Source organism: Caballeronia sp. ATUFL_F1_KS4A (genome assembly GCF_023630905.1).
GTDB classification, from domain to species: Bacteria; Pseudomonadota; Gammaproteobacteria; order Burkholderiales; family Burkholderiaceae; genus Caballeronia; species Caballeronia zhejiangensis.
The window spans coordinates 1-46,009 of sequence record NZ_JALQEB010000008.1 but is presented as its reverse complement, the minus strand read 5'-3'; the positions used below and the strand labels follow the sequence as shown (position 1 = coordinate 46,009).

Genomic DNA, 46,009 nt, shown 5'->3' with positions numbered 1-46,009 from the left:
CGATGCGAAGAAGGGTCTGGCGTCGCTGTGCATCGGCGGCGGCATGGGTGTCGCGCTGGCGGTGGAACGTCCGTAACAAGTCACAGATAGTCACTGGCGGGATTGGGAAGGGCCAGCGGGCGGCAAGGAGATCGCCGTCCGCATAACGAAAATGGAGTGAGGAATGGCGAAGCGTATAGCGTATGTAACCGGCGGGATGGGCGGCATCGGCACCAGCATCAGCCAGCGCCTGCTTAAAGATGGCTTTACGGTCGTCGTGGGCTGCGGTCCGAATTCGCCGCGCCGGGTGAAATGGCTGGAAGACCAGAAGGCGCTCGGCTTCGAATTCATCGCCTCGGAAGGCAACGTCGGCGACTGGGAATCGACCAAGAACGCGTTCGACAAGGTCAAGGCCGAAGTCGGCGAGATCGATGTCCTCGTGAACAACGCGGGCATCACGCGCGACGTCGTGTTCCGCAAGATGACGCACGAAGACTGGACCGCCGTCATCGACACGAACCTGACGAGCCTCTTCAACGTGACGAAGCAGGTCATCGACGGCATGGTCGAGCGCGGCTGGGGCCGGATCATCAACATTTCGTCGGTGAACGGGCAGAAAGGCCAGTTCGGCCAGACGAACTACTCGACCGCCAAGGCCGGCATTCACGGCTTCACAATGGCGCTCGCGCAGGAAGTGGCCACGAAGGGCGTGACGGTCAACACCGTGTCGCCGGGCTATATCGGCACGGACATGGTGAAGGCGATCCGTCCGGAAGTGCTGGAGAAGATCGTCGCGACCATTCCGGTGCGCCGTCTCGGCACCCCGGACGAAATCGGCTCGATCTGCGCGTGGCTCGCGTCCGAAGAATCGGGCTTCGCGACCGGCGCGGACTTCTCGCTGAACGGCGGCTTGCATATGGGCTGACGGGCGGCGGCTTCCCGCGACGCCGAAACGCGCGCGGGAAGTCACCACTCGCCGGATTTATCAACGATGCGGCGAACATGCAGCAGCGCTTTTTTGCGACAACGCAAGACCTGCTTGCTGCCATCGCAGTAAAGTTTTGCGTTTAAAGGCGTTAAATGACCACCACTACTACTACAAAGAAACCCGCCGAACGACTCATCAAAAAGTATCCAAACCGTCGGCTGTACGACACGGAAACGAGCACCTACATCACGTTGTCGGATGTAAAACAGCTCGTGCTCGATCAGGAAGATTTCAAGGTGCTCGACGCGAAGTCCAACGACGACCTCACGCGCAGCATCCTTCTGCAGATCATTCTGGAAGAAGAGAGCGGCGGCCTGCCGATGTTCTCGTCGGTGATGCTCTCGCAGATCATCCGTTTCTACGGCCACGCGATGCAGGGCATGATGGGCACGTATCTGGAGAAGAACATCCAGGCGTTCATCGACATCCAGCAGAAGCTGACCGAGCAGAGCAAGGGCATCTACGACGGCAACGCGCTCAACCCCGAAGTCTGGTCGCAGTTCATGAACATGCAGGCGCCGATGATGCAGGGCATGATGACGAGCTACATCGAGCAGTCGAAAAACATGTTCGTGCAGATGCAGGAGCAGATGCAGTCGCAGGCGAAGTCGATGTTCAACACGTTTCCGTTCCCGACGCCCACGCCTTCGTCGACGGAAAAGAAGTAGTCCGGTTCGAGGGCGCGTGCCGGCGTCGAGGCTTGCGCGCCTCGGCGTGAGCGCTCGCGCGCCGTCCGTTCATTGCCCGCCCACGGCTCTCGTCGAATCGTGCGCCAGCGCCGCGCCGAAATGGCCGCGATACGTATAGGCGCCGTGGTGCTCCAGTGTCGAGCGTGCATCCACGTACACCTTTCCGCCAGAATCGCGCCAGCGGCGGCAAAACGCGTAGTCCTCGGAAAGATAGCGCCCGGTTTCCGGCTCGACCATCACGTCGAAGAAGCGATGGCAGTAGCCGTGCAACGGCGTATCCGGCGGCGCGTCGGGCACGTAGCGCAACTCGGGCATGCGCGCGATCATCGTTTCGAGCACCGCGCGGCGTATGCACATGAAGCCCGTCGGCGCCTCGTCCACTTCCATGAAGCCGTCGTCGTCCACTTCGAGGCGCGCGCCGTCATGCGAATTCACCGGATAGCGCAACGCGCGTTTGAGAAACTGCGCTTGCGTGAGCCCGGCGGGAATCTCGCCCGTCCAGTCGATGCGCTTGAGCGGATACACGCCGGCGACGACATCGCGACCCGCGAGCAGCAGACGCAGCGCCTGCTCCGGCGTGAAGCCGATATCGGCATCGATCCAGAAGAGATGCGTGTGCTCCGTATGCATCAGAAAATGCGCGACGGCTTCATTGCGCGCGCGTGACGAGACTTTCGCCGGCGCAGATGCGCATCGAGCCTCGCACGCCGAGGCGCCAGAGCTCGTTGGTGAGCGTGAGCATGCTGGTGGCGTAGCCGGACGTCACTTGGCCCGAGTAGCAGGGCGTGACGAAGAGCGGATTGAAATGGCGCAGCGCTGAGTAGTCGAGCATGAAACCGATGTGTGATTCGAAGCAATGAGAGACGCGGGAAGCTGCGGATTCGCTCGAGTTTGCTGCGCGCCAGCTTCAATCGGAATGAGACAAAGGAAAAGGGGGCCGAGCCGTGTCGGCGGCTCGCCGATGTAAAATAGTGGATTGGCCTCTTGCGTTCCCACAAGACACTCTTCCCGTGAAAAATTCTTTAGATTCAATCGATTCAATCGATTCACTCGCCAGGACGAAGCCCGCGCCGAAAATCGGCATGGTGTCGCTCGGCTGCCCGAAAGCGCTCGTCGATTCCGAGCAGATCATGACGCAGTTGCGCGCCGAAGGTTACGAAATCTCCGGCACCTATGACGGCGCGGACCTCGTCGTCGTCAACACCTGCGGCTTCATCGACGAAGCCGTGCAGGAAAGCCTCGACGCCATCGGCGAGGCGTTGAGCGAGAACGGCAAGGTCATCGTGACCGGCTGTCTCGGCGCGAAAAAGAGCGCGAGCGGTTCGGGCCTCATCGAGGAAGTGCATCCGAAAGTGCTGGCCGTCACCGGTCCGCACGCGACCAACGAAGTCATGAACGCGGTGCATACGCATCTGCCGAAACCGCACGATCCGTTCACCGATCTCGTGCCGCCCGCCGGCATCAAGCTGACGCCGCGCCACTACGCTTACCTGAAGATTTCGGAAGGCTGCAACCATCGCTGCACGTTCTGCATCATCCCGTCGATGCGCGGCGATCTCGTCTCGCGCCCCGTCGCCGAAGTCATGCTGGAAGCCGAAAATCTGTTCAAGTCCGGCGTGAAGGAACTGCTCGTGATTTCGCAGGACACGAGCGCGTACGGCGTCGACGTGAAATACCGCACGGGTTTCTGGAACGGCAAGCCGCTCAAGACGCGCATGACCGAGCTCGTCGGCGCGCTCGGCGAACTCGCCGCGCAGTACGGCGCGTGGGTGCGCCTGCATTACGTGTATCCGTATCCGAGCGTCGACGAAGTCATCCCGATGATGGCCGAAGGCCCGCTGCGCGGCCACGTTCTGCCGTATCTCGACGTGCCGTTCCAGCACGCGCATCCCGAAGTGCTGAAGCGCATGAAGCGCCCGGCGAACGCGGAAAAGGTGCTCGAGCGCGTGAAGACATGGCGCGAAATCTGTCCCGACCTGACGATTCGCAGCACGTTCATCGCGGGCTTTCCAGGCGAGACGGAAGAGCAGTTTCAGACGCTGCTGGATTTCCTGAAGGAAGCGGATCTGGATCGCGTCGGCTGCTTCGCGTATTCGCCGGTCGAAGGCGCAACGGCGAACGAACTCGACGGCGCCTTGCCCGACGAAGTGCGCGAGGATCGCCGCGCGCGCTTCATGGAACTCGCGGAAGAACTGTCCGCGAAGCGCATGAAGAAGAAGGTCGGCAAGACGCTCAAAGTGCTCGTCGATGAAGTGGGCGCGGAAGGCGGCATCGGCCGCACGGCGGCGGACGCGCCGGAAATCGACGGCGTCGTGTACATCGCGCCGACGACGAAGGCATCGAAGCGCTACAAGGCCGGCGACTTCGTGTCGGTGAAGATCACCGGCGCCGATGGCCACGATCTCTGGGGCGAGGTCTAAAGCCATGCCAAGGATGCCGCACGTCCTCGCGCTCGGCGAGGCCATGATCGAGTTCAATCAGTCGACGCGCGATCAGCCGAACTATCTGCAAGGCTTCGGCGGCGACGTCTCCAACTTCCTGATCGCGGCATCGCGCCAGGGCGCGGCGACGGGCTTCGTGTCCGCGGTCGGCAACGATCACTTCGGGCAATTGCTGCTCGATCTGTGGTGCGCGGAAAACGTCGATACGTCGACGGTGCGCGTCGATCACGATGCGCCCACGGGCGTCTATTTCGTGTCGCACGGCGAGAGCGGGCATCGCTTCGACTATCTGCGCGCGGGTTCGGCGGCGAGCCGCTACGCGCCGTCGCACTTGCCGCTCGATGCGATCGCCGCCGCGAAGGTCGTGCATCTGTCGGGGATCAGTCTCGCGATCGGCGTGGCCGCCTGCGATGCCGCGCTCGCCGCGATCGACCATGCGCGCACGCACGGCGTCAAGGTCAGCTTCGACACGAACCTGCGCCTGAAGCTGTGGCCGCTCGCGCGCGCCCGCGCGGTCATGCTCGAAGCGATCCGCGCAACCGACATCTGCCTGCCGAGCTGGGACGACGTCACGCTGCTTACCGGCCACGAAGACAAAGACGCGATCGTCGATGCGCTGCTGAAACTCGGTCCGAAGGTCGTCGCGCTGAAGCTCGGCAAGGAAGGCGCGTATATCGCGACGCCGGACGAGCGGCGCGTGGTGCCGGGCCGCGTCGTGCAGGCGGTCGATGCGACCGGGGCGGGCGACTGCTTCGGCGGGGCGTTCATCGCGCGCATCGTTGCAGGCGACGATCCTTTCGCCGCGGCGCGCTACGCGAACGTCGCCGCGGCTTTGTCGACACAAGGTTTTGGCGCAGTGGCGCCGATCCCGCGAAAGGACGAGGTCGAGCGCGCGCTGGCAGAATAGCCGAACCTCAAACGAAGGAGACGACAACATGCAACGTGAAGTGGTGGTGGTAAGCGGCGTGCGCACGGCGATCGGCGATTTCGGCGGTTCGCTGAAGGACTTCAGCCCGACCGATCTCGGTGCGCGCGTCGTGCGCGAAGCGCTGTCCCGCGCGAACGTCGCGGGCGATGAAGTCGGTCACGTCGTGTTCGGCAACGTCGTGCATACGGAGCCGCGCGACATGTATCTCGCGCGCGTCGCGGCGCTCGACGGCGGCGTCACGCAGCACGCGCCCGCGCTCACGGTGAACCGTTTGTGCGGCTCGGGCTTGCAGGCGATCGTGTCGGCGTCGCAGTCCATTCTGCTCGGCGATGCCGATGTCGCCATCGGCGGCGGCGCGGAAAGCATGAGCCGCGCGGCGTACATCATGCCCGCCGCGCGCTTCGGCCAGCGCATGGGCGACACGCGCATCGTCGACATGATGGTCGGCGCGCTGAACGACCCGTTCGACAAGATCCACATGGGCGTGACGGCCGAGAACGTCGCGGCGAAGTTCGGCATCACGCGCGAGATGCAGGACGCGCTCGCGCTCGAATCGCACCGGCGCGCGGCGAAAGCGATCGAAGCCGGCTATTTCAAGGATCAGATTCTGCCGATCACGCTCGCTTCGAAGAAAGGCGACACCGTGTTCGACCGCGACGAGCACGTTCGCCTGAACGCCACCGCCGAAGACTTCGCGAAGCTCAAGCCGGTTTTTGCGAAGGAAAACGGCACGGTGACGGCGGGCAACGCGTCGGGCATCAACGATGCGGCCGCGGCCGTCGTGCTGATGGAGCGCTCGCTTGCGGAAAAGCGCGGCGCGAAACCGCTCGCGCGGCTCGTCGCGTACGCGCACGCGGGCGTCGATCCGAAGATCATGGGCATCGGCCCGGTTCCCGCGACGCAGAAGGTGCTGGAGCGCGCGGGCCTCTCCGTCGACGATCTCGACGTCATCGAAGCAAACGAGGCGTTCGCCGCGCAGGCGTGCGCCGTATCGCAGGAACTGAAGCTCGATCCCGCGAAGGTCAATCCGAACGGCTCGGGCATTTCGCTCGGGCATCCGATCGGCGCGACCGGCGCGCTCATCACCGTGAAGGCGTTGTACGAACTGCAGCGCATCGGCGGGCGTTACGCGCTCGTGACGATGTGCATCGGCGGCGGCCAGGGCATCGCGGCGATCTTCGAGCGCATTTGAAGGACTCACGGATGATGCCAAGCATGAAAGGGCCGCGGACGGTCGCGGCCTTGACGATCTTCGCCGCGCTTGCCGCGTGCAATTCGCCGATGCCGGCGGGCCAGACCGGCGTGCAGGCACAGAACGCACGCGAGCCAGCGGGCGCCGACGCACACGGCGCGCAAGCCGCGATCAAGGAACTCGCGCTGCCGCCGCAGAAGCCGCTCACGCCGAATCCGGAGTACGCGAAGTTTCCGCGCTACGTCGGCACGCTCGGCGACAAGCAGATCGAGATGAAACTGGGCGCGAAAACCGACGAGCCCTCCGGCGTGCACGGCGAGTACCGGTTCGCCGGCAGCCCGAACGTGATTCTCGTCGCGGGCGACCGCGACGGCGACACGCTCGAAATCGAGGAATCGAACGACGGCACGCACATCACGGGCAACTGGGTCGGCAAGTTCGCGGCGGACGGCAGCGTGTCCGGCGAGCGCATGAACCCGGACGATTCGAACCCGCAGCCGTTCGATCTGCGGCCCGCCGCGGCCGGCAAGACCTTGCCCGCGACGGGCACCGCGAAGGCGCCGCCCGCGCCGTCGCTGGAACCTGCGCCGCCCGCGCCGCCCAAGAATGCCGTGGGCGGCACGAGCAACGTCATCATCGGCGAATGATTCGCTCTGTCTTCACCCCGCCGGGCGTTCCGGCGGCGGTCTCTTTTCATTCCGTATTGCAAAGCCATGACTGATTCCAGCAGCAAGGACCGCGATCTGCAGACCCGCATCGTTCAGCCTGAAGACCGCATCACGCCCGGCTTCGAGTCGTTCTCGGTGCCGGTCGCGCGCGCATCGACGGTCGTGTTTCCCGATCTCGCCTCGATGCGCTCGCTCGTCTGGAGCGACGATTCGAAGTGGCGCTACGGCCTGCACGGCACGCCGACGACCATCGCGCTCGCGCAGCGTCTCGCCGCGATCGAGGGCGGCGAATTCGCGCTGCTGCAGCCGTCGGGGCTCGCCGCGATCTCCAACATCTACTTCGGTCTCGTGAAAGCGGGCGATCACGTTCTCGTGCCCGACAACGCCTACGGTCCGAATCGCGATCACGCCGACTGGCTCGCCGCCGATTTCGGGCTGGAAGTGACCTATTACGATCCGATGACCGGCGCGGGCATCGCCGATTCGATCCGTCCGAACACGAAGCTGATCTGGCTCGAAGCGCCCGGCTCGGTGACGATGGAAGTGCAGGACGTGCCGGCGATCGTCGCCGTCGCGCGCGCGAAGGGCATCGTCACGGCGATCGACAACACGTTTTCCGCGGGCCTCGCGTTCAAGCCGTTCGAGCATGGTGTCGACATTTCCGTGCAGGCGTTGACGAAATATCAGTCGGGCGGCAGCGACATCCTGATGGGCGCGACCATCACGCGCGATGAGGAACTGCACAAGAAGCTCAAACGCGCGCGGATGCGTATGGGCATCGGCGTGTCGGCGGACGATGCGTCGCTCGTGCTGCGCAGCCTGCCGTCGATGAAAGTGCGCTACGAAGCGCACGACCGCACCGCGTACGCGCTCGCCCAGTGGCTCAAGACGCGGCCCGAAGTGAAGGCGGTGCTGCATCCGGCGCTGGAGGATTGTCCCGGCCACGCGTTCTTTGCGCGCGACTTCAAGGGCGGTGCGGGCGGGCTGTTTTCGATCGTCTTCGATGGCCGCTACACGAGCGCGCAAGTCGATGCGTTCGTCGAAGCGCTCGAACTGTTCTCGATCGGCTGGAGCTGGGGCGGCGCGCACAGCCTCGCGATGCCGTACAACATCCGCTCGATGCGCACCGCGTCGCAATGGCCGCACGAAGGCGTGCTGGTGCGTTTCTACGTCGGTCTCGAAGCGGAAGCGGATTTGCGCGCGGATCTCGAAGCCGCGCTCGCCAAGGCGTTCGCCTGAATGAAAACGGCGCCCCGAAGGCGCCGTTTTCACATCCATCAGAAGAGCCGCAACAAGCCGTCGAGTCCGACGAAGTTGAACGCGAGACTCGCCGATTGCCGCACGACCGGCTTCGCGCGGAACGCGACCGATAATCCGGCTTCCGCCATCATCTTCAGGTCGTTCGAGCCGTCGCCCATTGCGATCGCGCGTTTCGGATCGATGCCGATCTGCGCGCACGTTTCGATGAGCGTGCGCGCCTTCACATCCGCGTTCACGATCTCGCCGACGACCTTGCCGGTCAGCTTCCCATCGACGATTTCGAGCGTATTCGCGCGCGTGTAATCGAGGCCGAGCCGCGCCTTCAGACGCTCGGTGAAGAACGTGAAGCCGCCCGACACGAGCAGCGTTTTCAGGCCCGCCGCGCGCGCGCCTTCGAGCATGCGTTCCGCGCCCGGCGACAGTTGCAGGCGCTCTTCGTAGACGCGTTCCAACGCGCTTGCATCGAGACCTTTGAGGAGCGCGACGCGCCGCGTGAGGCTCTCGTTGAAGTCCTTGATCTCGCCGCGCATCGACGCTTCGGTGATTGCCGCGACTTCGGCTTTCAGCCCGCAAAAATCCGCGATTTCGTCGATGCACTCGATCGTGATGAGCGTCGAATCCATGTCCATCGCGACGAGGCCGAAATCGGCGAGCTTCGCGTTCGCTTCGATAAAGGCGTAATCGAGCGCATGGGTGCCGCAATAAGCGTCGATGTCGGGGCGCTGCAGCGGATCGGCGTCGATGAGACGCAGAAGGGTGTCGTCGACGCGCTGCGTCTCTTTGGCGCGTGCGAGCGCCGCGAGCGGCCGCAGATGCGAATCGGAAATGGCGCTGGGACTTTGAATGACGAGGTTCATCAAAAAGAGCAGGAAAGGGCGGCGAAACCGCCATTGTAAAGAACCTTCAGCGCTGCACGCGCGCCGGATCGACATCCCAGTAAGGCGGCTCGCCGAACTGTACTGCGAGGAAGTCGATGAACGCGAGCGTCTTCGGCGGCACGAACGCGCGGCTCGGATACACCGCCCAGATCGCGACGGTCTGCGCGAGCGGGTAATCGTCGAGCACGGTGACGAGTTCGCCGCTCGCGAGCAAGGGCGCGACGCTCCACGTCGATTTGAGGCCGATGCCGATGCCCGCCGCGAGCGCATCCCGGATCACTTCGCCGTTGTCCGTCACGATGCGCCCGGACACGCGCACGTCGATGACGCCCGTCGGCGTGACGAAGCTCCAGTCGCGCTGATCGGCGAGGATCACGCATTCGTGATCGACGAGATCGGCGGGATGGCGCGGCGTGCCGTGTTCGGCGAGATACGCGGGCGATGCGCACAGCACGCGCCGGTTGCTCGCGAGCTTTTTCGCGACGAGCGTCGAATCCTTCAGCGCGCCGATGCGGATCGCGAGGTCGATGCCTTCATCGACGAGATCGACGATCTGATCGGTCATGCGCAAATCGACGGTCACGCCGGGAAACTGGCGCAGAAACGCCGGAATCAGCGGCGAGATGTGCTGGCGGCCGAGCGAAGACGGCATCGTCACGCGCAGCCGGCCATGCGGATGCGCCCGCGCGCGCCCGACCGATGCGCGCGCGGCTTCGGCGGCGTCGAGCAGTTCGCGCGCGCGCGCCGCGAAAATCTCGCCTTCCTGCGTGACGGAGACCCGCCGCGTCGTGCGATGCAGAAGCCGCGTGCCGAGCATGCGCTCCAGCCCGGCGATGCGCGCGCTCGCCACCGCCGGCGACAAGCCGAATTCCCGCGCCGCCGCCGACAGATTCGCCAGCGCCGCCGCGCGCACAAAAAGACCGACGTCGAGCAGATCGAGCCGCTCGCGCGTCGTGTCTTCCGTTACAGGATCGCTCGCCATTCGATGGATTTCCCGAAAAATGTTTCAGCGATTATGACGGTTTTCGAAAGACCGATCGCACTTTAAGATCGAATCCAGTCCACTCACGACGGAGCAAAAAATGAAAGCCATCGGTTTGACCCGCTATCTCCCGATTTCCAATCCCGAATCGCTCGTCGATATCGAACTCGACAAGCCCACGCCGACCGGCCGCGATCTGCTCGTGAAAATCGAAGCGATCGCCGTCAATCCCGTCGACACGAAAGTGCGCGCGCCGAAAGACAAGGTCGAGGAGACGCCGCGCGTGCTCGGCTGGGACGCGGCGGGCGTCGTGGAAGCGGTCGGCCCGGACGTGACGCTCTTCAAGGCCGGCGATCCGGTCTACTACGCGGGCGACATTACGCGTCAAGGCGCGAACAGCGAGTTTCATCTGATCGACGAGCGCATTGTCGGCGCGAAGCCGAAATCGCTCGATTTCACCCACGCCGCCGCGCTGCCGCTCACGACGATCACCGCGTGGGAAGCGCTCTTCGAGCGGCTCGGCGTGTCGGCGGAAGGCAAGGACGCGGGCAAGTCGGTGCTGATTATCGGCGGCGCGGGCGGCGTCGGCTCGATCGGCATTCAGCTGGCGAAGCGCGTCGCGAAATTGCAGGTGATCGCCACTGCCTCGCGGCCCGAATCGGCGAAATGGGCCGAAGACCTCGGCGCGGATCACATCGTCAATCACTTCGACGACATTCCGAAGCAGATGAAGGCAATCGGCTTTCCCGAAGTCGATTACGTGCTGATCTTCAACGACACCGACAAGCATTTTCCCGCGGCCGCCGACGTCATCAAGCCGCAAGGCGGCATCGCGTCGATCGTCGAGAACGCGCAGCCCGTTCCCGTCGAATTGCTGAAAGCGAAGAGCGCGGCGTTTCACTGGGAGTTCATGTTCACGCGCGCGATGTTCAAGACGCCCGACATGATCGAGCAGCACAAGCTGCTGTCCGAAGTGGCGCGGCTGATCGACGCAGGCACGATCCGCACGACGCTCGGGAAGAATCTCGGCGCGATCAACGCGGCGAATCTGCGCGAGGCGCATCGCCTTCTGGAAGAAGGGCGCACGGTCGGCAAGCTCGTGCTGACCGGCTTCTGACGAATGTGTTGACGAACATCATCGACGTTGCTGCTCACGCGGGTTTTCCACTAGGATGAGCCAGCGGGCGGGGCGCTAGACTGGATCGGCCCTACAGCTTGCCGGCGCTTCGCGGCGCCGGTCTTTCCTTCCAAGCGCTCGATACGGAGGTGGCGGCATGAATCGTCGTTTGATCGTTCGTCGCATCGTTTCCGTCGCCGCGCTCGCGCTGTTCGCTGCGACCGCCCACGCGACGCCAGGCATCAAGGTTCTCTCCGAAGCGCCCAATGACGGCCCCATCAAGTACACGGTGAAGATGGCGTCGAAGAATTTCGGCAATGAGCAGGAAACGCGCACCATCCGCTCGGGCCAGACCGACGACTTCACCTGGCAGGGCACCGCGCCGAGCGGCGCGCAGGCCGTACCGGACGGGTGCCCGCAGGCGGCGTCGGTGCCCAAAAGCGCCGACGGGCAGGCGGTGCGGCAAGTGCAGATCCGCTTCGCGCCGGTCGTCGCGGACAACGGCGCGGCGAACGTGCAGATCAGCTTTCGCGCATACGCGCCGAAGGGCACGAGCAAGGTGACCGTGGGCGGCAAGAGCCTGCAATGTCCCGTCGATAATCGCTTCAGCCAGATCGTGCGCTTCTCGATGCCGACTTCTACCGGCTCCAAGAAAACCGTCACGCTCGATGACGGCACGCAGTTGACCGTCACCGCGAGCCGCAAGTAACTCGATGGACGCGCCAGCCTTCCCGGCGCGTTTTTTCGATGCCGCATACGCAACTAACTGTCTTGTTTTCCGAACCGCACAAACTTGTCGCGCAAACTCATCCTCAGTAAAGCTTACAGATGAACGGCTGCACGCAAGCGCGGGCGACCCGGCGCGCCGTGCGTCCGCACGCCCGCGCCGCTTGGCACGCTTTGTGCGATTCTTGTCGATGCCGCGCTGAAAACAGCGCGCAGAAACGCTTGGGCGCATGTTCCCGAGCGTATCCATCGATTCGATCCGACAGCGAAGGTGCCGCAATGCCGCACATGATCTGGAAAGGCGCGATCAGCTTCGGGCTGGTCCACGTGCCCGTGCAACTCTATCCGGCGACGCAGTCGGAGAAGGTCGGCTTCAACCTGCTCGACAAGCGCTCGATGGACCCGATCGGCTACAAGCAGATCAACAAGAACACGGGCAAGGAAGTCACGCGCGACAACATCGTGCGCGGCTTCGAATACGAGAAGGGCAAGTACGTCGTGATGACCGACGCCGAAATCCGCGCGGCCAATCCCGAATCGACGCAGACGGTCGATATTCTCGCCTTCGTCGATGCGCCCGAGATCTCGTTCCTCTCGCTCGATACGCCGTACTACCTCGCGCCCGATCGCAAAGGCGAAAAGGTCTACGCGCTGCTTCGCGATGCGCTGAAGGATACGGGCAAGGTCGGCATCGCGAGCGTCGTGCTGCACAACAAGCAACATCTGGCGGCGCTGATTCCGGTCGGCCCCGCGCTCGCGCTCAACACACTGCGCTGGGGCGACGAAGTGCGCGACTTCAGCCAGTTCAAGTTCCCGGACGAAGACACGAAAAAGGCCGGCGTCACGCCGAAGGAACTCGAAATGGCCAAGCGTCTCATCGACGACATGAGCGACACCTGGGACCCGACGAAGTATCACGACACCTTCAAGGACGACATCATGGCGCTCGTCGACAGGAAGGTGAAGGAAGGCAAGGTTGCCGAGGTGATGAAGATTGACGAAGGTGGCGAGGAAAAGGCATCCGCCGACATCCTCGACTTGTCCGAACTGCTCAAGCGCAGCCTGAAGAAAGGCGGCGCGGCGAAACGCGGCGGCAAGGCCGCGCAATCCGATGACGATTCGGGCGACGAAAGCGGCGAGGAAACCGCGCGTCCGGCACGCAAGACGACGCGCCGCAAACGCGCATAAGCGCACGACCCAACGACGATGGCTGAGAAACTCGAAACCTATCAGCGGATGCGGCGTTTCGACAAGACGCCGGAGCCGTCCGGCGCCAAGAAGCGCAGCGCGCGCGCGAAAAAGGCCACGCAAAGCGCGCTGTCCTTCGTGATTCAGGAACACGACGCGCGCCGCTTGCATTACGACTTCCGTCTCGAACTCGATGGCACGCTCAAATCATGGGCGGTGCCGAAAGGGCCGAGTCTCGATCCGTCGGTGAAGCGGCTGGCGGTGCACGTCGAAGATCATCCGCTCGATTACGGCTCGTTCGAAGGCGAGATTCCCGAGGGCAACTACGGCGCGGGCAGCGTCATCGTGTGGGATCGCGGGACCTGGGCGCCGCAATCGGGCAGCGTCGAGGACGCGGCGCGCGAGTATGCAAAGGGCAAGCTCAAGTTCACGCTCGACGGCGAAAAGCTGCACGGCGGCTGGACGCTCGTGAAAAGCCACATGCGCGGCAGCGGCGACAAGGAGCAATGGCTGCTCATCAAGGAGCGTGACGACGAAGCGCGTCCCGAAGCCGAGTACGACATCTTGCTGAAGAAACCCGGCAGCGTGCTGTCCGATTCGCTCGGCGCACGCGACGAAACCGGTGCGCTGCGCGAGCGCAACGAACGCAAGGCGGGCGCGAAGAAAGCGCCGGCGCGCAAGACCTCGGCGAAAGCAGCGAAGGCGGGGAATGGTCACGCGCATCCGGATATCGTCGCGAATCGCAACGCCGAGTCGTTGCGCACGTTGTCGCACGAACCGGCGATCGAAGGCGCGCAAAAGGCGAAGCTGCCCGCGACGCTCAAGCCGCAACTCGCCACGCTCGTCGATGCCGCGCCGCCCGGAGATGATTGGGGCTACGAAATAAAGTTCGATGGCTATCGCGTGCTCGCGCGCATCGAAACGGTGAAGGGCAAGCGCGAAGTTCGCATCTATACGCGCAACGGCAACGACTGGACCGCGAAGTTCTCGAAGCAGGTGAAGGCGCTCGACAAGCTCGATATCGAAAGTGGCTGGCTGGACGGCGAAGCCGTGGTGCTCGACGAGCGCGGCTTGCCCGACTTCCAGGCGCTGCAGAACGCATTCGACGTGGGGCGCCCGCAAGACATCGTCGTCTATTTCTTCGACGTGCCGTATCTGAACGGCTACGACTTGCGCAACGTGCCGCTCGTGCAACGCCGCGCGATCCTGAAGGCGGTCATCGAGCCGCTCGACGATCCGGTGCTGCGCTTCTCGCAAGACTTCGCCTTTCACGCCGACGACCTGCTCAAGAGCGCTTGCGACATGGCGCTGGAAGGCATCATCGGCAAGCGGATCGACAGCACCTATGTGTCGGGGCGCAGTGCGTCGTGGATCAAGCTCAAGTGCAGACGCCGCCAGGAATTCGTGATCGGCGGCTATTCGGAGCCCTCTGGCAGCCGCGGGCAGTTCGGCGCGCTGCTGCTCGGCGTCTACGATACGGACGGCAAGTTGCAGTACGCAGGGCGCGTCGGCAGCGGCTTCGATCACGCGACGCTCGTCGCGGTGAAGAAGGAACTCGACAAGCGCGAGACTCAACGCATGCCCTTTGCAAGCGAGCCGCAGGAACGCAGCCGCACGCCCGTGCATTGGGTGAAGCCCGAGCTCGTGGCCGAATGCAATTTCGCGGAATGGACCAAGGAGCGCATCGTGCGACAAGCATCGTTCGTCAGTTTGCGGGACGATAAACCCGCGCGTCAGATCGTGAAGGAAGAGCCCGTGGCCGCGAAGAAAGTCGCGGCAAAGAAAATCGCGGCGAAGAAGACGACGGCCGCGAAAAAGGCCAAGGCAAGTCCGGCTGAAATCGAAGGCGTGAAGATCAGCCATCCGGATCGCGTGATCGACAAATCGACGGGGCTGACCAAGCTCGACGTCGTCGAGTATTACGCGTCGGTCGCCGACTGGATGCTGCCGCATCTGAAGGATCGGCCGGTGTCGCTCGTGCGCGCGCCGGAAGACATCGGCGGCGAGCTGTTCTTTCAGAAGCACAGCGCGAAGCTCGCGATTCCGCATATCACGCAGCATCCCGATATCGATCCGGGACATCCGCCGCTGCTCACGATCGAATCGTCGCAGGCGCTCGTCGGCACCGCGCAGATGGGCACGATCGAGCTGCATACGTGGAACGCGGTGGCGTCGAACATCGAGAAGCCGGATCGCATGATCTTCGATCTCGATCCGGGCGAAGGCGTCGGCTGGGAACGCATGATCGAGGCCGCGAAGCTCACGAAGGATCTGCTCGTCGAGCTCGGTCTCACGTCGTTCTGCAAGACGAGCGGCGGCAAGGGCTTTCATGTGGTCGTGCCGCTTGCGAAGCAGGCGAGCTGGGACGACATGAAGGATTTCTCGCAGGCCGTCGCGCAGCATATGGCGAGCACGCTGCCCAAGCTCTTCTCCGCGAAAATGGGCATGCAGAATCGCAAGGGCAAGATCTTCATCGACTATCTGCGCAACAACCGCGGCTCCAGCACGGTCGCCGCATTCTCGCTGCGCGCGCGGCCGGGGCTCGGCGCATCGATGCCGCTTGCCTGGGACGAACTCGATTCCGTCACGAGCGGCGATCAATGGCATATCGGCAACGTGCGCGAGCGGCTCGATGCGCTGAAGAGCGATCCGTGGGCGGGCTATGACAAGGCGCGTCAGCGGCTCACGGCGGAGATGAAGAAGCGGCTTGGCATGAACGCATCGCGCAAGTGAGCGTTCACAAGGAGACGAACATGAAGCAGGCGAACGCGGGCCCGGAGAGCGTGCCCGAACGCGGACGCGAAATGGCGAGCAAGGATCGCGAGAAGCAGGCGCGCGACGATGCGTCGAACGCGCCGCTGCCTCACGAGGCGGATCAGAACGTCGAATCGCAACGCGAACATGGCGCGCGCGATATTGGCAAGCAGGCGCACGAGGACCTCGAACACGGTCTCGTCGACACGGACCGGCGCGGCGGCGGCGACTATCAGCGCGACACGCAGCGCGACGAACATGCGAATGCGAACAGCGGTGAAGGGCAGTCGAAGGAGCGCTGAACCGAACGGTGAAAAGCCTTCGCGGATGGCAGCGCGCGGGCCGCTTGCGTAGAATGATTCGTTGATCGGGAGCGGGCTTGAACGCAACGTTCGCCGCGTTTTTTCTACCGATGCGCGTATTTCAACAAGCGCGCAAACCGGTAAGCCCTTCCGATGCTTGCATCCCATGACCGCTTTGCGGACTGAAGCCAACACAACGGAACATGCCACTCGACCTTCTGTCCCGTCTGAAGAACGAAACCGCTGCGTGCCACGCGCGGCTGGAGAATGCGCTCGACCTGATGCGGGACGACCTTCAGCGCGACGAATACATCGCGCTGCTCGAACGATTCTATGGTTACGTCGCGCCGTGGGAAGACGCGGCGGCCGCGTGCCTGCCGTCGTCGCTCGCGGACTTTTTCGATGCGCGCCGCAAGGCGTCGCTCCTCGCCGCCGATCTCGCCGCGCTGACGGGTGAAACGCCGTCCGCCGGATCGCTGCCGCAAGCCGGCGCGCGCGATGACCTGCCGCGTATGGACAACATCGGCGATGCCATCGGCTCGATGTACGTGATGGAAGGCAGCACGCTCGGCGGCCGCTTCATCGCGCCGCATGTGGCCGCGCGTCTCGATCTCGCGCCGGGCATCGGCAACGCGTATTTCGACGGCTACGGCCCGCGCACGGGCAGCATGTGGAACGCGTTTCGCGAGACCGCGGCGGCAAGCGTGCCCGAACGCCTTCACGACGATGCGGTGAAAGCCGCCATCGCGACGTTCGAAAGTCTGCAAGCGTGGCTGTGTCCTGAAGCAATCGGCATCGAGTATTCGCAGCCCGCGCCGGGAGCGGGTTCATGAGCGAGTCCGCGAGCGAGCCGCCCATCGGCGCGAGGGCCGTGCGCGAAGCATCGCAAGGACCGCCCGATGCCGAAGCGCGCCGGCGCACGCTCAGCTCGGGCGTCGCCAGCCAGGACTGCGATGCCGAGCCGATCCACATTCCCGGCGGCATCCAGCCGCATGGATTTCTGCTCGTGCTGTCCGACGATCTGCACATCCTGCAGGTCAGCGAGAACCTCGTCTCGCTGACGAACGCGGGTGTCGACGAACTGCTCGGCGCTCCGCTCGATGTCGTGCTCGGCGCGGCGGGCGCGCAGCGCATCGGGCAGGCGGCCGCCACGTCCGCGCTCGACGACGCGCCGCTTTACATCGGCCCGATCGATCTCGCGCCGTCGTCGTCCGATAAGGCGTTGCGCCTCGATGTGACGATACATCGTCATGACGGCACGCTCATCGTCGAGATGGAGACCGCCGCCGCGACGGGCGATGCGTTCGCGTCGATGTATCCGCTCGTCCGCACGTTCGCGCGCGGGCTGCAGGAGGGCGGCAGCGTGCAGGCGCTCGCGGAGCTCGCCGTGCGCGAAGTGCGGGCGATCACGGGCTTCGGCCGCGTGATGCTCTATAGCTTCGACGAGGAAGGCCGCAGCCACGTGCTCGCCGAGGACCGCGACGCGAGTTATCCGTCGTTCCTGCATCAGTTCTTCCCGGCGTCGGACATTCCGCGTCAGGCGCGCGCGCTGTATCTGAAGAACCGTATCCGCCTCGTCGCCGATGTCGACTACACGCCCGCGCGCCTCGTGCCGAGCGTGAATCCCGTCACCGGCCGCCCCACCGATCTCACGTTTGCGACGCTGCGCAGCTTCTCGCCCGTGCATCTGGAGTACATGCGCAACATGGGCACGCATGCGTCGATGTCCGTGTCGATCGTCGTGCGGGGACAGTTGTGGGGACTCATCTCGTGTCACGATCACAGCGCGCGCATCGTGCCGTTCAATACGCGCGTCGCGGTCGAGCATCTCGGGCACATGCTGTCCTTGCAGATCGAAGCGAAGGAAGAGCGCGCCGAGGGCGAATATCTGAGCGCGCTGCGCCGCACGATGAGCCGCCTGATTTCGGCGATGGGCGAGCACGAGAACTTCGTCGCCGGCTTGCGCGCCGTGCCGGGCGACGTACTGAGTTTCGCGCGTTCGGCGGGCGCGGCGATCGTCTTCGACGATCAGGTCACGCTGCTCGGCGCGACGCCCGACGAGGACACCGTGCGCGCGCTCACGCACTGGCTCGCGGAAAACACCTCCGGCGTGTGGGCGACGGATTCGCTCGCGCGCGAATGGCCGCCCGCCAAGGCGCACGCAGACAAGGCGTGCGGCGTGCTCGCGGTGCCGGTCTCGCAGATCTTCCGCAACTATTTGCTTTGGTTCCGTCCCGAACTGATGCAGACGATCGAATGGGCGGGCGAGCCGGTCAAGATCGAAAGCGCGGATGGCTCGAGCGCGCCGCGCACGAGCTTTTCGCCGTGGCTCGAAACGGTGCGCGGCCATTCGGCGCTGTGGCGTCAGAGCGAGCTCGAAATCGCCGCCGAACTGCGCGGCGCGCTGCTGAACATCGTGCTGCGCCGCGCGGAAGAGCGCGCGGAACTCGCGACCGAACTCACGCGCGCGAACAAGGAGCTGGAGGCGTTCTCGTATTCGGTATCGCATGATCTGCGCGCGCCGCTGCGCCATATCGCCGGATACGGCGATCTTCTGCGCGAGCAGGAAGGCGAGCGCATGTCGGACAAGAGCCGGCGGTTTCTCAACAACATGCTGGAATCTGCGCGTTTCGCGGGCACGCTCGTCGACGACCTGCTGACGTTCTCGCAGATGGGCCGCGCCGCGCTCCGGCCCGCGCCGGTCGATCTCGGCCTGCTCGTGAAGTCGGTCGTGCAGGAAGTCGAGGTGGAAGGCTCGGGAAGAAGCATCGAATGGGTGATCGGCGATCTGCCGCGCGTGACCGGCGACGCCGCTTTCCTTCAGCTTGCGGTGCGCAACCTGATATCGAACGCGGTGAAATATACGCGGACGCGGGAATCGGCGAAAATCGAGATATTCGCGACCCGAAGCGGCGACGAATACGTGATCGGCGTGCGCGACAACGGCGTCGGCTTCGACATGAAGTACGGCGCGAAGCTGTTCGGGGTGTTCCAGCGCCTGCATCGCGCGGAAGAGTTCGAGGGCACGGGCATCGGGCTCGCCAACGTGCGGCGCATCATCGAGCGTCATGACGGGCGCACGTGGGCCGAAGGGCGGCTGGGAGAGGGCGCGGTATTCTATTTCTCGCTGCCCGTGACATTCCGCAACGCGAACGGGACGCAAGGCGCGCCAAATACAAAGTCAAGAAAAAACCATGCTTAAACCGATATTGCTCGTCGAAGACAATCCGAACGATCTCGAGCTCACGCTCGTCGCGCTCGACAAGAGCCAGCTCGCCAACGAGGTGATCGTGGCGCGCGACGGTCAGGAAGCCATCGACTATCTCACGTCCGAAGGCGAGTGGAAGGAGCGCGCGCCCGGCAATCCGGCGGTGATCCTGCTCGACCTGAAGCTGCCGAAGATCGACGGACTCGAAGTGCTCGACATGATCCGCTCGAACGCATCGCTGAAGAGCGTGCCGGTGGTCATGCTCACGTCGTCGCGCGAGGAGCAGGATCTCATCCGCAGCTATGAACTCGGCGTCAACGCATATGTGGTGAAGCCGGTGGAATTCGCCGAATTCGTCGAGGCGATCAGCGATCTCGGCGTGTTCTGGGCCGTGCTCAACGAGCCGCCGCCGGGCTCGACGCGCTTTCGCCGCCCGCCGCCCGCGCAATGACCGCTGCGCCCATGAGCACGAATCCGTCCCGGCCGGTGCGCCCGCAAGCGTCCTTTCAAGAGGACGCCTAGATCATGCAGCCTCTGCATCTGCTTCTCGTCGAAGACAACGCACTCGATGCGGAGCTGACGATCGCCCAACTCGAACGCGCGGACTATGCGGTCGAGGCGTCGATCGTGTACGACTCCGCGGCGTTCATCGCCGAGCTGGAGAAAAAGCGCTTCGACGTGATCCTCGCCGACTTCGTGATGCCGACCTTCTCGGGCATCGAGGCGCTCACGATCGCGAGCGAGCGTTCCCCGGACACGCCGTTCATCTTCGTGTCGGGCTTGCTCGGCGAAGAGCATGCCGTCGATATGCTCAAGCGCGGCGCAACCGATTACGTGCTGAAACAGCGCCTGCAGCGGCTGCCCGCCGTCGTGCGCCGCGCGATGCGCGAGAGCGCCGAGCGCGCGCAACGCATCGCCGTCGAGCGGGCGTTGCGCGAAACGGAGACGCATTTCCGCCTGCTCATCGATGCGCTGAAGGATTACGCGGTCATCACGCTCGATCCCGAAGGCCGCATCCGCACATGGAACGCGGCGTCGGAGCGCATTCTGGGCTTTCCCGCGCAGGACGTGCTCGGCCAGTCCGCGAACATCTTCTATGCGCAGGAAGATCGCGAGGGCGGCGTGTTCGACGCCGAGCTGGAAACCGCGCGGCGCGAAGGCAGCGCGAGCGACGACCGCTGGCTCTGGCGCAAGGATGGCCATTCGTTTTTCGCCTCGGGCGTGACGACGGCGATCCGCAGCGAGCACGACGAACTGATCGGCTTTTCGAAGATCGTGCGCGACGCGACCGACGCCCACATGGCCGCCGACGCGCTGCGGCTCGCAAAGGATCAGGCGGAATCGGCGAATCGCGCGAAGGACCATTTTCTGGCGGTGCTCTCGCATGAACTGCGCACGCCGCTCACGCCGATTCTCGCCGCCGTGCGCCTGCTCGAAATGAAGCACTCGCTGCCGCGCGAGGCGCATCCGACGCTCGATCTCATCCGCCGCAATGTCGAGCTGGAAGCGCGCCTCATCGACGATCTGCTCGATCTCACGAGCATCGCGCGCGGCAAGCTGTCGCTGAATTTCGCGAGCGTCGCGCTCGATACCTTGCTGACGAGCGCGCTCGACATGTCCGAAGCCGATCTGCGCGCGAAGAGCCTCACGCTCGAAACGCATTTCGACGCGGGCCGGTTCGTCGTGCTCGGCGACGCGGCGCGCCTTCAGCAGATCATCTGGAATCTGATGAAGAACGCGGTGAAGTTCACGCCGGCGGGCGGGCGCATCGACGTGCGGACCTGGAATCCGGATCCGTCGACGATCGCCGTTTCCGTGACGGACAGCGGCATCGGCATCAGCGCGGAGGCGTTGCCGCGCATTTTCTCGGCGTTCGAACAGGCCGACGATTCCATCACGCGCTCGTTCGGCGGCCTCGGGCTCGGTCTCGCGATCGCGAGCACGCTCGCGCAGAAGCACGGCGGCACGCTTTCGGCCTACAGCGAAGGCCGCGACGCGGGCGCGCGCTTCACGCTGACGCTGCCGCTCGCGAAACTGCAACCCGCGCGCGAGGACGAGCCGCTCATCGAAGCCGCGAGCCGGGAACAGGGACGCGCGCTCAAGGTGCTGCTCGTGGAGGACAACGAGCAGACGTCGTCGGCGATGGCCGAAGTGCTCGAAATGCTCGGCCACGAAGTGTCGGTTGCCGTAACGGTCGCTCAGGCGCTCGAACGCGCGAAGAGCGGGCCGTTCGATCTGCTCGTCAGCGATATCGGCCTGCCGGACGGCAGCGGACTCGATATCGCGCGCGCGTGGCAGAACCTGCAGCCCGACAAGCCGTCGGTGGCGATCACGGGCTACGGCATGGACGAGGACATCCGCCGTTGCCGCGAAGCCGGTTTTCGCGATCATCTGACCAAGCCGGTCAATTTCTCGCGGCTCGAAGCGCTGATTCAATCGCTCGCGGAACAGCATTCGAAATAAGCTATCGGCGCGCGCCGGTCGAAGAAATTTGACAGGCGTCTGCGGGCTTGTGTCGATTCGCGCGCGGCCCGTTCGTCGTAGGCTATGAGACCGCGCCAAACCCGGCGCGCTCACTCACTACACGGAGCCGACATGTCCCAATCCGCCGTCAAGCCGATTCCCGAAGGCATGCGTTCGCTGACCCCGCATCTCGTGTGCGCGGGCGCCGCAGAAGCGATCGAGTTCTACAAGCGCGCGTTCAACGCCATCGAGCTGGGCCGCATGCCCGGGCCCGACGGCAAGCTCATGCACGCGATGGTCAAAATCGGCGATTCCATGCTGATGCTCGTCGATGAGTTCCCGCAATTCGGCTCGGTCGGTCCGAAGGCGCTGAACGGATCGCCGGTCACGATTCACCTGTATGTCGAAGACGCCGACGCCACCGTGAAGCAGGCCGAAAGCGCCGGCGCGAAAGTCACGATGCCCGTCGCCGACATGTTCTGGGGCGACCGCTACGGGCGTCTCGAAGACCCGTTCGGTCATCAATGGTCGGTCGCGACGCATACGCGTGACATGACGCCGGAAGAAATGAAGCAGGCGATGGCGCAGCAGCCTTGCGGTCAATGAACGAAACCACGCACGCAAGTGAGAACGGAGCAACGCACATGCACAAGATTTCGCCCTGTCTGTGGTTCCAAGGCGGCAACGCCGAAGAGGCCGCGAACTTTTATGTCAGCACGTTCAGGAACGCGCGCATCAAGGACATCATGCGCAGCACCGAGTCGGGCCCGAAGCCGGTCGGCAGCGTCATCGCCGTGATGTTCGAACTCGAAGGCGAGGACTTCCTGGCGCTGAACGGCAATCCGGAGTTCGCGTTCACGCCGGCCGTTTCCATGTTCATCAAGTGCGAGTCGCAGGAAGAAGTCGACCATTACTGGGACAAGCTGATGGACGGCGGCCGTTCGCTGGCCTGCGGCTGGCTCACGGACCGCTTCGGCGTGACGTGGCAAGTTGCGCCGACGCGTCTGCTCGGCATGTTGCAGGACCCGGACCCGGTGAAAGCCGACCGCACCATGAAAGCGATGCAAGGGATGATCAAGCTCGATCTCCCGGCGCTCGAGCGGGCGTACAACGGCGAGTGAGCTACGCGGCGCGTTTGCGGGCTTTTCGTTCGACGAGCTTCGACGCCATGAACCGATGGTCCCGCGAAAACAGCCGCCGATACGTCAGCACGACGGCCCCGACCACGCCGAGCCCCGAGCCCGCCGCAATCAGAAACATGATGACGATCTGATACCGCACCGCCTGCAATGGCGACTGCCCGGCGAGCACCTGGCCGGTCATCATGCCGGGAAGGCTGACGAGACCGACCACGGCCATCTGATTCAACGTCGGAATCATGCCCGCGCGCACGGCCTGGCGCGCGGGTCTCTGCGCCGCTTCCCAGCGCGAGGCGCCGAGTGCGAGCGACATCTCGACCGCCGCGCGTCCCGAAGTCAGTTCTTCCGTCATGCGCTCGATGCCGAGCGACACGCCCGTCAGGCAATTGCCGAGGATCATCCCGAGGATCGGAATCGCGTATTGCGGCTCATACCACGGATGAATCCGGATCACGACGAACAGCCCGAACGCGCCGATCAGCCACGAACTGCCCCAAATCGACAGGATGCTGTCCGCGCGCTGTCCGCGATAAGTGCGCCGTCCGCGATCGGAGGCGGCGAATCCGGCGATGACCGTCATCAGCGCCATCAGCGGCAGCACGACATACCAGCGATTGAACGCGAACACCCAGCCGAGCACGTATCCGATCAGCAGCAATTGCACGACGGTGCGGATCGCGGCGACGAAGAGCTTGCGTTCGAGACCGAGGTCGAGCGCAACCGACAGCGCGCCATTGACGACGATCAGCGCCGCCGCCAGGCCGATATCGAAGAGACTGAGGTTCTGATAGCCGCTCATCGCTTGTCCTCGCCGAGTACGCCTGCGTTCATCGTCAGATGACGCGTGGCGACGCGCCGCGCCTGATCCGGATCGTGCGATACCCAGATGCACGCGCGCGCGTCATCGGCGTCGAACCACGCGGACACGAGCGCTTCGATCGAGCGTGCCGACGCCGGATCGAGCGATGCGGTCGGTTCGTCGAGCAGCAGCACGTCAGGCGCGAGTTGCAGCACGCGCACGAGCGCGGCGATCTGCGCCTCGCCGCCGGACAGATCGCTTGCGAACTTGTCGAGGAAGTCCGCGCTGCGTCCGGCCGCCTGCGCGAGCCGCATCGCGATATCGCGATCGAAATGCGTGTCGCGATAAGCCTTCAGCGAAAACGGATAGCGCAGATTGTCTTCGACGGTGCCGTCGAGCATCGCGGGCCGTTGCGCGATATACGCGACGCGCCGCCTGTAAGCCGGAATCTGCGCACGCGCGATGCGCTCGCCGCGCCACGTAACGAAACCGGCATCGCACGCATCGAGCAGCGCGAGCGTGCGCAGAAACACGCTCTTGCCCGAGCCCGACGGTCCGGTGATCGCGGCGCGCTGGCTTTTGTCGAGTGCGAAATCCGTGGCATGCAGCAGCACCGTGCCGCGCGCGGCGTCCCGGCGCATCACGCCATGCGTGGCGACGAGTTCGGTCGATGTCGCGTCCTGCATCGTGGGTGTGTGTGTCGTTCTCTGGATGAGCATCTTACGGACATTCGGCATTCAGCGGACGCATAAGCCGCGGGCACACGATGTGCTGCCGCAATCATAATCAGCAAAAAAGGATGGAGCCGTCATGGCGCAGGCCCGAACGACCGGAAAAAAAATCGGAAGGATCGTCGCATGGATTTTTGCCGTTCTGGCGGTTCTGATCGCAATACTGGTGGTCATTTTTCTGACGTTCGACTGGAACCGGCTGCGGCCCTGGGTGGACGACAAGGTATCGGAAGCAATCGGCCGCCGCTTCGAAATCACCGGCGATCTGAAAGTCGGCTGGCAGCGTCCGCCAAACGAGACGGGCTGGAAACGCTGGGTGCCGTGGCCGCGCTTCTCCGCTGAAAAAATCACGATCGCGAATCCGGACTGGGCGCGCCAGCAGCACTTCGCCACGCTCGATGAAATCGACTTCCAGGTCGAAGTGCTGCCGCTGCTCGCGCACGACATCGTGATTCCGACGATCAATCTCGTGAATCCGTCGATCGATGTCGAGCGGCTCAAGGACAATCGCAATAACTGGACGTTCAAGTTCAAGCAATCGACCGAGCCGTCGACCTGGAATCTCAAGCTCGGCGATATTTCACTCGCGAAGGGCACCGTCGATATCCACGATGAAGTCACGAAGGCCGAGATGCAGGTCGTCATCGATACGCTCGGCCAGGCCGTGCCGATCGGCGAGGTGATGAAGCAGCAGGAAGCGGCGTCGGCGAAGTCGTCGGCGGAAATGGTCGGCAAGAGCGGCGCGGCGAAGCTCAACAAACAAGCGGATGCGGCCGCGGCCTCGGAAGCGTCGGCGGCGTCGGCTGCATCGGCGGCGGCTGCGGCGAACGCATCGGCGCCGAATCCGGCGAGCACGTCGGCCAATACCAGCATCACGACCAAGGAAGGCCCGAAACCGCCGATTCCGCCGTACGCATTCGGCTGGACCGTGAAGGGCACGTACAACAACGGCAAGGTTTCGGGCGAAGGCAAGCTCGGCGGCGTGCTCGCCGTGCAGGACGCGAAGCGCCCGTTCCCGGTTCAGGCCGACGTGCGCCTCGGCGACACGCATATCGCGTTCGTCGGCACCGTGACCGATCCGGCGCATCTGGCCGCGCTCGATCTGCGCCTGTGGGTTCAGGCGGTGAGCATGGCGCATCTGTATCCGTTCACGGGCGTGACCTTGCCCGAAACGCCGCCGTTCGCGACCGAAGGGCGTCTGACCGGCCAGTTCCGCGAGGACGGCAACGTGTTCCACTACGAGAACTTCACCGGGCGCGTCGGCGGCAGCGATATCAACGGTTCGCTCGTCTATGCGGGCAAGAAGCCGCGTCCGCTCCTGAAGGGCGAGCTCGTGTCGCATCTGCTGCAGTTCAAGGATCTCGCGCCGATCATCGGTGCCGATTCGAACGCGAGCAAGGCGAAGCGCGGCGAGACGGAGAAGCAGCCGTCGTCGAAGGCGCTGCCGACCGAAGAGTTCAAGACCGATCGCTGGAAGGCCATCGATGCCGACGTCAAGTTCACCGGCCAGCGCATCATCAAGGATCCTGATCTGCCGATCACCGATCTGTACACGCACGTCATCATGAACGACGGCGTGCTGTCGTTCGAGCCGCTCAAGTTCGGCGTGGCGGGCGGCTCGCTCGCATCGAACATTCATCTCGACGGCAGCGCCGCGCCGCTCAAGGGCCGCGTGTCCGCGCAGGCGCGGCATCTGAAGCTCAAGCAGCTGTTCCCGACCGTGAAGACGATGCAATCCGCGCTCGGCGAGGTCAACGGCGACGCCGCGCTTTCCGCGACCGGCAATTCGCCCGCGGCGCTCGCGGCGACATCGAACGGCGAGGTGAAGGCGCTCATCACGGAAGGCACCGTGAGCCGTCTGTATATGGAGGCGGCGGGGCTGAACGTGGCGAACGTGGTCTACGAGAAGCTCTTCGGCAAGCGCGACGTGAACATCAACTGCGCGGCGGCGGATTTCGTCGTGACCGACGGCGTGCTCGATTCGCGCGTGTTCGCGCTCGATACCGACGATGCCGTCATCAATGTCGACGGCACGATCAATCTGAAGACCGAGGACATGGATCTCGGCATCCATCCGCACACGAAGGGCCTGCGCATTTTCTCCCTGCGCTCGCCGCTGTACGTGAAGGGCACGTTCAAGGATCCGCACGTCGGCGTGAGTCCGGTGCTCGCGCTGCGCGGCGCGGCCGCCGTGGGTCTCGGTCTCATCAATCCGTTCGCGGCGCTGATTCCGCTCATCGCGCCGAGCAACAACAAGCCGCTGCCTTGCCAGCAGATGCTCGCCGATATCGGCAAAGCGCCGACCGCGCCGCCCGCAGGGCAGAAGCAGAAGGCGAAGGCGGCGCCGGCGTACATGTCGTCGGATGCGGCGGCGACCGGCGTGGCCAAGTCCAAGGACAAGGACGCGAAGAAGCCGGCGGCGCCGGCGCCCGCCAGCGCCGCGCAGTATCGCGGCAGCTAAGTCGCCGCCGCGCGCTCAGAACGCGTAGCGCACGCCCGCGAAGATGCTGCGGCCTTCGCCCGGATAGAAGATCGCGGTCGACGACGCGGTGCGCGCATCCGCGATCGTGCTGATGTCGCTCACGTAGCGCTTGTTGGTCAGATTGCGCGCGTCGAGAAACACCGAGAGGCCGTTGCGAAAATCTATCCCCGCCTGCACGCCGATGAGCGTATAGCCCGGCACGCGCAACGTGTTGGCGTCGTCGGCCCACGCGCCCGCCGGCACCCAGTCGACGGATGCGGAAATGTGAAAGCCGTTCGGCCGCGCATAGCCGAGCACGGCGCGCAACACGTTCACCGGCACGCCCGCGATGCGGTTGTTGCCGTACTGCGGATCGTCCTTGAAGCGGAAATCGCTCAGGTTCCACAAGCCCGACAGCGTGATCCTGTCGCCCGCGCCCGCGTGCGTGACGTCGCGCCACACATCGACCGATACGCCGGCTTCGATGCCCTGCAGCACCGTCTTGTTCGCATTGAACGTCGATGCCGGTATGTCGGGATTCGTCGTGTACTGAAGCAACTGGTCGCGCACGAGCGAGCGATACGCGGTGACGTCCCAGCTCACGCGATCGCGCGTGCCGCGCGTGCCGAGCTCGAGCGTCCACGCATGCTGCGACGTGAGCGGCGTGAATTGCGTCGTGCTCGAAAAGGTCTGCGTGAGATCGCCGAAATCCGGCACGTCCTGGCTGCGCGTAATGTCCACATACGCCTGGATGTCGCGATTCGGCTGCCACATCAACCCGAGCTTCGGATTCACGCCGCTGAATGTCTCGCTAGCCGACTTGTAGTTCGGATCGGCCGCGAGCCCGCCGTGATCGACATACTTGCGCACGTCGCGCAACGCCTTGAAGCCGGCCATCAGCGCGACGGTCGGCAGGAAGAACAGACGGTCTTCGACGTACGCCTCGTAGTTGTAGGCGCTTTGCGTCGAATCGAGCGTTTGCGCGCCTTCGTTGCCCGACACGTTCACGTACTGCCGCGCCTGCGTGTTGCCGCCGAAGAAACGCGCGCCCGCGATGACATCGTTGCGCATCCCGCTCACGTTGAACGTCGCGGTATAGCGCGGCGCGATGCCGTAGGTCCAGCCGTCCTGATCGATGACCTGGAAGATCGGGTGATACAGACTCTTGTGGATTGCCCATGTGACGATATCGAGCTGCCCGACATCGAGCTTGACGGTCGTCTTGTTGGCGATGCGCTCGGTGCGCGTATCGCGCGCCTGATCGCCCGCCAGCGCGCTCGCGGATGCCTTCGTCGGATTGTTGAGCGCGTCGGAAAGCGAGAGCGTGCCGGGAAGCTGCTGATCGACGACATACGCGCCGAGATAGAAGCGCGTCTCCACATCCGGCGAGAATCGATAGCCGATATTCGCGTTGAACTGCTCGTACTGGCCGCGCTCGTGATCGCGATAACCGTCCGCATGATTCACCGAGAACGTGCCGATGAAATCCAGCGGACCCATCACGCGCGAAAACTGCGCGCTGCCCCGGATCGTGCCGAAGCTGCCGCCTTCGAGCCGCACGATGTTCGGCGCATCGGCGGTGTAGGCGGAAGGCGTGACGAAATCGATCGCGCCGCCCATCATCGACGAGCCGTACGCGAGGCCGTTGCCGCCCTTGTAGACATCGACGGATTGCAGCGCGAGCGGGTCGATCTGATAGTAGTCGCCGCTGCCATCGGCGAGATTGGTCGGGATGCCGTCCTGCAGTATCTCCAGCCCGCGCGTGTGATAGCCGCGCGCGAGGCCCGAGCCGCGAATCGAGAGGCGCAACTCCTGGCCGTAGCGGTTCTGCACGAAAACGCCGGGCACGTTCTTGAGGACGTCGCGCAACGTGAAGGCGTAGGTGTTCTGGTAATCGGCGCTATCGACGAAGCCGACCGAGCCGACCGTCGCGTCGAGCGTGCGCTTCTGATCGGCGACGTTTTGCGATGTCAGCGAATGTTGCGCCTGTCCTTGAACGATGACGGCGGGAAGCGTCGCGGGTTCGGCCTGCGCGAATGCGCGGGTCGCGGCGAGCGCGGTGAGGCCCGTCATGAGGGCGCGTTGTCGGGCGAGTCGCTTCATGGCAGCGTCCTCGCTTCTGCGTGTGCGGACGGCACGACGCCGCCCCTTGCTGAAAGTGAGCATGGTTCTTCTTCGAATTCGTGATGAATGAGCGCGGCGCGACGCGATGGACGCGCGGCGCCGTTCGATGCCGCGAAAGGCAATCGATCCGTTAGAACGAAATCAGACGAGAACCGGAGGGGCGCGAGGCTGCGCAGTGGTGAAAGGAGGCGCGGGACGCTCGATGCGAATCCGCGCGACCGCGACGCTGCGGCGTGCAGGAACGTCGAGCGCTGCGGGGGCGCGTGCATCGGAGATGGCGGGCGCGTGCGCGAAGAAGTGACAGTAGCCGCAAGCCTGGTCGTCGAGATGCGCGAGCGTGTCTGTCGAATGCGTCGAATGATGACCGCCCGAACGCTCGACTGTCGACGCATGCGCCGAACAGAGCTCGGCGGTGAGTTCGTCGGCATGCGCGCTGGCGGCGATCAGTTGCGAGACCATCGGCGCGAACGTGATCAGCAGCATTGCGAGCAATGCCAGCAGTGAACCCGTTCGTTGATGGAAGCGACTGCGCATGAGGACGAAGATTTGCAAATCCCGAGTGGCGGGATTATGCCACCCGCTTACTTTGTATTACAAAGCAAAGCGGACATAAATTTTCCCCATCAGCGCGCGGACATGTTGTCCCCATCAATTGGGGAGCACCCTGTTGAAAACGCGCCTAAAAGTCTGCTAAATGACTGATGCCGAAGGAAAAGTCATGCGCGCTTCAGGTTGCATCAATGCGAATCGGGCTTTGCATAACTTATCCCCAGCGCACGGGGAAAGGGCTGTGGAAAACCGCTTGGCGACTCATCTAGTTTCTTGATTTCGCGCTGAAATCCCCGCGCGACGCGCATCGCGCCACTTTTTCGCTCGCGCGCGCGACATCGATGCGATGCCCGACTTATCCACAATTTCTGTGGACAGCAGTGTTGAAAAGCCTCGCGTAGACGCGTTAAGTCTTTGATGAATAAAGATTTGTACGACCTGATCGAAGACGGGCGAGCGCGTGCATCGCGATCGTGCCGCGCGCCAGGTTCAGATCGAAATTCCGGGACCGCCGTTGCTGCCCAGCAGTTGTTCGACCGAATTCGCGTCCGTGTAGTCCTGCTCGGGCAGGCCGTCGAACACGGTGATGACGTCGTTGGATACGCCCGCCTCGCGCGCCGCATCGACGATCGCGTCCTTGTTGGCGGGGTACTTCACGAGACGTAATACCTGGGCGATCTCGTTGTCGATCGGCTCGTCGTTCAAGGCGTGTTTTGCGTGCGTGTCGGTCATTCCGAGGTCCGGTGTCGAGTCAGTGAATGAGGAGGCGCGTCAGGTCTGGACCTGAATCGTCTGGCTCGCCATGCCGTGACTCGGCGTGCGCGATTTCGGCAGCGGCACATGACGCCAGCGCGCGTGATCGAGATCCTGCGCCGCGACTTCGGGCGCGGGCGGCGATACGGGCGCGGCGTTCACGCGCAGCGCGGCGCGCGTCGCGGCAATGGCGGCGGTGGATTCGTCGGTCGAACTCGTGTGCAGCGGCGCGGCATAGCACGAGACAGAAACCAGAGCCATCGACAACAACGTTGAGGTCTTCATCGGGCAACCCCTCCTCACGTAGGCAGCAGAAAAGACCAAGCAAAGCCTATGCCGATGGATATTTCCGCCACCCGCCGTGCGCTCGGACCATGACAGCGCCGCGCACACGGGCGCGACGAGTGGGCGTCGCGCAGACATACTTCGAGTGAATTGTGAAGTCGATCCGACCCGCGCGAAACGCGCGCACGCGAAGCGTGACGCGCCGCGAAATTGCACGGCTGCGCAGTTTCAGCGCGACGTCGGGTTCAGACGGAAGTATGCGTCCAGAAGTGAGGTTTTGTACACGACGCCGAGCAGCAACGGCTGCGTCTTTTTTTCGATGACCGGCAGGCGTTCGCCCTGGAACGCGAGGAAGTGCTGCAGTGCTTCGCCGAGCGACATGTCGGGCGTGAGCACGTCGAATTCCGGCTGAAGATAATCCGCGGCGGTTTTGGATGCGCAGGTCTTGTCGTCGAGCAGATCCGACGTGATGTTCTTCAGCGCCACCACCCCCTGAAAGCGCCCGGCGTCATCGACGACGTACAGATACTTCACCGGATATTCGAGGAACACGCGCGTCATGTCCTTGATGTTCGCGGACAGCGGCACGACGGTATCGGCGGGCTTGACGAGCTCGCGCATCTGCGTCGCGGCGAGACGCAGGCGCTCTTTCTCTTCACGCGTGCGCCGCAGCGTGACTTCGTACATCGACGTCTGCTCGGACGTGCGCGCGATGAAGTACGCGATCACGCACGAAACCATTAGCGGCAGCATGACCTGATACGACAGCGTCATCTCGAAGATCATCAGGATGGCCATGAGCGGCGCGTGCGTGGCCGCGGCGAGAAACGCGCCCATGCCGACCATCGCGTAGGCGAAGGGCGCGGACGTGGAGTCCGGCCAGATCGAATGCACGCCGATGCCGTAAAGACAGCCGAGCACCGCGCCGACGAAGAGCGTCGGCGTGAAGATGCCGCCGACCGCGCCCGAACCGGCGGTGGCCGCCGTCGCGATGATCTTGAAGACGAGCACGGTGAGCAGCGCGGTCCAGGTCCACGGTTCGTGCAGCAGCGAGTTCACGACTTCGTAACCGTTGCCCCAGACTTCGGGCCACCAGATCGATATCACGCCGACGATCAGCCCGCCCAGCGCGAGGCGCACGGGCAAGGGCAGGGGCAAGGTCGAGAAGCGTTTTTTCGATTCGGCGAGCAGCCGCAGGAAGTGCGGCGCGAGCGTGCCGCAGAGCAGTCCGAGCACGACGAAGAGCAGCACTTCGATGCCGGTGACGGTCGGGAACACCGGCATCTCGTACGGCGGCCTGTAGCCGGCGAACTCGCGCATCGTGATGTTGGCGACGACCGACGAGACGACGATCGGGCCGAAGCTTTCCATCGCCATCGAGCCGAGCACGAGTTCGGTGACGAAGAACGCGCCGGCGATAGGCGCGTTGTACGCCGACGTGATTCCGGCCGCCGCGCCGCACGCGACGAGCAGACGCAGGCGCGGCGGATCGAAGTGCACCCAGCGCCCGATCAGCGACGACACCAGGGCGGCGAGTTGCACCATCGACCCTTCGCGACCGATCGAGCCGCCGCTCGAAATCGTGATGAGCGACGACAAACTGCGCCATACGCTTTGCCAGACGGGCACGACGCCATCGCCGATGGTGACGGCTTCCATGTAGTCCGTGCTCGCATTCTTGCTCGCGCGCTTGCGGGCGATCAGCAGGCAGACGCCCGCGATGAGACCCCCCACGGCGGGCAACAGCACGCGCACGGGCCAGGGCAGGCTTTGCGCGAGCGCGACGAGACCTTCCGAATGATTGCCGAGGAGCCGCTGAAGGATCTCAATGCCTTCGCGAAAGACGGAGGTGGCGAAAGCACCGGCCACGCCGACGACCACCGCCCAGACGAGCATCGTATGCGAGTCCGACAGACGGAAAAGCCGTTGGGCGCGTGTACGGAGCTTGAGCAGAAAGGAGAGCACTTTTGCGAAATCGTGGAATGCTTAGAAGAAAATGGAATAAGGGACTCGCAAGGATAGCATTGCAGGGCGGCGCTGCGGACGTCGAAACGCGTTCGTCAGGGTCGAAAAAAAGCCCGGCACGCCTGGCCGGGCTTCGTCGGAGCAATCGCGCGTCACCACTTCGGCGCGAACGGCGGATTCGCATTGCGCTTGCCTTCGTCGAGCGCATCGATTTTCGCGATGTCGTCGGCGTCGAGCTTCAGTTTCTGCGCGTCCCAGTTGGCTTTCTGATGCTCCGGATTCGTCGATGCCGACAGCACCACGATATCGCGCGAAAGCAGCCACGCGAACGTCACCTGCGCGGGCGTCGCGCCATGCTTCCCGGCGATCGCCTTGAGCGTCGCGTCCGTATGCGCGCGCCCTTCGCCGAGCGGCATGTACGCGGTCACTTTCACGCCGAGCTTTTGCGTCGCATCGACGAGCGCGCGGTTCGCGAGAAACGGGCTCACTTCAATCTGATTCGTGACGATCGCGTCGCCGCCCGGCGCCTTCAGCGCTTCTTCGAGCAACGGCGCGGTGAAATTCGACACGCCGTAATGGCGAATCAGCCCGAGCTTCTGCGCTTCCTGCATCGCCGCGAGCGTTTCGGCGATCGGCACCGCGCCGTCGGGCGACGGCCAGTGCACGAGCGCGAGATCGATCGTGCCGATGTCGAGCTTCGCGTGACTGTCCTTCAGGCTCGCGACGAGCGCGTCGTGCGAGAGCCGTTCCCACCAGACTTTCGTCGTTACCCAGATATCGTCGCGCGCCACGCCCGATTCGCGCACGCCCTGACCGACGGCCGCTTCGTTGTTGTAGTACTGCGCGGTGTCGATATGGCGATAACCGAGCTGCAATGCGCTCTTCACCGCGTTCGTGGTCTTCGCGGCATCGACGCGAAACGTGCCGAGACCGAATGAAGGAATCGTTTCTACCATGCTGGCTCCTGGTGAGTGTCGAGGTTTCAAGCGTCCTGATCGAGTTCGGGATAGTGCCTGAAAATGCCCGATTCGTTGAACGGGATGCGCCGTTCCGAATCGACGTAAGCCGCGATGTTCGGCCGTTGCAGCACCGCATCATGAATCGCGGCCACGCGCGGATACTGCGCGCCGAACTCCTTCATCGCGCGCGGAAAGGCGTAATGCAGGCCATCGACGATCTGGAAGATGGACAGATCCACGTAAGTCGCCGTATCGCCGATCATCTGCGTATCGCCGTGCGGGTTCTGCGCAAGCACGCGCTCGAAGTACTTCATGAACTTCGGCACGCGCTTGTCCAGAAAATTCTGCGTGCGGATTTTCGCCGCGTCCTTTTGATCTTCGTAATAGAGATCGGTCGCGAGCGGATGATGCGTGTCGTGCACTTCGGCGACGAAATCCGCGATCGTCAGTTGCAGGCCGTGCGCGACGTAGCGCAGGCCCTCGTCCTTCGGCGCGAGGTTCAGCTTCTGCCCGAGATAAAGAAGAATGTTCGCGACGTGCGGGACCATCAGCTCGCCGTCCCTGAGAAACGGCGGCGCAAACGGAATATGCGGCTCAGTCTTGCTGTTCAGGACTTTCATCATCGCGTCCATGCCGTAGCCGCTGTTCTTCGATTCGCGCGCGACGTCGATATATTCGGCGCCCGCATCTTCGAGCGCGAGCCGGACGAATTCGCCTCGGCCCTGCAATCCGTCCCAATAGTAGAGTTCGTAAGCCATGAGAAAGGGCTCCTCGTCGGGGCATGCCGCATCGGCGGCGAAGCGTGAGTGTGCGCGTTTTTGACGTTCGGCGGGAAACGCGCGAACGAAGAGGCGGACGAGCAACACGCGTTCCCGTCGCGCGGCGATGCCATGACTCGTCGCGAATCGTGCAAAATCGATGTTTTGCGTTTTCGAGTAGCGGAGAAGAGATGAACAAGCAAGGCTTCACCACAGGCATCGTTCACGGCGACAGAAACGCGGGCGGCGAGCACGGCGGCGTGCGCCAGCCGATCCACACATCGGTTCAGTACGGATTCGAGCGCGTGGAAGATCTGATCGGCGTCTTCCAGGGCACGAAGAAAGGCGGTTTCAACTACGCGCGTCAGGGCACGCCGACCACCGCCGCGCTCGAACGCAAGATCACGAGCCTCGAAGACGGCATCGGCTCGATCTGCTTCGGCACCGGCATGGCGGGAATCACCGCCATTTTCCTGACCTTGCTGCGCGCGGGCGATCATCTCGTATCGAGCCGCTACGTCTTCGGCAACACCAACAGCCTGTTCGGCACGCTGCGCACGCTCGGCATCGAAGTGACGATGGTCGATGCAACTTCCGCCGAGAACGTCGCGAACGCGATCAAGCCGGATACGCGCATGGTGTTCGTCGAGACCATCGCGAACCCCGGCACGCAGATTCCCGATCTCGAAGGCATCGGCGCGTTGTGCCGCGAGCGCGGCCTCGCGTATGTCGTCGACAACACGATCACGTCGCCGGCGCTGTTCCGGCCCAAGGCGGTCGGCGCGAGCCTCGTCGTCAATTCGCTGACGAAGACCATCGCGGGTCATGGCGCGGCGCTCGGCGGTGCGGTGACGGACACGGGCCTCTTCGACTGGAGCGCCTATCCGAACATCGCCGATGATTACCGCAAATCGCCATCCAAAGAGCAGGGCTTGCTGCAAGTCCGCAAGAAAGGGCTGCGCGACATGGGCGCGTCGCTGTCGTCGGAGCAGGCGCATTCCATCGCGATGGGCGCGGAAACGCTCGCCCTGCGCGTCGCGAAGTGCAGCGAGAACGCGCTCGCGCTCGCCCAGTATCTGGAGAAGCACGAGGCCATCGGGCGCGTGTTTTATCCGGGATTGAAGAGTCATCCGCAATACGAGATCGCGCAGGCGCTGTTCAAGGGTGCGTCGTGGCTGCTGTCGTTCGAGTTGCGCCGCGCAGACCGCATGATCGATGTCGTCAACGCGCTGCAGTTGCCGGTCAAGGCGACGGGCCTCGGCGACACGCGCACGCTCATCATTCCCGTTGCGCCGACGATCTTCTTCGAAGCCGGCCCCGAAGTGCGCAAGTCGATGGGCATTTCCGACGGCATGCTGCGGCTTTCGGCGGGCATCGAAGATATCGACGATCTGATCGCCGATTTCGAGCAGGCGCTCAAGCTCGCGGCATGACCTTGGTGCGCGCCTCGCGCACTACGAGGCGCGCGCGTAGTAAATGTTCTGCGGATGGCGCGCTTCGGCGAAGAAGAACCATCGCTCGGCGACGAGCCCGAGATACTGCGTGACGCACGCGAGGCAGAAGAGCGCGACCGATTGCGCACCGATCCCGAGCAGCATCAGCACGAAGGGCACGGCGAACGCGCCGACGAGAAACGTCCACTTGATGCGCGCGATCGCCTGCGCCGAGCGTCCGTGAAAGAACTCGCGCAGATTGAACGCGCCCGCCGTGAAGCCCCGCGACTTCTGCACGACGTTCGGCCCCTTGATGCCGGTCGCGCTCTGCACGGTCGATTTTGGCCGCAGCTTCGCATTGCGCTTGAGCGCGGCGACGCGCGTCGCGCAGCCCGCGAGCGTCAACGTGCACGCACAAGCGGCGAGACCCGCCGCCAGCGACGGCGCGAGCCACGCGGCGCACGCGGTCGCCAGCGTGAATCCCGATGCGCAGCCGAGCAGCACGAAGTTGACCATCGTGAGCGGCGTCGCCCATTCCTGCAGGAAGCGCAGGCATGCGTAGATCATCGCGGTGCAGACGAAAAGCGCCGCCGACGCGATCACGCCGATCACGCCGAGGGCAAGCGACCACGGCGCGCCGAGCCAGTGCGCGAAGCCGTACAACGCGGCGCATCCGAGGAACGCGGGCAGGCACAAGCATTCGCGCGACAGCCACGACGTACGCCACATCGCGATGGCGCGCCACGCCCGCTCGGGATGCCCGAGATGGAAAAACGATGCGACGAGGCCCAGCCCGCCGAGCACGACCGACAACGCCGCGCCGAGGATGAAGAACAGTTGCGAAGGCGCGTCGATCAGACCGAGCTTCGCGCACGCTTCGACACCGACGAGCGCAATCAGCAAGCCTTGCGCGGCGCCGCTCAATGTCGTGAGAAAAACGACGGAAAACGCGGGTTTCATGTTCGAGCTCCGATGAAAGTCAGACGCGCACGGCCATCGACGCGAGATTGAGTTCGCCGTGCGCTCCGGGTGCGTCCGGCGCTTCGGCGTCTTGAGACTGACAGCCGCACGAGCCGCCGCCGCTGCTGCACGCATTGACGGGACGACGCGGCAAATAATGATTCGCGGGCTTCGTGTCCCATTCGGGCATCAACTGATAGCCGCCGCGCTCCTCGATCGCCTTCGACACGACCGACTCGGGATCGTGGATATCGCCGAAGAGCCGCGCCGACGTCGGACACGCGAGCACGCACGCCGGCTTGCGATCGCGCTCGGGCAGCGCCTCGTTGTAGATGCGATCGGCGCACAGCGTGCACTTCGTCATCTCCTTGCGCGCTTCGTCGAGCTCGCGCGCGCCGTACGGACACGCCCACGCGCAGTACTTGCAGCCGATGCACTTGTCGAAGTCCACGAGCACGAGTCCGTCTTCCTTGCGCTTGTAGCTCGCGCCGGTCGGACAGACGGGCACGCACGGCGGATCCTCGCAGTGCAGGCACGACTTCGGAAAGTGGATCGTATCGGCGAGCGGAAATTCGCCGGCTTCATACGTCTGCACGCGGTTGAAGAAGGTGCCGGACGGATCGGCGTCGTACGGGCGCTGATCCGCGAGACTGCCAGCTTCGCCGGACGTGTTCCATTCCTTGCAGCTCGTCACGCAGGCGTGGCAGCCGACGCAGACGTTCAGATCGATCACGAGGGCCATTTGAGTCATGCCGGTCTCCTTCAGTTTTTTACGTCGCGCTTGATGGCGTTGCGCAAGCGCGCCGCGAACTCGCCGCGTCCGGCGAAGTACGTCTGCACGACGCGTTGAACCGATCCCGTCATGCCGGGCGATGGACGCATCGGCGCGAATTGCGGCAGCGTGTGGTCGGCATCGCTTTCGGCGGGATAGACGCGCACGCGCACGTCGTACCACGCGGCTTGTCCGGTGATCGGATCGGAGTTCGAAAAGCGCAGGCCTTCGCGCGCGGACGCAGGAAGCTCATCCGTGATGAGGTGATTGAGCAAAAAGCCCCGCTGCGATTCGTTCGCGTCGGGACCGAGGCTCCACGCGCCCGATGCCTTGCCGATCGCGTTCCACGTCCACACCGTTCCGGGCTCGACGGCTTCGCTATAGCGCGCCATGCAGCGCACCTTGCCCCATTGCGATTCGACGTAAATCCAGCCGCCGTCCTTGATGCCGTTCGCCTTCGCCATGCGCGGATTCATGTACAACAGGTTCTCGCCGTGAATCTGCCGCAGCCACGCGTTCTGCGAGTCCCACGAGTGATACATCGCCATCGGGCGCTGCGTGACGGCCGCGAGCGGATACTGCGCGAGATCGGTCGTATCGAGTTCCAGCGGCGCGTACCAAAAGGGCAGCGGATCGAAATATTCCTCGATGCGCGCGCGCAAGTGTTCCGGCGGCTGCCGGCCTTTCGTGCGACCCTGCGCGGCGAGGCGGAACTTCTGCATCACGTCGGAATAGAGCTGGATCAGGATCGGCTCGTTGAACTTGCGAAAACCTTTATCGACGGCGAATTGCAGGTACGGCCCGTTCTGGCCGCGCATGTATTGCAGCTCTTGGGGCAGCGTGTAGTGGTAGACGCAATCGTGCTTTGCGTACTCTTCCCATTGATTCGGATTCGGCTCGCCGACGAGCGCGTCCTTGCCGTCCTTGCCGCGCCAGCCGATCAGAAAGCCCACGCCCGACCCCGGCGCCGTCTGATGATTGACGATGAAATCCGGATAGTCGCGATACTTGCGCGTGCCTTCGGGCGTCGTGAACGCGGGCAGCTTCAGGCGGCTGCCGAGCTCGACGAGCACTTCCTGGAACGGACGGCATTCGCCGGTGCGCGGCACGACCGGCACGCGCACGGAATCGACGGGACCGTCGAACTCGGAGATCGGGCGGTCCAGCATCGACATTGCGTCGTGTCGTTCGAGGTAGGTCGTGTCGGGCAGGATGAGATCGGCGAATGCGGTCATCTCCGACTGGAACGCATCGCACACGACGATGAACGGAATTTTGTATTCGCCGTTGCCGTGCTTGTCGGCGAGCATGTTGCGCACTTCCATCGTGTTCATCGACGAGTTCCATGCCATGTTGGCCATGAAGATCATCAGCGTGTCGATGGGGTACGGATCGCCGCGCCATGCGTTCGTGATGACGCTGTGCATCACGCCGTGCACCGCGAGCGGATATTCCCACGAGAACGCCTTGTCGATGCGAACCGGCGTGCCGTCGTCGTGGATGAAGAGGTCCTCCGGCGCGGCGGGCCAGCCGAGCGGCCCGCTCGCGAGCGGCGTGTTCGGCTTCACCTGATCGGGGTGATTCGGCGGTTTCGCCGATGGCGGCACCGCGCGCGGAAACGGCGACTTGTGCCGGAAACCGCCCGGACGGTCGATCGTGCCGAGCAGCGACATCAGCACGGCGAGCGCGCGGATCGACTGGAAGCCGTTCGAGTGCGCGGCGAGACCGCGCATCGCGTGAAAGGCGATCGGGTTGCCCGTCACGGTGTCGTGCTTCCTGCCCCAACAATCGGTCCATTGAATCGGCAGCGTGATCTTGTGATCGCGGCTCGTCTGGATCATTTCGGCGGCGAGGCGTTCGATCGTCGCGGCGGGAATACCGGTGATGTCCGCGGCCCATTCCGGCGTGCACGTCGCGACCTGCTCGCGCAGCAAGGCGAAGGAGGGCGCGACGCTCGTGCCGTCGTCGAGCGTGTAGCGGCCATCGAGCGCGGGCGCGGCATCGTCGGCATGATGCGCGACCGCGCGATTCGTCTTCGTGTCCCACCAAAGATGATTCTGCGGAAAGAGCGGATTCGATTCGGCCGCGCTTTCGTCCTTCACGAAAAGGCCGAACGTGTCGCTCGCTTCGTTCATATCGAGCAGTTCGGCCCCGTTCGTATAGCGCGTGACGAATTCGTGATCGTAGGCGTCGGCGGCGATCAGTTCGTGGATCAGCGCCATGAAAAACGCGCCGTCTGTGCCGGGGCGGATCGGCACCCATTCGTCGGCGATGGCCGCGTAGCCCGTTCGGACCGGATTGATCGCGATGAAGCGTCCGCCCGCGCGCTTGAATTTCGATATCGCGATCTTGAGCGGATTCGAGTGATGATCCTCCGCCGTGCCAATCATGAAGAAGAGCTTCGCGCGGTCGAGATCCGGGCCGCCGAATTCCCAGAACGAGCCGCCGATCGTATAGATCATGCCCGCGGCCATGTTCGCCGAGCAGAAGCCGCCGTGGGCCGCGTAGTTGGGCGTGCCGAAGTTCTTCGCGAAGAGGCCGGTCAGCGCCTGCATCTGGTCGCGTCCGGTGAAGAGCGCGAATTTTTTCGGATCGGTGGCGCGCAGGTGTGCGAGACGCTTTTCGAGCGTATCGAGCGCGAGCTCCCACGAGACCGGCTCGAACTGCGCTTCGCCGCGCAGTGCGCCGGGTTTTCGCATCAGCGGCTGCGTGAGGCGTGCGGGCGAATACTGCTTCATGATGCCCGACGCGCCTTTCGCGCAGATCACGCCTTGATTGAGCGGATGGTTCGGATTGCCGTCGATGTATCTGACTTCGCCGTCGCGCAGATGCACGCGGATGCCGCAACGGCACGCGCACATGTAGCACGTCGTGGTCTTGACATCGAGCTTCTCGTTCTGGGTACGAGCGCCGTGTTCCATGAGTGCTCCTTCTAAAGCGTTATCGCGCGACGGGGACGTTCGCGCGATTCGGTACTTCACTGCATCGGCGATCGATCAGCCGAAGAGGCGTTCGACGCCGAGCGTGATCGCGAGGCCGCCGCCGACCAGCCACGCATACAGGATCGCGCCGGTTGCAAGCGCACGCGGGCCGGCCTGACGGATCTGCGCGATGCGCGTCTCCATGCCGAGCGCGGTCATGGCCATCGTGAGCGCGAAGGTGTCGAGCGTGTTGATCGTGCTCGTGGCGGCATCGGGCAGAACGTGCAGCGAATTCACGACGACGAGCGCGAGAAAGCCGAGCGCGAACCAGGGCATCGCGATCTTGCCGTTGCCTTGCGCCGCGCCGTCCGCCGTGTTGCGCGAGCGGCTGATCCAGAAACCGATGACGAGCAGCACGGGCACGAGCAGCATCACGCGCGTCATCTTGACGATGGTCGCGATATGCGTCGCTTCCGGGCTGACGTTGCTCGCCGCACCGACGACCTGCGCCACTTCGTGAATCGTGCCGCCGAAAAAGAGGCCCGCGCCGAGCGTATCGAGATGCAGCCAGCCGGCGTTGAACGCGAGCGGGTAGAGGAACATCGAGAGCGTGCCGAACAGTACGACGCTGCCCACCGCCATCGCGCTCTTGTGCGGCTTCGATTGCAACGTCGATTCGAACGCGAGCACCGCGGCCGCGCCGCAAATCGCGCTGCCGGCTGCCGTGAGGAGTGCGGTATCGCGATCGAGCTTCATCAGCTTCATGCCGGCCCACGTACCGATGACGAGCGTGCTGACCACGACCAGCACCGACACCGTGAAACCCGACACGCCGACTTGCGCGATTTCCTGAAGGCTGATGCGCAGCCCGAAGAACGCGACCGCGATGCGCAGCAGCTTGCGCGCGGAGAAGTTGACGCCGGCCGCCCAGCTTTCCGGCATGCCGTGACGCAGCGCATTGCCGTAGATCGCGCCCGCGACGATGCCGACGATCAGCGGGCTGATGCCGAGCCCGGCGATAGCGGGCAGCGAAGCGAGGCGCGTGACGGCGGCGGCGAACAAGGCGACGAAGAGAATGCCGTTGAGTTGCCCGCGTCTGGATGATGCGGCCGGCGCGAGCGTTTGGGCGGACTGAACCGTGGACATGGATGAACCCGTTTGATGATGATGACTCGATGGGCTAATCCTATTCTCGATATATGAATATGAAAAATCGTGATTTAGAATGGGAAGTATCGGACCACCTTATATTTGAAACAGATGACCCCGGAACAACTGATAACGTTCGCAACGGTCGCAGAGCACGGCAAGATCAGCCGGGCGGCGGTGGCCTTGCATTTGTCGCAGCCCGCCGTGTCGGGGCAGTTGCGCCTGCTGCAGGAGGAATTCGGCGAGCCGCTTTATCAGCGTGATGGCCGCGGCGTGCGCCTGACCGCAGCCGGCGACCAGTTGCTCGGCCATGCGGAACGCCTGCGCGAGACATTTCGCGCGGCGCACGCGCTGCGCGACGCATTGCGCGGGCTGGAGCGCGGCACGCTGCGCATCGGCGCGAGCACGACGCCCGCGAGTTATTTGCTGCCGTATCTGATCGCTGCGTTTCACAAGCGCTTTCCGGAAGTCGTCGTGACGACCATCGACGGCAATACCGCCGACATCGTCGCTGCGCTCGGCTCGCTCGATATCGCGCTCGTCGAAGGCGCGCCGGGACACGATCTGCCGCTCGGCACCACCGTCACACCATGGCGCGAGGACGAAATCGTCGCGATCCTGCCGAATGGTCATCCGCTTGCCGACGGGCGCGATGCCGCCACGCTCGATCAGTTGAGCGAGCATCCGCTCGTGCTGCGCGAGCCCGGCTCGGGCGTGCGGCAGATCATCGAGCGCGCGTTCGCCGATTGCGATGCGCCCATGCGCGTCGCGCTGGAAATCGCGGGCGTCGAGGGCGTGAAGGAGGCGGTGCGCGCGGGCATGGGCATCGGCTTCGTATCGGCGATGTCGATCCGCCACGAGGACAGCGCGTTGCGTCGCGTGCGTATCGCGCCGCGACCGCTCACGCGGCGTTTTTCGATTCTGCTGCCGCACGCGGCAACGCCGTCACGCGTCGCGGCGCGTTTCCTGGAGTTGTGCGAGGAACCGGGTCTCATCGGCTAGGGAATTCCACTATGGCGCGTCGATGGCGGTCTGACGCACCATTCGTTCTAAACAGGGGCGCTGCGGCGTCCTTTTCGAAAATCGTTTATGGAACCGGTTCCACCGAGGAATTTCGAGGCCAAAACTCATAGTGAGAAGCGAGTGAATCAAAAATCCCGCATCGATGAAAAGCGCGCAGAAGTCGTGATCGTGGCGAGCGCGTTCGGCGCCGATGCGATCCGTCGCGATGGCCACGCCGCGTGGGCGGCGGTCGCGGCGCGCGCGGGTGCGGATGGCTTCGAAGTGCGTCGCGAGTTGTTCGCCGATGACGCCGATTCGCAGCCCGATGCACTCGCGCAGCTCGGCGCACGGATTCGCGCGCACGGCTTGTGGGCGGTCCATTCGACGCCCGCGACGCTGTTCCGCGACGACGGCGCGCTCGATCTCGATTCGCTGCGGCTCGCCATCGACGAGGCAGCGGCGATGGACGCGCGCATCGTCAAGCTGCAACTGGGCGGCACGGAGCGTGGTGTCGCGACCGATCCGGCCACGCTCGATCGCCTGATGTCGGCGATCGCCGCGTCGAAAGCGCGCGTGGTCGTCGAAAACGGACAACTGAAGGCAGGCGGCACGATCGGCGCGTTCGATGCGCTCTTCGCCGCGCTGCCCGCGCGAAGCGGCCTCGCGATGACTTTCGACACCGGAAACTGGCACTGGGCGGAGCAGGATCCGCTCGACGCGGCGCAGCGCCTCGCGCCGCACGTCGCGTATGTGCACTGCAAGGCGGTGATGGGCGAGGGCGCGCGCCGTTTTGCCGCCGCGCCCGCGAACGGCGACGCGCGTTTCGCGACGCTGCTCGCGCAGTTGCCGGGCGATGTGCCGCGCGGCATCGAATATCCGTTCATTCCGGGCGCGGACGGTTCGCTCGACGCCGACGCGGCGCGCCAGGTCGCACGAATCGCGGCATTTTGAATGCCACTTTGAATTACGCATTTTGCATTCAGCATTCATCTGCAAAGGAACCCGACATGCAAGCCAAGCCTGAAGTCCTCGACGTCGTCACTTACGGCGAAGCGATGACGATGTTCGTCGCCGCCGTTACCGGCGATCTCGCGAAGGCCGGTCAATTCACGAAGCGCGTCGCGGGCGCGGATCTGAACGTCGCGATCGGTTTGTCGCGCCTTGGTTTCAAGGTGGGCTGGATGAGCCGCGTCGGCAACGATTCGTTCGGGCGCTATGTGCTCGACGTACTCGCATCCGAAGGCATCGACGCGCGCCGTGTGACGATCGACGAGCGTTATCCGACGGGCTTTCAGCTCAAAGGAAAGTGCGACGACGGCAGCGATCCGGCCGTCGAGTATTTCCGCAAGGGTTCGGCCGCGAGCCATTTGTCGCTCGACGACTACGCCGCCGATTACGTGCTCGGCGCGCGTCATCTGCATCTGACGGGCGTGGCGCCCGCGATCTCGGCGACCTCGCGTGAGCTTGCGTTCCACATGGCCCGCGAAATGCGGGCAGCGGGCAAGACGATCTCGTTCGATCCGAATCTGCGTCCGACGCTGTGGCCGTCGCGCGAGGCGATGGCCGAATCGCTCAATGCGCTCGCCGCGCTCGCCGACTGGGTGCTGCCGGGGGTGTCCGAAGGATTGACGCTGACGGGCTATGCGAAGCCCGAGGACATCGCCGCGTTTTATCTCGATCGGGGAGCGAAGGGCGTCGTCGTGAAGCTGGGCGCGCACGGCGCGTATTTCCGCACGGCGGACGGCGAGCAGGGCATCGTGCCGGGCGTGCCGGTCGAGAAGGTCGTCGATACGGTCGGCGCGGGCGATGGCTTCGCGGTCGGCGTCGTGAGCGCGCTGCTCGAGGGACGCGATGTGCGTCACGCGATCGCGCGCGGCAATCGCATCGGCGCGCTGGCGATTCAGGTGATCGGCGACAGCGAAGGACTGCCGACGCGCGCCGCGCTCGATCTGCTCGAAGCACAGGATTCCAACGACAAGACGGCCAAAGCCGCGTTCGATCTGGCTTGAAAGCCACCAACCGAGACTCAACCGAATTGCGTTCGGAGACAACCATGCAAAGTTCTTCCAATCCCACGCTGGCCGTGCGCCGCTGGTGGGCGATCATGCCGATCGTCTTCATCACGTACAGCCTCGCGTATCTCGACCGCGCCAACTACGGTTTCGCGGCGGCGGCGGGCATCAATCAGGATTTGGGCATCAGCAAGGGACTGTCCTCGCTGATCGGCGCGCTGTTTTTTCTCGGCTATTTCTTCTTCCAGATTCCGGGCGCGATCTATGCCGAACGGCGCAGCGTGAAGAAGCTCGTGTTCTGGAGTCTCGTGCTGTGGGGCGGCTGCGCGACGCTCACGGGCATGGTGAGCAATATCCCTTCATTGATGGCGATCCGCTTCGTGCTCGGCGTCGTCGAGGCTGCGGTGATGCCGGCGATGCTCGTCTTCATCGCGAACTGGTTCACGAAGTCGGAGCGCTCGCGTGCGAATACGTTTCTGATTCTCGGCAATCCGGTGACGGTGCTGTGGATGTCGGTCGTATCCGGTTATCTCGTGAACTCGTTCGGCTGGCGCCACATGTTCATCGCGGAAGGTTTGCCGGCGGTGGTGTGGGCGGTGATCTGGTGGTTCATCGTGAAGGACAAGCCCGCACAGGTGAGCTGGCTCACGGATCAGGAAAAGAACGATCTCGATGCGACCTTGCGCGCCGAGCAGGCCGCGATCAAGCCGGTGAAGAACTATCGCGAGGCGTTCAAGTCGCCGGCGGTGATCAAGCTGTGTGCGCAGTATTTCTGCTGGAGCATCGGCGTGTATGGGTTCGTGCTGTGGCTGCCTTCGATTCTCAAGAGCGGATCGACGCTCGGGATGGTCGAGACGGGCTGGCTGTCGGCGGTGCCGTATCTTGCGGCGACCATCGCGATGCTGCTGGCTTCGTGGGCCTCAGACAAGCTTCAGGCACGCAAGGCTTTTGTGTGGCCGTTTCTGCTGATCGGCGCGGTGGCGTTTGCCGGTTCCTACCTTCTCGGGTCGACGAACTTCTGGGCTTCTTATGCGTTGCTCGTGATCGCAGGGGCTGCGATGTATGCGCCCTATGGGCCGTTCTTTGCGATCGTGCCGGAGTTGCTGCCGAAGAATGTCGCCGGGGGGGCGATGGCGCTCATCAATAGCATGGGGGCGTTGGGGTCGTTCGTCGGGTCGTATTTTGTGGGGTATTTGAATGGGGCTACTGGATCGCCCTCTGCCTCTTACGTTTTCATGAGCGCCGCGTTGTTGATGGCTGTTTGGCTTACGCTGGCGGTTAAGCCGCAGGCGGCGGTTCGGGCTGGGGTTGTTGTGAGGCCTTGAGGTTTTTGCTTTCGCTTTTCGCTTTTGCTTTCGGTTTCGCCGGATCCCGTTGTCGTGTCGGTCTATTGGCACTGCCCCTGTGCGGGGCGGCAGTCACTTTCTTTGCTGCTGCAAAGAAAGCAACTGTATTGAGCGTCAAGGGTTGAGTT

The 46,009-nt window shown here is 64.0% G+C and carries 41 protein-coding genes; 24 read left to right on the top strand and 17 right to left on the bottom strand.

The features are described from left to right. Positions 1–163 precede the first annotated feature (163 nt). Both NCS03_RS08150 and phaR read left to right on the top strand, forming a co-directional pair. Entirely contained in the window at positions 164–904 is a 741-nt protein-coding gene (locus NCS03_RS08150) for a 3-ketoacyl-ACP reductase (RefSeq protein WP_008349413.1), read from the top strand. 155 nt (positions 905–1,059) lie between these two features. Beyond that, positions 1,060–1,635, top strand: a complete 576-nt coding sequence (gene phaR / locus NCS03_RS08145; protein WP_033537161.1) for a polyhydroxyalkanoate synthesis repressor PhaR — start codon at positions 1,060–1,062, stop codon at positions 1,633–1,635. Between the two features lie 69 nt (positions 1,636–1,704). Here the strand turns inward: phaR and NCS03_RS08140 are convergent, their stop codons facing one another. Both NCS03_RS08140 and NCS03_RS08135 read right to left on the bottom strand, forming a co-directional pair. Continuing rightward, positions 1,705–2,286: a hypothetical protein gene (locus tag NCS03_RS08140; protein ID WP_250529037.1), complete on the bottom strand. Its 582-nt coding sequence runs from the start codon at positions 2,284–2,286 to the stop codon at positions 1,705–1,707. A 19-nt stretch (positions 2,287–2,305) separates the two neighbouring features. Continuing rightward, positions 2,306–2,488 (bottom strand): hypothetical protein, encoded by a 183-nt coding sequence (locus tag NCS03_RS08135; protein WP_250434801.1) that lies wholly within the window; start codon positions 2,486–2,488, stop codon positions 2,306–2,308. A gap of 250 nt (positions 2,489–2,738) precedes the next feature. On the opposite strand from NCS03_RS08135, the gene rimO reads away from it, so the two are divergent. The 5 genes from rimO (at position 2,739) to NCS03_RS08110 (ending at position 8,124) form a co-directional block, all read left to right on the top strand. After that, positions 2,739–4,076, top strand: a complete 1,338-nt coding sequence (gene rimO / locus NCS03_RS08130) for a 30S ribosomal protein S12 methylthiotransferase RimO (protein WP_051079027.1) — start codon at positions 2,739–2,741, stop codon at positions 4,074–4,076. 4 nt (positions 4,077–4,080) lie between these two features. Further along, positions 4,081–5,004 carry a sugar kinase gene (locus NCS03_RS08125; RefSeq protein ID WP_250521149.1) on the top strand — a complete coding sequence of 308 codons (924 nt, stop codon included), beginning with the start codon at positions 4,081–4,083 and terminating at the stop codon, positions 5,002–5,004. A 28-nt stretch (positions 5,005–5,032) separates the two neighbouring features. Continuing rightward, entirely contained in the window at positions 5,033–6,217 is a 1,185-nt protein-coding gene (bktB, locus tag NCS03_RS08120; RefSeq protein ID WP_250439818.1) for a beta-ketothiolase BktB, read from the top strand. Positions 6,218–6,240: 23 nt separating this feature from the next. After that, positions 6,241–6,864 carry a hypothetical protein gene (locus NCS03_RS08115; protein ID WP_144403838.1) on the top strand — a complete coding sequence of 208 codons (624 nt, stop codon included), beginning with the start codon at positions 6,241–6,243 and terminating at the stop codon, positions 6,862–6,864. 66 nt (positions 6,865–6,930) lie between these two features. Continuing rightward, on the top strand, positions 6,931–8,124 hold the full coding sequence (locus tag NCS03_RS08110; protein ID WP_008349419.1) for a cystathionine beta-lyase: 1,194 nt from the start codon (positions 6,931–6,933) through the stop codon (positions 8,122–8,124). A 38-nt stretch (positions 8,125–8,162) separates the two neighbouring features. Here the strand turns inward: NCS03_RS08110 and serB are convergent, their stop codons facing one another. Beyond that, complete coding sequence (gene serB, locus NCS03_RS08105) at positions 8,163–9,002, bottom strand: phosphoserine phosphatase SerB (RefSeq protein WP_008349420.1); 840 nt, start codon at positions 9,000–9,002, stop codon at positions 8,163–8,165. 46 nt (positions 9,003–9,048) lie between these two features. After that, positions 9,049–10,005 carry a LysR family transcriptional regulator gene (locus NCS03_RS08100; protein ID WP_034473407.1) on the bottom strand — a complete coding sequence of 319 codons (957 nt, stop codon included), beginning with the start codon at positions 10,003–10,005 and terminating at the stop codon, positions 9,049–9,051. A gap of 100 nt (positions 10,006–10,105) precedes the next feature. On the opposite strand from NCS03_RS08100, the gene NCS03_RS08095 reads away from it, so the two are divergent. The 11 genes from NCS03_RS08095 (at position 10,106) to NCS03_RS08045 (ending at position 22,884) form a co-directional block, all read left to right on the top strand. Further along, entirely contained in the window at positions 10,106–11,122 is a 1,017-nt protein-coding gene (locus NCS03_RS08095) for a zinc-binding alcohol dehydrogenase family protein (RefSeq protein ID WP_175982247.1), read from the top strand. A 157-nt stretch (positions 11,123–11,279) separates the two neighbouring features. Further along, entirely contained in the window at positions 11,280–11,831 is a 552-nt protein-coding gene (locus tag NCS03_RS08090; RefSeq protein ID WP_008349423.1) for a DUF6013 family protein, read from the top strand. Between the two features lie 296 nt (positions 11,832–12,127). Further along, entirely contained in the window at positions 12,128–13,036 is a 909-nt protein-coding gene (ku, locus tag NCS03_RS08085; protein WP_008349424.1) for a non-homologous end joining protein Ku, read from the top strand. An 18-nt stretch (positions 13,037–13,054) separates the two neighbouring features. After that, positions 13,055–15,769 (top strand): DNA ligase D, encoded by a 2,715-nt coding sequence (gene ligD, locus NCS03_RS08080; protein WP_250529036.1) that lies wholly within the window; start codon positions 13,055–13,057, stop codon positions 15,767–15,769. Between the two features lie 20 nt (positions 15,770–15,789). Then, the gene (locus NCS03_RS08075) at positions 15,790–16,092 is read left to right on the top strand and encodes a hypothetical protein (protein ID WP_250529035.1); all 303 of its coding nucleotides are present in this window, start codon (positions 15,790–15,792) and stop codon (positions 16,090–16,092) included. Between the two features lie 203 nt (positions 16,093–16,295). Further along, on the top strand, positions 16,296–16,925 hold the full coding sequence (locus NCS03_RS08070) for a biliverdin-producing heme oxygenase (protein WP_008349429.1): 630 nt from the start codon (positions 16,296–16,298) through the stop codon (positions 16,923–16,925). Continuing rightward, the gene (locus NCS03_RS08065) at positions 16,922–19,294 is read left to right on the top strand and encodes an ATP-binding protein (protein WP_244807386.1); all 2,373 of its coding nucleotides are present in this window, start codon (positions 16,922–16,924) and stop codon (positions 19,292–19,294) included. Before NCS03_RS08070 ends, NCS03_RS08065 begins: the two co-directional genes overlap by 4 nt. Continuing rightward, entirely contained in the window at positions 19,287–19,751 is a 465-nt protein-coding gene (locus NCS03_RS08060) for a response regulator (protein WP_008349436.1), read from the top strand. The genes NCS03_RS08065 and NCS03_RS08060 overlap by 8 nt, the downstream gene beginning before the upstream one ends. A 74-nt stretch (positions 19,752–19,825) precedes the next feature. Beyond that, positions 19,826–21,763 carry a hybrid sensor histidine kinase/response regulator gene (locus NCS03_RS08055; RefSeq protein ID WP_008349438.1) on the top strand — a complete coding sequence of 646 codons (1,938 nt, stop codon included), beginning with the start codon at positions 19,826–19,828 and terminating at the stop codon, positions 21,761–21,763. A gap of 132 nt (positions 21,764–21,895) precedes the next feature. Beyond that, positions 21,896–22,369 carry a VOC family protein gene (locus NCS03_RS08050; protein ID WP_008349441.1) on the top strand — a complete coding sequence of 158 codons (474 nt, stop codon included), beginning with the start codon at positions 21,896–21,898 and terminating at the stop codon, positions 22,367–22,369. Between the two features lie 38 nt (positions 22,370–22,407). Then, on the top strand, positions 22,408–22,884 hold the full coding sequence (locus NCS03_RS08045; RefSeq protein ID WP_008349443.1) for a VOC family protein: 477 nt from the start codon (positions 22,408–22,410) through the stop codon (positions 22,882–22,884). Position 22,885: 1 nt separating this feature from the next. On the opposite strand, the gene NCS03_RS08040 is transcribed toward NCS03_RS08045, so the two are convergent. Both NCS03_RS08040 and NCS03_RS08035 read right to left on the bottom strand, forming a co-directional pair. Next, positions 22,886–23,701, bottom strand: coding sequence for an ABC transporter permease (locus tag NCS03_RS08040; protein WP_008349446.1), 816 nt, complete (start codon positions 23,699–23,701; stop codon positions 22,886–22,888). Then, entirely contained in the window at positions 23,698–24,387 is a 690-nt protein-coding gene (locus NCS03_RS08035) for an ABC transporter ATP-binding protein (protein ID WP_250529039.1), read from the bottom strand. The genes NCS03_RS08040 and NCS03_RS08035 overlap by 4 nt, the downstream gene beginning before the upstream one ends. A 124-nt stretch (positions 24,388–24,511) precedes the next feature. Between NCS03_RS08035 and NCS03_RS08030 the strand changes: the two genes are divergently transcribed. Next, complete coding sequence (locus tag NCS03_RS08030; RefSeq protein WP_034473425.1) at positions 24,512–26,893, top strand: AsmA family protein; 2,382 nt, start codon at positions 24,512–24,514, stop codon at positions 26,891–26,893. Positions 26,894–26,908: 15 nt separating this feature from the next. On the opposite strand, the gene NCS03_RS08025 is transcribed toward NCS03_RS08030, so the two are convergent. The 7 genes from NCS03_RS08025 to NCS03_RS07995 form a co-directional block, all read right to left on the bottom strand. Next, positions 26,909–28,996 (bottom strand): TonB-dependent receptor family protein, encoded by a 2,088-nt coding sequence (locus tag NCS03_RS08025; protein ID WP_250529034.1) that lies wholly within the window; start codon positions 28,994–28,996, stop codon positions 26,909–26,911. A 162-nt stretch (positions 28,997–29,158) separates the two neighbouring features. Continuing rightward, the gene (locus NCS03_RS08020) at positions 29,159–29,551 is read right to left on the bottom strand and encodes a DUF2946 domain-containing protein (RefSeq protein ID WP_284504322.1); all 393 of its coding nucleotides are present in this window, start codon (positions 29,549–29,551) and stop codon (positions 29,159–29,161) included. A gap of 504 nt (positions 29,552–30,055) precedes the next feature. Beyond that, on the bottom strand, positions 30,056–30,298 hold the full coding sequence (locus tag NCS03_RS08015; RefSeq protein ID WP_034473428.1) for a DUF2795 domain-containing protein: 243 nt from the start codon (positions 30,296–30,298) through the stop codon (positions 30,056–30,058). A gap of 39 nt (positions 30,299–30,337) precedes the next feature. After that, on the bottom strand, positions 30,338–30,604 hold the full coding sequence (locus NCS03_RS08010; RefSeq protein WP_008349457.1) for a hypothetical protein: 267 nt from the start codon (positions 30,602–30,604) through the stop codon (positions 30,338–30,340). Between the two features lie 228 nt (positions 30,605–30,832). Further along, a complete protein-coding gene (locus NCS03_RS08005; RefSeq protein WP_008349459.1) occupies positions 30,833–32,569 on the bottom strand; it encodes a ClcB-like voltage-gated chloride channel protein in 1,737 nt (578 codons plus the stop codon). A gap of 152 nt (positions 32,570–32,721) precedes the next feature. Continuing rightward, positions 32,722–33,525: an aldo/keto reductase gene (locus NCS03_RS08000; RefSeq protein WP_250439806.1), complete on the bottom strand. Its 804-nt coding sequence runs from the start codon at positions 33,523–33,525 to the stop codon at positions 32,722–32,724. Between the two features lie 26 nt (positions 33,526–33,551). Further along, positions 33,552–34,286, bottom strand: a complete 735-nt coding sequence (locus tag NCS03_RS07995) for a glutathione S-transferase (RefSeq protein WP_250529033.1) — start codon at positions 34,284–34,286, stop codon at positions 33,552–33,554. A 191-nt stretch (positions 34,287–34,477) separates the two neighbouring features. Here NCS03_RS07995 and NCS03_RS07990 point away from each other — a divergent pair, with 191 nt between their 5' ends. After that, the gene (locus NCS03_RS07990) at positions 34,478–35,719 is read left to right on the top strand and encodes a cystathionine gamma-synthase family protein (protein WP_250529032.1); all 1,242 of its coding nucleotides are present in this window, start codon (positions 34,478–34,480) and stop codon (positions 35,717–35,719) included. Positions 35,720–35,740: 21 nt separating this feature from the next. On the opposite strand, the gene NCS03_RS07985 is transcribed toward NCS03_RS07990, so the two are convergent. From NCS03_RS07985 to NCS03_RS07970, 4 genes are all read right to left on the bottom strand, one after another. After that, complete coding sequence (locus NCS03_RS07985; protein ID WP_250439804.1) at positions 35,741–36,679, bottom strand: dimethyl sulfoxide reductase anchor subunit family protein; 939 nt, start codon at positions 36,677–36,679, stop codon at positions 35,741–35,743. A gap of 19 nt (positions 36,680–36,698) precedes the next feature. Then, positions 36,699–37,430: a 4Fe-4S dicluster domain-containing protein gene (locus NCS03_RS07980; protein WP_175982236.1), complete on the bottom strand. Its 732-nt coding sequence runs from the start codon at positions 37,428–37,430 to the stop codon at positions 36,699–36,701. A gap of 11 nt (positions 37,431–37,441) precedes the next feature. Beyond that, positions 37,442–40,372, bottom strand: coding sequence for a molybdopterin oxidoreductase family protein (locus tag NCS03_RS07975; protein WP_250529031.1), 2,931 nt, complete (start codon positions 40,370–40,372; stop codon positions 37,442–37,444). 75 nt (positions 40,373–40,447) lie between these two features. Continuing rightward, positions 40,448–41,518 (bottom strand): YeiH family protein, encoded by a 1,071-nt coding sequence (locus NCS03_RS07970; protein ID WP_250529030.1) that lies wholly within the window; start codon positions 41,516–41,518, stop codon positions 40,448–40,450. Between the two features lie 114 nt (positions 41,519–41,632). Here NCS03_RS07970 and NCS03_RS07965 point away from each other — a divergent pair, with 114 nt between their 5' ends. From NCS03_RS07965 to NCS03_RS07950, 4 genes are all read left to right on the top strand, one after another. After that, positions 41,633–42,523 (top strand): LysR family transcriptional regulator, encoded by an 891-nt coding sequence (locus tag NCS03_RS07965; RefSeq protein WP_250529038.1) that lies wholly within the window; start codon positions 41,633–41,635, stop codon positions 42,521–42,523. A gap of 141 nt (positions 42,524–42,664) precedes the next feature. Then, the gene (locus tag NCS03_RS07960; protein WP_051996656.1) at positions 42,665–43,474 is read left to right on the top strand and encodes a sugar phosphate isomerase/epimerase family protein; all 810 of its coding nucleotides are present in this window, start codon (positions 42,665–42,667) and stop codon (positions 43,472–43,474) included. A 56-nt stretch (positions 43,475–43,530) separates the two neighbouring features. Further along, positions 43,531–44,532: a sugar kinase gene (locus NCS03_RS07955; RefSeq protein WP_008349480.1), complete on the top strand. Its 1,002-nt coding sequence runs from the start codon at positions 43,531–43,533 to the stop codon at positions 44,530–44,532. 44 nt (positions 44,533–44,576) lie between these two features. Next, on the top strand, positions 44,577–45,860 hold the full coding sequence (locus tag NCS03_RS07950) for an MFS transporter (protein WP_008349482.1): 1,284 nt from the start codon (positions 44,577–44,579) through the stop codon (positions 45,858–45,860). Positions 45,861–46,009 lie beyond the last annotated feature (149 nt).

Excerpts from the sequence above, each read along its gene's own strand:
- NCS03_RS07980 (WP_175982236.1), bottom strand. The coding sequence starts at position 37,430 with ATGACTCAAATGGCCCTCGTGATCGATCTGAACGTCTGCGTCGGCTGC.
- NCS03_RS08065 (WP_244807386.1), top strand. The coding sequence starts at position 16,922 with ATGAGCGAGTCCGCGAGCGAGCCGCCCATCGGCGCGAGGGCCGTGCGC.
- NCS03_RS08135 (WP_250434801.1), bottom strand. The coding sequence starts at position 2,488 with ATGCTCGACTACTCAGCGCTGCGCCATTTCAATCCGCTCTTCGTCACG.
- NCS03_RS07990 (WP_250529032.1), top strand. The coding sequence starts at position 34,478 with ATGAACAAGCAAGGCTTCACCACAGGCATCGTTCACGGCGACAGAAAC.
- NCS03_RS08010 (WP_008349457.1), bottom strand. The coding sequence starts at position 30,604 with ATGAAGACCTCAACGTTGTTGTCGATGGCTCTGGTTTCTGTCTCGTGC.
- ku (WP_008349424.1), top strand. The coding sequence starts at position 12,128 with ATGCCGCACATGATCTGGAAAGGCGCGATCAGCTTCGGGCTGGTCCAC.
- NCS03_RS08075 (WP_250529035.1), top strand. The coding sequence starts at position 15,790 with ATGAAGCAGGCGAACGCGGGCCCGGAGAGCGTGCCCGAACGCGGACGC.
- ligD (WP_250529036.1), top strand. The coding sequence starts at position 13,055 with ATGGCTGAGAAACTCGAAACCTATCAGCGGATGCGGCGTTTCGACAAG.
- NCS03_RS08045 (WP_008349443.1), top strand. The coding sequence starts at position 22,408 with ATGCACAAGATTTCGCCCTGTCTGTGGTTCCAAGGCGGCAACGCCGAA.
- NCS03_RS08115 (WP_144403838.1), top strand. The coding sequence starts at position 6,241 with ATGAAAGGGCCGCGGACGGTCGCGGCCTTGACGATCTTCGCCGCGCTT.
- NCS03_RS08015 (WP_034473428.1), bottom strand. The coding sequence starts at position 30,298 with ATGACCGACACGCACGCAAAACACGCCTTGAACGACGAGCCGATCGAC.
- rimO (WP_051079027.1), top strand. The coding sequence starts at position 2,739 with ATGGTGTCGCTCGGCTGCCCGAAAGCGCTCGTCGATTCCGAGCAGATC.
- NCS03_RS08035 (WP_250529039.1), bottom strand. The coding sequence starts at position 24,387 with ATGCAGGACGCGACATCGACCGAACTCGTCGCCACGCATGGCGTGATG.
- NCS03_RS08110 (WP_008349419.1), top strand. The coding sequence starts at position 6,931 with ATGACTGATTCCAGCAGCAAGGACCGCGATCTGCAGACCCGCATCGTT.
- NCS03_RS07970 (WP_250529030.1), bottom strand. The coding sequence starts at position 41,518 with ATGTCCACGGTTCAGTCCGCCCAAACGCTCGCGCCGGCCGCATCATCC.
- phaR (WP_033537161.1), top strand. The coding sequence starts at position 1,060 with ATGACCACCACTACTACTACAAAGAAACCCGCCGAACGACTCATCAAA.
- NCS03_RS07995 (WP_250529033.1), bottom strand. The coding sequence starts at position 34,286 with ATGGCTTACGAACTCTACTATTGGGACGGATTGCAGGGCCGAGGCGAA.
- NCS03_RS08100 (WP_034473407.1), bottom strand. The coding sequence starts at position 10,005 with ATGGCGAGCGATCCTGTAACGGAAGACACGACGCGCGAGCGGCTCGAT.
- NCS03_RS08060 (WP_008349436.1), top strand. The coding sequence starts at position 19,287 with ATGCTTAAACCGATATTGCTCGTCGAAGACAATCCGAACGATCTCGAG.
- NCS03_RS08140 (WP_250529037.1), bottom strand. The coding sequence starts at position 2,286 with ATGCATACGGAGCACACGCATCTCTTCTGGATCGATGCCGATATCGGC.
- NCS03_RS07965 (WP_250529038.1), top strand. The coding sequence starts at position 41,633 with ATGACCCCGGAACAACTGATAACGTTCGCAACGGTCGCAGAGCACGGC.
- NCS03_RS08000 (WP_250439806.1), bottom strand. The coding sequence starts at position 33,525 with ATGGTAGAAACGATTCCTTCATTCGGTCTCGGCACGTTTCGCGTCGAT.
- NCS03_RS08025 (WP_250529034.1), bottom strand. The coding sequence starts at position 28,996 with ATGAAGCGACTCGCCCGACAACGCGCCCTCATGACGGGCCTCACCGCG.
- NCS03_RS08030 (WP_034473425.1), top strand. The coding sequence starts at position 24,512 with ATGGCGCAGGCCCGAACGACCGGAAAAAAAATCGGAAGGATCGTCGCA.
- NCS03_RS08095 (WP_175982247.1), top strand. The coding sequence starts at position 10,106 with ATGAAAGCCATCGGTTTGACCCGCTATCTCCCGATTTCCAATCCCGAA.
- NCS03_RS08055 (WP_008349438.1), top strand. The coding sequence starts at position 19,826 with ATGCAGCCTCTGCATCTGCTTCTCGTCGAAGACAACGCACTCGATGCG.
- serB (WP_008349420.1), bottom strand. The coding sequence starts at position 9,002 with ATGAACCTCGTCATTCAAAGTCCCAGCGCCATTTCCGATTCGCATCTG.
- NCS03_RS07950 (WP_008349482.1), top strand. The coding sequence starts at position 44,577 with ATGCAAAGTTCTTCCAATCCCACGCTGGCCGTGCGCCGCTGGTGGGCG.
- NCS03_RS07955 (WP_008349480.1), top strand. The coding sequence starts at position 43,531 with ATGCAAGCCAAGCCTGAAGTCCTCGACGTCGTCACTTACGGCGAAGCG.
- NCS03_RS08070 (WP_008349429.1), top strand. The coding sequence starts at position 16,296 with ATGCCACTCGACCTTCTGTCCCGTCTGAAGAACGAAACCGCTGCGTGC.
- NCS03_RS08020 (WP_284504322.1), bottom strand. The coding sequence starts at position 29,551 with ATGCGCAGTCGCTTCCATCAACGAACGGGTTCACTGCTGGCATTGCTC.
- bktB (WP_250439818.1), top strand. The coding sequence starts at position 5,033 with ATGCAACGTGAAGTGGTGGTGGTAAGCGGCGTGCGCACGGCGATCGGC.
- NCS03_RS08090 (WP_008349423.1), top strand. The coding sequence starts at position 11,280 with ATGAATCGTCGTTTGATCGTTCGTCGCATCGTTTCCGTCGCCGCGCTC.
- NCS03_RS08150 (WP_008349413.1), top strand. The coding sequence starts at position 164 with ATGGCGAAGCGTATAGCGTATGTAACCGGCGGGATGGGCGGCATCGGC.
- NCS03_RS08040 (WP_008349446.1), bottom strand. The coding sequence starts at position 23,701 with ATGAGCGGCTATCAGAACCTCAGTCTCTTCGATATCGGCCTGGCGGCG.
- NCS03_RS08050 (WP_008349441.1), top strand. The coding sequence starts at position 21,896 with ATGTCCCAATCCGCCGTCAAGCCGATTCCCGAAGGCATGCGTTCGCTG.
- NCS03_RS07985 (WP_250439804.1), bottom strand. The coding sequence starts at position 36,679 with ATGAAACCCGCGTTTTCCGTCGTTTTTCTCACGACATTGAGCGGCGCC.
- NCS03_RS07975 (WP_250529031.1), bottom strand. The coding sequence starts at position 40,372 with ATGGAACACGGCGCTCGTACCCAGAACGAGAAGCTCGATGTCAAGACC.
- NCS03_RS08125 (WP_250521149.1), top strand. The coding sequence starts at position 4,081 with ATGCCAAGGATGCCGCACGTCCTCGCGCTCGGCGAGGCCATGATCGAG.